We start from the raw sequence: 57,671 nt of genomic DNA on the forward strand, positions 1-57,671 counted from the left end.
TCCTAACCAAACTCCGAATACCTGAGAGTACTAATCGGCAGACACACGGCGGGTGCTAACGTCCGTCGTGAAGAGGGCAACAACCCTGACCTCCAGCTAAGGTCCCCAAGTCATGGCTAAGTGGGAAAGGATGTGAGGATCCCAAAACAACCAGGATGTTGGCTTAGAAGCAGCCATCATTTAAAGAAAGCGTAACAGCTCACTGGTCTAAATAAGGGTCTTTGCGCCGAAAATGTAACGGGGCTAAAGCCATGCACCGAAGCTGAGGATGTGCAGTAATGCACGTGGTAGCGGAGCGTTCCGTAAGCCTGTGAAGGGACAGTCGTGAGACATCCTGGAGGTATCGGAAGTGCGAATGTTGACATGAGTAACGATAAAGGGGGTGAGAGACCCCCTCGCCGAAAGACCAAGGGTTCCTGCTTAAAGTTAATCTGAGCAGGGTTAGCCGGCCCCTAAGGCGAGGCAGAAATGCGTAGTCGATGGGAACCACGTTAATATTCGTGGGCCTGGTGGTAGTGACGGATCACACAAATTGTACAGTCTTACTGGATTGATTGTGCAGTGGAGTGGTTCCAGGAAATAGCTCCACCGTATAGACCGTACCCGAAACCGACACAGGTGGTCAGGTAGAGTATACCAAGGCGCTTGAGAGAACTATGTTGAAGGAACTCGGCAAATTGCACGCGTAACTTCGGAAGAAGCGTGACCCCTTTTTACGCAAGTGGAGAGGGGTGGCACAGACCAGGGGGTAGCGACTGTTTATCAAAAACACAGGGCTCTGCGAAGTCGCAAGACGACGTATAGGGTCTGACGCCTGCCCGGTGCTGGAAGGTTAAAAGGAGAGGTGCAAGCTTTGAATTGAAGCCCCAGTAAACGGCGGCCGTAACTATAACGGTCCTAAGGTAGCGAAATTCCTTGTCGGGTAAGTTCCGACCTGCACGAATGGCGTAACGACTTCCCCGCTGTCTCCAACATAGACTCAGTGAAATTGAATTCCCCGTGAAGATGCGGGGTTCCTGCGGTCAGACGGAAAGACCCCGTGCACCTTTACTATAGCTTTACACTGGCATTCGTGTCGGCATGTGTAGGATAGGTGGTAGGCTTTGAAGCTTGGACGCCAGTTCGAGTGGAGCCATCCTTGAAATACCACCCTTATCGTCATGGATGTCTAACCGCGGTCCGTTATCCGGATCCGGGACAGTGTATGGTGGGTAGTTTGACTGGGGCGGTCGCCTCCGAAAGAGTAACGGAGGCGCGCGATGGTGGGCTCAGACCGGTCGGAAATCGGTCGTCGAGTGCAATGGCATAAGCCCGCCTGACTGCGAGACTGACAAGTCGAGCAGAGACGAAAGTCGGTCATAGTGATCCGGTGGTCCCGCGTGGAAGGGCCATCGCTCAACGGATAAAAGGTACGCCGGGGATAACAGGCTGATGACCCCCAAGAGTCCATATCGACGGGGTTGTTTGGCACCTCGATGTCGGCTCATCGCATCCTGGGGCTGGAGCAGGTCCCAAGGGTTTGGCTGTTCGCCAATTAAAGCGGTACGTGAGCTGGGTTCAGAACGTCGTGAGACAGTTCGGTCCCTATCTGCCGTGGGTGTAGGAATATTGACAGGATCTGTCCCTAGTACGAGAGGACCGGGATGGACATATCTCTGGTGGACCTGTTGTCGTGCCAACGGCATAGCAGGGTAGCTATATATGGAATGGATAACCGCTGAAGGCATCTAAGCGGGAAACCAACCTGAAAACGAGTATTCCCTATCAGAGCCGTGGAAGACGACCACGTTGATAGGACGGGTGTGGAAGCAGGGTAACCTGCGAAGCTTACCGTTACTAATAGCTCGATTGGCTTAATCGTTCTCATTGACCATGCTCATCAAAGCCTTCGGCTTTGATGATGCCATCTGTTTTGTCCTGACGCTGTCGGCTCTTTGAGCCTTCGCTGCGGACGGCCAGCACCATCAGGTGCGACGGCCCTTGGCCTTGCGGACTTTGTCCGATGAGTGCCACGAAAACGAAAAAAGACGTGTTCATAAAAAATCCAGCTTCTCAAATATGCAAAGCATCAATACGGTTCCGTATGGTCCTTTGGCACCCTTCAACACGTCAGTGTTGAAGAAAGGTTTGCCAAAGAAAAGGGAACAATGTTGATGCGAAGCATCAACATTGCCCTTAGCTGACCTGGTGGTCATGGCGGGGCGGCCGCACCCGTTCCCATTCCGAACACGGCCGTGAAACGCCCCTGCGCCAATGGTACTTCGTCTTAAGACGCGGGAGAGTAGGTCGCTGCCAGGTCTGCTAAGCGCAATGTTCATACTCAAATCAATCATCTTCTCTCAAAAACATCGGCCCAGCCGAAAACATAAAGGGTCGCTCAAGCGACCCTTATTCCGTTAACGAATAACAATATATAACGCGGGGTGGAGCAGCCCGGTAGCTCGTCAGGCTCATAACCTGAAGGCCGCAGGTTCAAATCCTGCCCCCGCAACCAATAGTTACACAAAATCCCGTAGCCTTAAATGCTGCGGGATTTTTGCGTTTGGGGAATGAGATCCCCGGGCTTTCAGCTCTGTTTGGACTTGCCCGGAAGAAGTGGAGAGCGAATCCCTAACCTTTGATAGGATTTCGCCCTATGACGAACACGAAGAAGAATTCACCCGGCCGCCACGCCAAGTTCACAGATGCTTTCAAAGCTGAGGCTGTCCGACTTGCGCGCACCAGCGGCAGGCCGTTGCGTGCAATATCCGATGATCTTGGCGTTGGGCTCTCGACGCTTGGGAAATGGGTGAGCGCCCACAAGGAAGCCGACCTGCTTTCTGGACCACACGAAGATACTGCCAAGGAACTGGCGCGTCTTCGCAAGGAAAATGAAATTCTGCGTCAGGAGCGCGATTTATTAAAAAAAGCAGCCGCCTTCTTTGCAAAGGAAACCATGAAATGAAATTCAAGGTCATTGCGGCAGAGAAGGCCAATGTTCCTGTTCAGCGTGCCTGCACGCTTCTGGGTGTCAGTGAAAGCGGATATTACGCTTGGGACATACGCAAACCAAGCCTGCGGCAAAGGACGGACATGGTTCTTTTGGCTCATATCCGGGCTCAGTTCACCACCTCACATGAAACCTATGGAAGCCCACGCATGACGGTGGAACTGAAGGAAGACGGGGTTTGCGTCGGTCGCCACAGGGTTGCTCGCATCATGCATGACAATGGTTTGAAGGCATTGCAGAAACGCCGATTCAAGAGAACAACTGACAGCGATCACAAAGGGCCTGTTGCCCCCAATATTCTGGATCAGGACTTTGCCGCCACAGGTCCAAATCAGAAGTGGGGTGTTGACATCACCTACGTTTGGACGACGCAAGGCTGGCTCTATCTGGCCATTGTTGTCGATCTCTATTCTCGACGTATTATCGGCTGGGCCACCAGTGATCGAATGAAGCAGGACCTGGCATTGACGGCATTACGACGGGCCATAGCCATCCGCAGACCGCCGAAGGATGTCATTCACCACTCCGACCGTGGTAGTCAATATTGCGCGACCGACTACCAAAAGCTTCTGAAAGCTCACGGGTTCATCCTGTCGATGAGCGGCAAGGGCAATTGCTATGACAATTCCATGGTGGAAACCGTGTTCAAGACAATCAAGTCAGAACTGGTTTGGCGAACTGTATTCAAAACAAGGACCCAAGCTGAAATCGCCATTGGACAATACATCGACGCCTTCTATAATCCAAAAAGAAGACATTCCTCCTTGGGCTACAAATGCCCAATTCAGTTCGAGAGCATCCCTCTCAAGCTGACACCCTGAAGAAGCCTTCGCTCTCCACTTTTTTCGGGCAAGTCCAGAGGAGGTCTCAGCAATAGTAGGCGCACCCGACCGATCGAGTCGAGGCCTAATACGTCGCCTTGCTGATGTTGACTCTTTGGGCTTCCCAAATCGCGGTGAATCTGAATCTCTGGGGCAAACCGGAGGTTTACGATGCGATCAGGGATTTCGTTGCGTGAAGATTTTGATGGAGACCATCTCCGGCGGCTGGCGCGGCAGACGAAGGACGCGGCCCAGGTAAGACGCTTGTTGGCGCTCGCGTCGATCTATGACGGCGGCACGCGGTCAGATGCCGCCCGCCTCGGCAATGTCACGCTCCAGATTATCCGGGACTGGGTCCTGCGCTTTAACGAACGCGGCCCCCAGGGCCTGATCAATGGCAAGGCTCCCGGTCAGCAGTCGCGGATGAACGATCAGCAGCGTGCGGCGCTGGCGCAGGCCATCGAGCGTGGTCCGACGCCCTATCTCGACGGCGTCGTTCGCTGGCGTCTGTGCGATTTGGCGCAATGGCTCTGGGAAGAGTTTCGCGTTTCTGTGAGCGAGCAAACGCTGAGCCGTGAAGTACGAGCCATGGGCTATCGCAAGCTGGCTGCCCGGCCCAAACATCACGCGCAGGACCCTCAGGCCATTGACGATTTTAAAAAAGTTTCCCAGCCGCAGTGGCAGAAATTGTTGCCGGAGCAGCCCAAGGAAAACGAATAGAGATTTGGTTCCAGGACGAGGCCCGGATCGGGCAGAGTGAGGCGGAAAAGCAAATGATCCAGTGAATCATTTGCCCGACGAACGAAGATCACGCGCCGTTGGGCCAAGCGCGGAACGCGACCGTCCGCGCCGCATGATCAACGCACGAGATCGGCCTATATCTTCGGTGCCATCTGCCCGAAGCTCGGCAAGGCCTCCGCGCTGGTCATGCCATGGTGTGACACCTACGCAATGACCCAGCATCTGGCTGAAATCGCCCGTCATGTCGATGACGGCGCGCACGCCATCCAGATCATGGATCAGGCTGGCTGGCACATGTCCAACACGCTCGTCGTGCCCGACAACATCACCATCCTGCCGTTGCCGCCGAAGTCGCCGGAGCTCAATCCCGTCGAAAACCTTTGGCATTTCATGCGCGAAAACTGGCTCTCAAACAGGATCTTCAAATCTTACGACGACATCGTCGCTCACTGCTGCGATGCCTGGCGAAAGCTCGAAAGCCAGCCGTGCCGCATCATGTCCATCGGACGCAGAGAGTGGGCAAATGGGTTTTGATCAATGAGACGGCGTATTACCTGGGCCGCGTCCTTCGTCTGCCGCGCCAGCCGCCGGAGATGGTCTCCATCAAAATCTTCACGCAACGAAATCCCTGATCGCATCGTAAACCTCCGGTTTGCCCCAGAGATTCAGATTCACCGCGATTTGGGAAGCCCAAAGAGTCAACATCAGCAAGGCGACGTATTAGGTGTCATTTCATAAGAGACTTCTTCTATTCACGAATCCTTTATTGTTCTTCACAATAATCGGATTGTTGACTTTTGAGGAGCATGACGAATTCCTCCGGGTCATGCCTAGCGAATGACACTCACCTTCGATCCAGATTGACAGACTTATTGTAACGCGTTGGATGGCTCACGATGTCCTTATACACACAGTTCAAAAAATCTTCCCGGGCACAGCTAGCAATTACCGAGATCGAAAATTTGACTCGCCGTCTAGCCGACGGGGACACAACGCATCGTGCGCAGGCAGACATTGCGACCGGGGAGGCAAGGATGCTGCTGGACGCGGTCAACAGATTGCTCGACGCGGCTATGCGTCCAGTCTCCGACCTCCGCGATGCCACGGCCCGCATGGCAGTGGACCACGACAAGGGCGATATTGATGCGATCCTTCCGGTCGATGCCTTCAAGGGTGATCTTTCCGTCATGGCGAAGGGCATCAACGAAATGGTCGCTGGCCATATATCGGTAAAAAAGAAGGCGATGGCCTGCGTTCAGGAGTTCAGCGAAGGAAATTTTGAGGCTGCGCTTGAGCGGTTCCCGGGCAAGAAGGCATTCATCAATGACACGGTGGAAACTTTGCGTGGCAATCTCAAGGGCTTTATCGCCGAGATGAACCGGATGTCCGCCGAGCACGATAAGGGTGATATCGACGTCTTCGTGCCTGTCGAGCGGTTTAAAGGCGACTTTGCGGTGATGGCAAAGGGCGTCAACGACATGGTCAATGGCCATATCATTGTGAAGAAAAAGGCAATGGCTTGCATCAAAGAATTCGGCGAAGGGAATTTTAACGCGGCGCTTGAGCAATTTCCAGGAAAGAAGGCGTTCATCAACGAAACGGTTGAAACGCTGAGGAGCAATTTCCGAGACATCGTCACCGAAATACAGCGTTTAACCGTTGCGTCGACGGAAGGCAATTTGAGCGAGCGAGGTGTCGCCACTCGGTTTGTCGGAGATTTTTCCAAGATGGTTTCAGGGATAAACGGCATGTTGGATGCCATCTTGTTGCCGATTGGTGAGGGCAATCGAGTACTTAATCTCGTCAGCATCGGCGATTTGACGGAGCATGTGGAGATTGCCTGTGAAGGCGACCATCAGAAAATGAAGGATGCAATCAATTCATTGGTCGATAATCTGACGGCCTTTGCAACGGGTGTTGCCAGTGCGGCCGATCAGGTGACGAGCGGCAGCCAGGCGCTCTCCTCCACCTCCGAGCAGCTCTCGCAGGGCGCGACAGAGCAAGCCTCTGCTGCTGAAGAGGCGTCGGCGTCCATGGAGCAGATGGCCGCTAATATCAAGCAAACCGCCGATAATGCATCACAGACAGAGAAGATTGCCCGCCAGTCTGCAAAAGATGCCGAGTTATCCGGCGAGGCGGTTGATAAAGCCGTCAATGCGATGCGAACGATCGCAGAAAAAATTTCCATCGTTCAGGAAATCGCTCGTCAGACAGATCTCCTGGCACTGAACGCCGCGGTTGAAGCCGCCCGGGCAGGTGAGCATGGCAAAGGCTTTGCTGTTGTTGCGTCCGAAGTCCGCAAGCTTGCTGAACGTTCACAGGCCGCAGCAGGAGAGATCAGCGGTCTGTCTAGCGAAACCGTCAAGGCAGCGACGTCTGCTGGTGAAATGCTGCACCGGCTCGTTCCTGATATTCGCAAGACCGCCGAACTCGTCACGGAAATTTCGGCCTCCTGCCGTGAACAGGATTTGGGAGCCTCCCAGATAAACGAGGCCATTCAGCAATTGGACAAGGTCACGCAGCACAATGCCAGTGCTTCGGAGGAAATGTCGGCCACCTCTGAAGAGCTTGCGTCTCAGGCGGAAGAATTGCAGTCTTCGCTGACTTTCTTCCAGACCAGTGACAATGGCGATTCCCAGGCACGCAAATCGCGGGTGTCAATTGCACCAGTTCGAAAGGCAGCGCCATCGGCCCAGCCGGTCCGCAAGCCAATGGCAAACCGATCCGTTGCGGCGCAGCAAGCCCGCGCGAAGGGCTTTGCTCTCGACCTTTCCATGGGTGGCCCTGACGCAGAAGATGATCGCTTTCATCAACTCACTTAATACCAAGATCGCAGATGCTCCCTCATCGTCGCCTTGAGCAGCTTATCAATGTCTCAAATACATCAAATGTTTGAGACATTTGCAAAAAGAATACGATGAGTCATTTTCAATGACTCATCGTATAAAGCGGATGAGACGTGATCAGCTGTTACATCATTCCTCGAGCTTCCACATGGCTGCCATCGCTATCCTTCCTGACGTAAAAACCATTCGGGATTGCTTCCTGAACAAGCGGAACATGAGATATCAGCCCAACAGTGCGGTTCTGGCTGGCCAGGCTATTTAAAGCCTGCAAGACCAGATCAAGTGTGCCTGAGCCGTTTTCTGTATCAAGGCTGCCAAAGCCTTCATCGAGGAAAATGGTATCGAGGCGCACCTTGCCGCTGGCGCTTTCGACCACGTCGGCCAGACCCAGGGCAAGTGCCAGGGCAGCGATGAAGGTTTCGCCACCGGAAAGCGTTGCTGTAGGTCTCGCCTTGCCGGTATGGATATCGAAGGCAAGAATGCCCAGCCCGCGCTTACCCCGTCCGCCGGATTCGATATCGCGTTCCAGCCTGTAGCGACCATTGGTCATCGGCCCCAGCCGTAGGTTGGCGGCCTGCAAGACCTGTTCGAACATCGCGCCGATGGCGAAGGTTTCCAGTTTCAGTTTCTGCCGGTTCTGGGCATCGAACAGACTAGCCAACTCCCGCAGGGGACCGGACGTTGCCTCGGCTTCGTCAAGACGTTTGGCAATACCAGCAAGCTCCTGCTGCAAGTTTTGCAGGTGATCGAGCCGCGCTGCCGTTGCTGCACGCTTTGTAACAGCTGTATCGAAAGCGGCTTCAGCCAACGAAAGCGCCTCTTGATGGGCGAGAAGGTCCGGCGGGTGTTTCCCCGCGAGCGCGGTCTCCAATTCCATGAGCTTTTCATTGTCGCGCCGCAATTGGCGTTGGTGATCCTCTATCGTCGCTTTGTCACGCTCAAGTGTCGTGATGGCAGGTTTCAGTCGGTTCAGATCGTCGCGCGTCAGGCCAGCGTCGCGCAGGCGATCCTCGAAACCCTGATTTTCCTTTTCGAAGCGGGCTTGTCGTTCGGTCAGGATGTTTTCGGCGGCTTCGCTGTCTTTTTGGGCGCTTAAAGCCGCTTCACGGGTTGCGGTGGCGTCCTCTTCGCTGCGCTTCAGCGCCGTTTCCCGGCTTGTCATCAAGGCCTTTGACTGTTGAAGATTGCGCTCTAGCGTTGCTCTATCGCGCAGATGCATCGCGATGCCGGAGAGCATTTCGGCAAGCCGGGCGTCACCATTGCTGGTCTCTGTCGTCAGCGCGGCCAGCCGGTCCCGGTGCTGGTCCAGGCGGGCTTGCGCATCGGTGATGGCTTTTCCAAGATTTTCGAGCGCGGTTTCGGCAGCGGCGATATCGATGGCCGGTCCAAGCCCGCGAAGGGCATGCTCCATATATTCCATGTCCTGGCGCAGGTCCGGGATCTGGCGCTCCGGGCGCTCCAGATCCGCAAGACGGCCCTGGCGTTCATCAACGGTGGCTTGCGCAGAGGCATGAGCGGTAGCGCTATGCTGCTCTTCCAATCGCGCCTTTTCCAGCGTCTGTTTTGCTTCGCGAAACGCCTTGTCCAATCCGGCCTCGGCACTGTCCCCCATCGCAGGGGCCGGATGGTCGGTTGCGCCACAAACAGGGCAGGGGAGACCAGGCGCCAGCTTTGCTGCAAGATGGAGAGCCTGCGCGGAGGCAAGCTGGCGTTCGGCCTGATCGAACAGTGCTGCGGCGCTGATAGCCTGAGCCTGCCGTTCGGCATGGATGTTTGCGCTATGATTTAACTGTTGGCGGGCCTGTTGCAGATCTTTTTCGGCCCGTTCCACGATCTCGGCTTGCTTCACCTGGGCCTGCAAGGCCGTAAGGTTTACGGTCAGTGATTGCCTGCGCTCATGGGCAAGGCGGGCCTGTTTCAAGGTCTGTTCCCGGACGTGCCGCTTGCCAGTCAGCTCGGCAAGACCGGCCTCTGCGGTTCGGAATGCGGCCTGTTCCTCCTGCACGCGTCGTTTGGCCGCCTCGACCGATGCGGTGAGGCCGGTGGCTTTTTCAAGCACATCCCGATCGCGTTCCAGCTGATCGATTGTCCGGCGCAGCGCCTCGATTTCGCTTTTGCTTTGTAATTGCTGCTGGTAGGCCGCTTGCGCCTGTTGCGCGGTTGCCTGCGTCGATGTCTGGATCTGCATTGCCAGAGACAGCGCGGCCTCAGCATCCTTGCAATCGCGCTGTGCCTCGATCACCCTGTCCTCAGTATCGGTCAGCGTCCGGGCGCGTTCGGCGGCTGTAATTTGCATTTGCAGTGCGGCCATGTCTGTGGCGCGGTCGAGGTTTTTTTGCCGTGCCTGGCGAGCGGTGTCCATGGCCTTGAACAGGCTATCGGCGGCTCTCGCTGCTTGCAACGCGGCGCGGGCGGCATCTGCCTCAGCCCGGAAATGCACCTCCGCTTGCTGCCGCTCGGTGAGCGAGGATGCCGCCTCGGCAATCCCGTCTACCAGTGCCTGCATGCTGTCAAACCCGTCAGCACCGAGGCGGCGAAGCCAGACGGCGCGCTCCTCGCGCACCAGCCGTTCGGCGCTTTCGGCATCGTTCTTCAGTTTTGCCGCCAGCCGGCGATAGAGAGAGACATCGAAGAGGGCGCTCAGAATATCCTGTCGTTCCTGGGTTTTGGCGGAAAGAAAGGCCTCGAACCGGCCCTGCGGCAGAAGCACGATCTGCTTGAACTGTTCAGGACCGTAACCGAGCAGATCGGTGATTTTTTCGCGTACCAGGCCGATCTTTTTTTCAGCCAGCACCTTGCCCGGCTGGGTGGCGGTAATTTCACTTTCGCCAAGCCCGGTGGCGTCGAACAGCCAGGCCTCATGGGCGTCCCGGGTTTCGCCACCGCCGCGTTGTTTTGGCCGCATCTGTTCGGGGCGACGGCGGATCACGTAGCGGCGGGCGCCGAGATCGAACACGAACTCTACCTCGGTTGCCATTTCGGACGAAGCATGGTCGGAGCGCAGCGAGATGGTGTCCTGCTCGGCTCTGGCTGCTTCGCCAAACAGGGCAAAAGTCATGGCGCTGAAAATCGTAGATTTTCCTGATCCCGTCTGGCCGTAAATGCCGAACAGGCCAGCGGCGACCGCTTCGCGAAAATCAATGGATTGGCGTCCGGCATAGGGGCCGAAGGCCTGTATCACCAAGCGAACAGGTCTCATGCGGCAGTCTCCTCGGCGTCCAGTTCGTCCAGCATGGCCGTTACCAGCGCGCGTTCTGGCTCGGAGATCGGTTCATCACGAACCTGGGCGATGAAATCGGCGATCACCTCCAGCGGATCGGCCGGGGCAGCCGTGCTGATGGCAAATTTAAGCTCCGGCGCACGCTCGTCACGGGCATAGGTCAACTGGCAGGCATTGGGAAACACCGCCCGCAGCCGCTTCATCGGATCGATCAGCGGGGTGGGATCGGTCAGCACCGCCTTGATAAAGTCCTGCGACGGCTGGGCCAGGAGCAGATCGGCCAATAGCCCGCGCAACAGGCGTACGGCCCGCGGCGGGTTGAAATCGATGGTTTCGATCCGTGCCTGACCATCGGCGTCGAGATCGATCAGGGTCATGGATTTCTGTTCGCTGGCCTCGCCGAAGCTGAACGCCAGTGGCGAACCGGAATAGCGGATGTGAGGGGCGGAAACATGTTGTGGCCGGTGCAGATGACCGAGTGCCACATAATGAGCGCCTTCGAAAATTTCTGGTGACACGGTCTCAATACCGCCGACGCGGGCCAGCGGACGTTCTGTGTCGCCGCTTGTTCCTCCGGCGACAAAGGCGTGGGCGATCACCACCCAACGCGCACCCTCCGGCAGGCTGCGGCGCGCGTCTGCCATCTGGGCGGCCAACACGTCTTGCGGTGTGGCTATGGCCGGGTCGGCAAAACACTCACGGGCCGCAAATTCATAAGCGAAGGGCAGGGCGGAAAAGGCTACCGGTCCATGCGCGTCATGCAGGACAAGGGGTGTCATATCTCTTGCTACTGGACCCTGAATAAGCGCTCGCCGCCTGTCGGTCATGATTGCCATGGCGCCGATCCGGTCGCCGGAATCGTGATTGCCGGCAATGATCGCCACGGCGGCGGTGGTTTCTGCCGCCACCCGTGACAGGAAGGCGTTGAACTGGCGTACCGCCGTTGCCGGAGGGGCTGCCCGGTCGAAAATATCGCCGGCAATGATCAGGATATCGGCACGGGTGGTGCGGAGCGCATCAACGATCTGGTCGAGAATGGCGTCTTGATCCTCGTCCAGCGATAATCCGTTCAGTTGGCGGCCCAGATGCAGGTCGGCGGTGTGCAGGATTTTCATGGTGTCCGATCCGGTGAGCGATGTCCGTTGGGATTCTCTACCGGCATAACGTAGCAGGCTCCAGATGAAACACTGGCCAGGTCGGCTTTTCCCGGGCTCTTTGCGTGCAAGGCGAGGATGTGTTCACGTCTTTGGGTCTTGCCATGGTGGTAAGCCGGATAAGGATTGCCTTTTTGCTACTCACCTGCGATCACTTTGGTGCCGCGGTTTGGTTTTTTTGCTATCCTGCTGGGCAGGATGGCTTTCCGGCAGCCTGGCTTGTCCTTATAAACAATCTACTTGAATGGACGACGCAAGGGCGTTGTTCGGCACGAACAGTGGTCCGCGTGATAACCAGCTGATGGAAAAAAGCCTACTCCTTTATATATGGCGGCATACGCGCAAGCAGCAGATCTGGGTTCTGACGATTGTTATCCTGTCGATGGTGCCGTATTTTCTGGCCTTCGACCTGCCCAAGCGCATCATCAATGGGCCGATCCAGGGAAGCGGGTTCGAAGCGCCGGATTCCCGCCAGCCGCTGTTTGCCTTCGACTGGACCGTGCCTCTGACCGATTGGTCATTGCATTCGGGCGGGATACCGCTTGACCGCATGTCGAGCCTGATGGCGCTGAGCGGGGTCTTCCTGCTGCTGGTGATCGTCAACGGGTTGTTTAAATTCTATATCAATACCTATAAGGGCAGGCTTGGAGAACGCCTTTTGCGGCGGATCCGCTATGAGCTTGTGGACCGGGTACTGCGGTTCCCGCCAAGCTATGTCAAGCAGATCCATTCCTCCGAAGTCTCGACCATGGTCCGGGATGAAGTGGAGCCGTTTGGCGGCTTTACGGGGGATGCCTTTGTGCAGCCGACCATGCTGGGTGGTCAGGCCTTGGCTGCGCTGTTCTTCATTTTCCTGCAAAGTTTCTGGCTTGGCACGATTGCAGGTGCAATGGTCGGTCTTCAGGTCGGCATCATTCCCAAAATGCGCCGCCGCTTGCTCATTCTTGGCCGTCAGCGGCAGCTTCAGGCCCGGCAATTGGCCGGAAAGGTCGGAGAAATCGTCGATGGTGTCGGCACGATCCATGCCTATGATACGTCGAATTATGAACGCGCCGATATTTCGAAGCGGCTCGGCGATATCTTCAAGATTCGCTACGATCTCTATCGTTGGAAATTTTTCGTCAAATTTTTCAACAACTTCCTGTCGCAGTTGACGCCCTTTCTATTCTATTCCATCGGCGGCTATTTCGCACTGAAAGGCAGTCTGGATGTCGGCCAGCTGGTGGCTGTCATCAATGCCTACAAGGATCTTCCCGGTCCGTTGAAAGAGCTGATCGACTGGGACCAGTCGCGCCAGGACGTGCAGGTGAAATATGAACAGGTGCTGGAACAATTCGAACCGCCACAGATGATTGATCCAGCGCTACAGGCGTTGGCGCCTGTGGGAATGGCTGGCCGTGCTGGCCTGCTCGCTTTGCAGAATGTGACCTTGCAAGATAGCGGCGGCGCCAAAGTGGTGGAAAATCTCAGTCTAAAAATTGGACAGGGAGAGACGATTGCCGCCATCGACAATCGCGGTGTCGGGGCGGAAGTGATGGCTGAGGCCATTGGCCGGTTGAACTGGCCGGTGGCGGGAAAGATCGTGCTTGGTGATGCCGACCTGCTGGAATTGCCGGAATCGGTGACGGGCCGGGCCATTTCCTATGTGTCTGCCGATGGTTATTTCTTTCATGGCAGCCTCAAGGAAAACCTGATTTACGGACTGAAACATGCGCCGACCAATTCGGTGAACTATACCGGGCGCGAGGCGATGAAACGCCGTTGGGAGATCAAGGAAGCGCAATTATCTGAAAACTCCGATCTCGATCCCAATGCCGACTGGATCGACCGGCGGGCGACGTCTGTGCTGCACGGTGAAGCCAGCGACCTGAAAAAATCGATTTTGACGGCGCTGGATACCGTGCAACTGACCAGCGATGTGATGGAACTTGCGCTGCATTCCATCGTCGATCCGCTTGAATATCCGGATCTGACAGAAAAAGTGGTGGAGTTGCGTCTGGCGCTGCGTGATGAATTGCAGCGCCAGGGTCTTGCCAATCTGGTGGTTCACTTTGACCCCAATGCCTATAATGCCGAGGCGACATTGGGAGAAAACTTGTTGTTCGGGACGCTGCGTCCGATCGTCAATGGACCTGTCTATGCCCATCAAAGTGATTATTTCTATGATGTGCTGGAGCGCGCCGGTCTACTCAGCCTGTTTTACGAGATGGGTTTCCTGATTGCGGAAAACCTGGTTGAAATCTTCGGCGGTCTGCCGGCCGATCACCCGTTCTTCCAGCAGCTCGATGTCCTGACCGCTGAAGACGTGGTGTTTTACCAACAGATCCTGCAACGCCTTCAGGGCCGGACCAAGCCGGTGCCGAACGAGGAAGAGCAACGGGCAATGATCCGGCTCAGCTTCAATTATGTCGAGCCGCGCTATCGTATGGGTGTGCTGACGGCTGAAGTGATGGACAAGATTGTCGGCGCCCGCGACCTGTTTCACGACAACCTGTCACCGGACCTGCGCCACAGTATCGAACGCTACGATCCGCATCGCTACATGGCGGCGGCGACGCTGCGCGAGAATGTGATCTTCGGCAAACTCGTCAATCGCAATCCCGAAGCCCTGCCGAAATTCCGCGAGCTGGCGGCAAAACTGAGCTCGAAGAAGGGCCTGACGGAGCGGTTCCTGGCGCTGGGACTGGAGTTCGACATCGGCAGCGGAGGCCGCAGGCTGACCATCGTTCAGCGCCACAAGCTCAACCTTGCCCGCGCGCTGGTACGGCGGTGCGATTATTACATCTTCAACAAAGCCCTGCCGGGCCTCGACGCGCGTGTTCAGGAGGATATTGTTAAGGATGTGCTTGCATTTCTGCGCGAGCAGGACAATGATCCCTCTATCCTTTGGGTTTTGTCGAACACATCATTGTCAAAAAACTTTGATCGTGTTCTGATACTCGACAGCGGTTCATTGGTCGCGGACGGTACGTTCGAGGCTCTGGGCAATGAAAATGATATTTTCAAGGCATTGGTGGCATGAGGGGTCAGGCCACCGAAAACCCGGAAGTTGGTGGCAAGCATGTTACTGCGAGACGAAGTGCAGCTATTGCGGAATATTCCATACTTCAAGCACGTTGATCCGTGCAAACTGAAGCTCCTGGCCTTCGCCTCACAAAGGGCCACGTATAAGCCCGGAGACATTTTGTTTCGCCAAGGTGATGGCGGAGATTCCGCTTATGTCATCCTGTCGGGAAAGGTTGATTTGCTTTCAGGCCCGCCCACAGGTGAAGTCAGAATAGGCGAGGCTGACAGCAAATCCATCATCGGTGAAATGTCGCTTCTTTGCCATGGTCCGAGACGGATGACCGCCCGCGCCGCAACCGAGGTCGAAACGCTTCGTATCGCCAAGGACTGTCTTGGCAAGGTCATGGCCGATAGCCCGCGTATGAGCATGGAGTTCAGCCGTGCACTTGCAGAGCGACTTCGGGCAATGACAACCGAACTTGACACTGTTCGCCTGGGTCAGCTCTCTCTTGTCGATTAGAGGTCGGCAAAACAAGATCTTATGATCATCAAATCGCCTGTATTTCAGGCGGATTTGAGGCAAATGCCTCGCATTGCCGACTTCGATGCAAAAAATCAGGGCAGGCGGCGATAGAAGAAATAGCGATCTTTCTCGATATGATCGAGGACTGGTAGCGGCTCGAGTGCTTTGTGGTTGAGCGGCAGGCCACTGAGCGCATAGCCGCCGGGCCGCAGCATCCCCGCCACCATATCCGGCAGCCAGGTGAGTGTGACTGCGTCACGTTCAGGATAGCCGGTGCCGATATCGGCATGGACGAAAGCCGCACCGCAGCCGATGAAGTCTTGGCCGGTCTGGTCGATTTCCCCCAGAATCAGGTCGCCGTCCTGCGGAATGGAGCTTTTATGTGCGCCCAATTGCCGGTCGAAGGCGATGATGCGGCGACCGGTGAAATTCTCCCGCAAATGACTGAAGGTCCGGCCATTGCCAAGGCCGATTTCCAGCACCGGCCCTTCGGGCAGGGGATAGGCGTCGCGGATATGGTTCAAGAGATCGCGCTGGGCGCTCATGCGGTTGATGAAACTGTCGAGACGGCTCATGGGATCAGGCTTTCACAATCGTGTGGCCCGCTGCCTGATCGGCAATGTTGCGGCGGGCAAGGGCGTTGCGGGTATCGACGATCAGCGGACACCAATCGGCCAGTTGCTGGTAATCGACCGTGTCATGATCCGTGGCGATCAGCACGGCATCGAAGGCGGCGAGGTTTTCCTGGTTCCAGGCGATGCTGCGGCGGCCTTTCAGATGGCTATATTCGCGGGTTTTCGGAATTTCGGGCAGGAAGGGGTCGAAGTAAGCGACTTCGGCGCCGCGTTCCAGAATAAGCTCCATCAGCCGCAGCGACGGGCTTTCCCTGATGTCAGGAACGTTTTTCTTGTAGGCCAGACCCAGGATCAGCACGCGTGAACGGCTCAGCGCCATGCCCGCCTTACGGTCCAGCGCTTCGGCCAGCTTGGAGACGACGTGATGCGGCATGGATGTGTTGATTTCACCCGCCAGCTCGATGAACCGGGTCGGCTGGTCATATTGGCGCGATTTCCAGGTCAGGTAAAACGGATCGATGGGAATGCAATGGCCGCCGAGGCCGGGGCCGGGGCCGGGGTAAAACGGCATATAGCCGAACGGCTTGGTCTTGGCGGCGTCGATCACTTCCCAGACATCGATGCCCATGGCGTCATAGACCAGCTTCAGCTCATTGACCAAGGCGATATTGACGGCGCGGAAGATGTTTTCGGTCAGCTTGACGGCTTCTGCTGTCGCCGTGGAAGAGACAGGCACCACGGTTTTGACCACGGCACCATAAAACGCTGCCATCAAGGCCGAAGCATCGGGGCCGTCACCGGCGATGATCTTCGGAATGGTCGAGGTTTCAAATTCCCGATTGCCGGGATCTTCGCGTTCTGGGGAAAAACCGAGGAAGAAATGCTCTCCGGCCTGCAGTTCCGAATGTTCAAGGATTGGCTTCACCACTTCCTGCGTGGTGCCGGGATAGGTGGTGGATTCCAACACGATCAGTTGGCCGGGCCTGAGCGACTTGGCAATCTGGCGGCAGGTGTTTTCCACATAGGACAGGTCGGGATCGCGGTTTTTGGTCAGCGGTGTCGGCACGCAGATGGCGATCACGTCATAATCGGCCAGCGCCAGGAAATCCGAGGTGGCGGAAAAGCGGCCCGCCGCGCATTCTTCGCGCAGAATATGTTCTGGCACGGCCTCAATATAGCTTGTCCCGGCCTCGATCGCATCGATCTTGGCGGCATCGATATCAAAGCCCATCACCGTGAAACCGGCCTTGGCAATGCTGATGGCCAGCGGCAGGCCGACATAGCCGAGGCCGATCACCGCTGCCTTGGCATGGCGGGACTGGATGGCGGACAGCAATTCGGCGGCAACAGGATGATGGGACATGGTGGTATAAAGCTCCGCAGGCGATTTCAATACCGGCTTCAGTTGCGGTTCGCATGATGGGATGTCAAGGGTGTGCGATGATCTTGTCGGGCAATGTTGATCGGCTGTGATAGGTGACGAGAAATCTGCATCTGCCTCTTGCAACAGCCTGCGGACTGCGCACATGTCCCTGCATGACGATGAGGCTGCCCATGAAAATCGGCTTTTACGCGCCGCTGAAATCCCCTGACCATCCGGTCCCCTCCGGCGACCGACTGATGGCGCGCCTCCTGCTGCGGGCTTTGCGGCTTGCGGGCCATGATGTCACCGTGGCGTCTGATCTGCGCAGTTTCCACGCGACGCCGGAGACTGTTCTGCCGGATCTGGCCGAGGCGGCGGAGAAGGAGATTGAGCGGCTGGCCGGGCTTTATCAGCAGCATGGCAAACCGGATCTGTGGTTCTGCTATCACCCGTATTACAAGGCACCGGATCTGATCGGGCCGCAGCTCTGCCACCAGTTCGCGATCCCCTATGTCACCGCCGAGGCTTCCTATTCGCAGCGGCGCAATCTGGGCGTCTGGGCTGGTTTTCAGGACAGGTTGCTGGACACGATCAGAACCGCCGCTGTTAATCTCTGCCTGACGGGGCGGGATATGCAGGGTTTGCAGGCCGTCGCTCCGCAAGCCCGGCTGGCTCGGCTAATGCCTTTTATCGATGCGCAGGCCTTTCTTGCCTGCCCACGGCAGCCAGAGCAACATGTGCTGACAACCGTGGCGATGATGCGCCCCGGCGACAAGATGAGCAGCTATGGCGCGCTGGCCAAGGCGCTGGCACTGTTGCCCGATCTAGCCTGGCGGCTGAAGGTGGTGGGGGATGGACCCTGTGGGGCCGAGGTGCGGGCGCTGTTTTCCCGCTTCCCGTCTGACAGGGTCGAATTCCTGGGCGAGCAACCGCCGCAGGTCGTCGCCGAGATCTTATCGACAGCATCGGTCTATGTCTGGCCGGGCCATGGCGAAGCCTATGGTCTTGCCTATTTGGAAGCCCAGGCGGCAGGCCTGCCGGTCGTGGCCGAGGCCGTGGCGGGCGTGCCGGAAGTGGTTGCGCCTGGTATAACGGGATTTTTAACGCCGCCCGGCGACGCGCCTGCCTATGCCAAAGCCATCGAAACCCTGCTGACCGATGCGTCCCAACGCCAGACAATGGCGCTAGCGGCGCGCCAGATGGTCGAGCATGATCGCTCGATTGAGGCGGCCAGCGCCCGGCTTTCCACTGTTCTGGAACAGTGTCTGGGCGATAGTGCTAAATTTGAATTGGAAGGCGGGAGTTATAATGTCTGAAATTCTCTTGAGACAACGCCTCGATGATCTTGCCGCCCAGGGAAAGACGATCAAATTCTGGCTGCGCGATGACGATGCAGTTGAGCCGAGCGATCCCTTGGAGACCCTGCTGGTGCTTGTTCGCCGCTTCCAGATACCGCTAACGCTGGCGGTCATTCCCGAGCCGACGGGTGTGACGCTGGCCGGATTGCTGCGGGCAGAATCCCTGGCCACCATTGCCGTGCATGGTTGGAACCACCAGAGCCATGCTGGTCCGGGTGAAAAGAAGCAGGAACTGGGTGGGCATCGCCCGGCAGCAATCGTCCTGGACGAGCTGCGCCAGGGATTGGCCAAGCTGCGCGGACTTTACGGTGAACAACTGCTGCCGATGCTGGTGCCGCCCTGGAACCGGATTGACAAGGCTTTGCTGCCAGCGCTGCCCGGTCTCGGCTTTACGGCGCTGTCGGTGTTTGGCCGCGAGAAACGCGGAAATGCTCTAGATCTTCTCAACACCCATGTGGATGTGATGGACTGGCGCGGGACACGCGGTGGGCGGGATGCCGATATCCTGTTTGCGGAACTGGCCGCCTATCTCGCCCCGGAATCTGAGCCTTTACAGGCCATCGGCATCCTCACCCATCATCTGGTTCATGACCAAACGGTCTGGGATTTCCTGACGCGGCTGTTCGCCCTGACCGCCACCCATCCGGCTTGCCGCTGGGAAAGTGCGCGGACATTGCTTCAGCGGCAAGCATAAGCACCTACCAGGATTTCCAGCCGATCAGCAGTCCGACATCCGTGGTCAGAGCCGCATCCCGCGCTGCCTCCACGTCGGAGAACGGCGCGCCACGTTCCAGATTGGCAGCAATGAGGCTGGCATCAGGAACGGTAAAGCTGGTGCCTCGAAACACCACGGTCATCAGCAGCGGCCCGGTGGACCACCAGGCGGGGGCATCCGGCAGCAGCGCCATGGCCTGCGGCATGGCCTCGATAATTCGCGCAAAGACCAGATGGCCGGGCGGGCTGGCGATCAAGGAATTGGTTAGCAGCAGGCTACCAAGGCCGGTCTGGCGTGGCGTGTCCTCGGCAAGGGCAGCAAGCCCGACCAGAGACAGGCAATCGGCAAAGCCGATATCGTCACGTGCCGGATACCAGTCGCAATCAAGGTAGATCCCGCCGAACTTCTGAAGGATCAGATAGCGCGCCACATCGACAGCACCGGGATAATCACCACGCGCCAGCATGGCGTTAAAGCTCGGATGCTGGTCAAATCCCTGTGCTTCAAGGTCGGCCTCGCGCCACAGCCGATAGGCAAAGCCATGGCGCGCGCAGTGGTCGGCCCAGGCCTGGCAGGCGGGTGGTAGGGCTAGTGTTCCGAGCCAGATCTGGTGCAGCACTCTTGGCACTGCTACGCGGTTCAGCGCCGCCATATCTCGCCGCTCATCGCTGCTGAAGCGCGAAAACGGCAAAAGCAGGTCCGGCGGTGGCGCGAGTGTATATTGCAGCCCGGTGACCCGCAGCCTGTCGCCAGCGATCTTGACCAGCTTTAGATAGGCTGAATGCAGTTTGCGCGGCATACCAAGCGCGGTGTCAGGCCCAAGCCCTGCCTGCGCCAGCAAATCATGGTCGCCGGCCAGGGTATCCAGCATAGCTTTTGCCGCCTCTAGCTCGCGCTTTTTGGCAAGCTCCAGGCTTTGGGCAATTATGGCGCGACTTTTCAGTCTCGGGGGTAAGTCTTGGCTCACGATGACCGGTCCATTTTATCAGTCTTCTGACCTACCGATAAAAAACTGACATGTGCAAGCCGTAAAGCCATGTCCGAGTCGCGATTAAAGCATGTGTGTCAGCGATAGACATCAATGATTTGCTAAGATACGGTACCTACAAAGTCATAGGATGGGTTGGGAAAAGTGACGCATGGCAGAATGCGCAGATCTGCTTTATGTGGATAATATCAGTGTGTCTTTTCCCCTGTTGGGCGCAAGCATCCAGGCGGTCAAGTCTTTCAGCATGGTGCTGCGACCCGGCAAGGTCACGGCGCTGGTCGGTGAATCCGGGTCGGGGAAATCCGTGCTTGGACGCTCGATCATGGGGATCGAATCCAACTTGGCACAGATCAATGGCCGGGTTGTTTTTAATGATCCGCAAAAGGCAGCCCAGGTCGATCTGCTGTCTCTGCCCTATGACGGGCGCCAGATCCGCCAGATTCGCGGCAACCGGATCGGCATGATCTTCCAGGAGCCGATGACCTCGTTTTCGCCGGTCCATACCGTCGGCAATCAGATCGAGGAAGTGCTGCGGGTCCACACCACGCTTTCGCCGCGCGAACGCCAGGAACGGCTGGAAGAAATGCTGGGTCTGGTCGGGTTCAACGACCCGGCTCGTGTCGCAACCATGTATCCGTTCGAGCTGTCCGGCGGCATGCGTCAGCGGGCGATGATCGCCATGGCGTTGATTTGCAATCCGGCGCTGCTGATTGCCGATGAACCGACCACGGCGCTTGATGTCACCATTCAGGCGCAGATCCTCAAACTCCTGAAGGAGTTGCAGGAAAAGCTTGGCATGGCGATCCTGTTGATCACCCATGATCTGGGTGTTGTCGCCAGTCTCGCCGATGAAGTCGTGGTGATCTATCGCGGCGAGGTGATGGAATCCGGCCCGGTCGAGGCCATCTTCAGCGCGCCGCAACATGCCTATACTAAGGGCCTCATGCAGGCGGTGCCGCATTTCGACATGGACCGCAACGAGCGCCTGAAGCCGCTTCGGGAAATCCGCGTCGATACCGGGCGGTTGATGGACAGGTGTCGCGTGCCGTCTGGCGGCGATGGCGTGTTGCTTTCGGTGCGCAATATTTCCAAATCCTTCCAGTCCAAGGGCTCGAACGGGTTTTTCTCGCGCCCGACTGCGCCGACTTTGGCCGTCAACGACGTCTCCTTCGATATCTTTCGCGGTGAAACTCTGGGGTTGGTGGGCGAAAGCGGGTGCGGCAAGACCACGCTCAGCAAGATTTTGATGCGCGGCGTTACCGCCGATCACGGCACGGCTGTCTATCATGGTGCCGATGGCCCGCTGGATATGCTGAAGGCTGAAGGATCAAAGCTGCGAGACCTGCGCACCCGCATTCAGATGGTGTTCCAGGACCCGGTCTCTTCGCTGTCACCGCGCATGACGGTGCGCGGCATTATCAGTGAACCCCTGGAAATTCATGATCGCGGCAATCGGGCTGCACGGCTGGATCTGGTCAATCGGTTGATCCATGCGATTGGCCTGCCGGAAACCGCGCTGGGGCGCTATCCGCACAGCTTTTCCGGCGGTCAGCGGCAGCGGATCGGCATTGCCCGGTCGCTGGCGCTGGGGCCGGATCTGGTGATCTGCGATGAGCCGGTTTCGGCGCTGGATGTGTCGGTGCAGGCGCAGATCCTCAACCTGATGAAGGATTTGAAGAGTGAGCTTGGCCTGACCTATCTGTTCATTTCCCACAATCTGGCCGTGGTGAATTACATGGCCGACCGGGTGGCGGTGATGTATGCGGGCCGTATTGTCGAGATTGCCCCTTGCGAGGTGATCATGCGCGATCCGGTCCATCCCTATACCAAGAAATTGCTGGCAGCGGTGCCGCTGCCCAATCTGGATCATCCGATGGATTTCAACCTGATCGGAGAACCGTCGCTGGCTGCCAAAAAGCGCTGGGCCAGGCATTTTCACGATGAAGGCGATCCGGCAACGCTTGCCCATGCCGATCTGGGTGGTGGCCATCTGGTTTTGGCCCGCCGTGAGGTGGATGCAAGGGAGTTGCGCTCGTGATCCGCCACCGCCTTACCCGTCGTCGAGCGCTTGCGCTGATGTCCGCTGCCTTTCTGCCGCGTTCACTTCTGGCGGCGTCGCATCCAAGTGAACCGGAACTGCTGAAAGCCAAGGTCGAGGCTGGTCAACTGCCACCAATGGCTGAGCGCCTGCCGAAAGTGCCGCGCGTGGTGTCCCTTGAAGGGCCTGAGCGAGCGCCGGGGCGCTATGGCGGGACGATCCGCATGTTGATCGGCGGCCAGCGCGATATCAGATATATGCCGATCAATTGTTACTGCCGGCTGATCGGCTATGATCTCGCCTTCAATTTCCAGCCGGATCTGCTGGAACGGTTCGAGGTGGTCGAGGAGCGGATCTTTACCTTCCACCTGCGCGACGGCCATCGCTGGTCGGATGGTTCACCGTTTACGGCAGAGGATTTCCGCTATGTCTGGGAAGACATGTTCCATGACAAGAAACTTCACAAGGGCGGAATTCCCACGGTCTTCCGGGTCAACGACAAGGAACCGGTCTTCGAGGTGCTGGACGCGCTGACCGTTCGTTATACCTGGGAGGACCCTAATCCGGACTTTCTGGCCGAGCTTGCCGCCCCGACCGCAACGCGTCTGATGATGCCCGGTGCCTATCTCAAGCAGTTCCACCACAAATACCAGGCCAAGGAAAAGCTGGAGGAACTGGCCAAACGAAACGGCGTGCAGGATTGGGTGGCGCTGCATCAGAAAATGTCGCGCATCGTGCGCCCGGAAAATCCCGATCTGCCGACGCTGGATGCCTGGATCCCCCGGACTGCGCCGCCATCGGGCCAGTTCATCTTCGAGCGCAATCCCTTCTACCACCGGGTGGACGAGAACGGGGTCCAATTGCCCTATATCGACAAGGTGGTGATGGGCGTTGGTTCCGGCGACCTGATTTCAGCCAAGACCGGCACGGGTGAAAGCGATCTGCAATTCACCAATCTGGATTTTGCCGATTATACCTTCCTGAAAAACGCCGAGAAACGCTATCCGATCAAGGTCGATCTGTGGAAGCGCACCCAAGGGGCGCGCATCGCGCTGATGCCGAACCTGAATTGCAAGGATCTGGTCTGGCGTCAGGTGCTGCTTGATGTCCGGGTGCGCCGGGCGCTGTCCTTGGCAATCAACCGCGAAGAGATCAATAAGGCAGTGTTTTTCGGCCTGGCTCAGGCTTCCGCCAATGCCATCCTGCCCGAAAGTCCGCTGTTCAAGCCGGAATATCGCGATGCCTGGGCCGGGTTCGACCCCGATCAGGCCAATGCGCTGTTAGACGAGGCAGGCTTGGTCCGCCCTGACCGGCATGGCCTTCGCCTGTTGCCGGACGGGCGTGAGGCGGTGCTGATTGTCGAGAGCACCGGGGAAAGCTCCTTCGATTCCGACGTGCTGGAGCTGATTACCGATCACTTCCGCAAGATCGGCTTCCGGCTTTTTGTGCATATTTCGCATCGCGAGCTGTTTCGCCGTCGCATCACCAATGGCGAAACGGTGATGGCTGTTTGGCAGGGATTGGACAATGGCGTGCCAACCGCCGACATGTCGCCACGTGAATTGGCGCCGACCAGTGACGATCAGTTGCAATGGCCGCTTTGGGGCCTGCACACTCTGTCGGGCGGTGGCGACGGCCGAGCACCGGAAATTCCCGAGGCGCGGGCGTTGCTCGACCTGTTTCGGGCTTGGCGGCAGTCCGATTTGCTGGAGGAGCGCACGGCGATCTGGCATGACATGCTGCGGCTCTATACCGATCAGGTCTTTACCATTGGCATCGTCAATTCCGCCTTGCAGCCGGTGGTGAAATCGCGAAAGCTCAGGAACCTGCCGGAAAAAGGCCTGTTCGGCTTCGTCCCGACCTCCCAACTCGGCGTCTATATGCCGGATACATTCTGGTATGATGAGGATGCGACATGATCCGCTATATTCTCTGGCGCATTGCCGTGATGATCCCGACGCTGATCATGATTTCCATGCTGGTCTTCACCATTATCGAGCTGCCGCCCGGTGATTACTTCGAAAGCTATGTCGAGGAAATGCGGGCCATCGGCGAAAAGGCCGATTTGCAGGAAATCGAGGAGCTGAAGGCGCGCTACGGTTTCGACAAGCCCGCGCCGATCCGCTATTTCAACTGGGTGACTGGCTTCGTGCAGGGCGATTTCGGCTATTCCTTCGAATATCGTATGCCGGTGGCCGATGTGGTCGGCGACCGGGTCTTGCTGACCATCCTGGTTTCCACCGTCACCATTGCGGTCACCTGGCTGCTGGCCTTTCCAATCGGCATCTATTCAGCCACCCATCAATATAGCTGGGGCGATTACGGGCTGACCCTGCTGGGCCTGATCGGCATCGCTGTGCCAAACTTCATCCTGGCGCTTGTCATGATGTATTTCGCCAATATCTGGTTTGGCATTTCCATCGGTCACCTCATGGACCAGCGCTTTCTCGGTCAGGCGATGAGCTGGGACAAGTTCAAGTCTATCCTCGAACATCTCTGGATTCCTGTCATCATCATCGGCACGGCTGGCACCGCTGGCATGGTGCGTCGTGTCAGGGCCAATCTGCTGGACGAGCTGCACAAGCAATATGTGATGACGGCGCGGGCCAAGGGGTTGCACCCGTTTCGAGTGTTGATCAAATATCCGCTGCGCATGTCGTTGAATTTCTTCATTTCCGATATCGGCTCCATCCTGCCGACGATTATTTCCGGGGCGGAAATTACCGCCGTCGTGCTGTCTCTGGAAACCACCGGCCCGATGCTGATCCGGGCGCTTCAGGACCAGGACATGTATCTGGCCGGGTCGTTTCTGATGTTCCTGGCGGTGCTGACGGTCATCGGCGTGCTGATTTCGGATATCGCGCTGGCGCTGCTTGATCCACGCATCCGCTTGCAGGGAGGGCGCAGCAAATGAGCGACACACACGCTGGCCCCTCCACCGGTGGCGCGATACCGCATTACGTCTCGCCTTTGCCGTTCGATCCCTATGCGGCGGAGGACGAGGTCACATCCCGACGCTCACCGATCGATCAGGCCTCGCAATTTCGCCTGACCTGGTGGCGATTCAAGCGGCACAAGCTGGCCTATTATTCCGGCATGCTGCTGCTGGCCGCCTATCTGATGATTGTCGTCATCGAATTTCTTGCGCCTTATAATGTCCATACCCGCAATGTGGACCGGATCTACGCGCCGCCGCAAGCTGTGCATCTGTTTGATGATGGGCAATTCATCGGCCCCTTCGTCTATGGTCGGACGATGACGCTGGATATGGATACGCTGAAACGGGTCTATACCGAAGATCCGCAACAGGTGCAGAAGCTGCGGTTTTTCTGCCGTGGTGACGGCTATCGTTTCTGGGGTCTGGTGGAAAGCAATCTGCACCTCGTCTGTCCGGCGGAAGGTGGCAATTTCTTCCTGCTCGGCACCGACCGGCTGGGCCGGGACGTGCTGTCGCGTATTCTCTACGGCGCCCGGATTTCGCTGACCATCGGCCTTCTGGGCGTGATGACCAGTTTCGTGCTCGGCATCGTCATCGGTGGGCTGGCTGGCTATTGGGGCGGCTGGTTCGACATGGTCGTGCAGCGCGTTACCGAAGTGCTGCATTCCATTCCCAGCATTCCGCTGTGGCTGGCGCTGGCGGCGATCATGCCGCCGGACTGGAGCCCGCTGCTGGTTTATCTTGGTATCACCTTCATTCTCGGCCTGTTGGATTGGACAGGGCTGGCGCGGGCGGTGCGCTCCAAGCTGCTGGCGCTGCGCGAAGAAGATTACGTGCTGGCCGCCCAGATGATGGGATCGGGCAGCGCCCGTATCATCGGTCGTCATCTCATTCCCGGCTTCATGTCACATCTGATTGCCAGCGCGACGCTGACCATTCCCGGCATGATCCTCGGTGAAACAACCCTGAGTTTTCTGGGGCTTGGCCTTCGTCCACCAATTACCAGCTGGGGTGTGTTGCTGACAGAGGCGCGCTCGGTCAATGTGATCGCACTTTATCCTTGGCTGCTGTTCCCGGTTGTTCCCGTCATCGTGATCATTCTTGCCTTCAATTTTCTAGGGGATGGTCTTAGGGATGCCGCAGATCCATATAAGTGATCGCTGTATACGGGAACGGCGACCTTTACCCATGCCCATGGCTGTTGCTCAGTCCGTCCGGATTGATTGATCCATGCAGTGACATTTCTTGGAGAGACTGACCACATGTCGAGACGTCTGGGGCAAGCCCGCATCCTCATGTACAGCCATGACACGTTCGGTCTTGGCCATTTGCGCCGCTGCCGCACCATTGCCCATTCGCTGGTGGAGGATTATCGCGGCCTGCAAGTGCTGATCATTTCAGGCGCGACGATTGCCGGTGCCTTCGATTATCGCGCCCGGGTCGATTTCGTCAAAATTCCCAGCGTCATCAAGCTGCGCAATGGCGAATATACCTCGATGGACCGTCATATCGATCTGCATGAAACGCTGAAAATGCGCCAGTCGATCATCCGCCATACGGCGGAAAGTTTCGAGCCTGATATGTTCATCATCGACAAGGAACCGCTTGGCCTGCGCGGCGAAGTGGAGGACACGCTGACCTATCTGAAGACCCGCGGCACCAAACTGGTGCTCGGTCTGCGCGATGTGATGGATGCGCCGCATCTTCTGGAAGCGGAATGGAAGCGCAATGATGTCCTGGCCAAGATTGCCCGGCTCTATGATGACGTCTGGGTCTATGGGCCGCCGGATTTCTATGATCCGCTGACCGGTATAGATGCGCCGCCAGCCCTGCGTTCGAAAATGCGTTTCGTCGGCTTTCTGCAACGCAATGCCTTGACGGGAACGAGGTCGGATCATTCGCCCCAGGGCGATTATCTGCTGGTGACCACCGGTGGCGGTGGCGATGGTGGCGATCTGGTGCGTGATGTGATTGCGGCCTATCAGGCCGATCCGACGTTGGATCAGCCGGCGCTGGTGGTGCTGGGGCCTTATATGCCCGCCGATTTGCGGCAGAAATTCATGGAGGCGGGATCGCGCCATCCGAAACTGACGATGATCGAATTCGACAACCGCATGGAGGATCTGATCGCCGGAGCCAAGGCGGTGGTGGCGATGGGCGGCTATAATACCTATTGTGAAATTCTGTCCTTCGATAAACCGGCCTTGATCGTGCCGCGCACCGAACCGCGCGAGGAACAGCTGATCCGCGCCACCCGCGCTTGCGAACTGGGTCTGGTCAGCATGGTCCTGCCTGACCAATCCAGCGATAGCATGGCGTTTGCGCAGGCCATCAAGGCTGTGTTGAAACGCGATCCGCCCTCGGTCAGTGCGCCCGGCATGCATCTGGAAGGCTTGCCGACCATTTCCCGCATCGTTGCCGATTGTCTCGAAGAGCGCGGTGCCGGACGGTTCTCGGTGGTGCAAGGGTAAGATCGTGCCGCAGCCAACAAAGATTGTCGTTTTACTGAAAGGCTATCCGCGCCTGTCGGAAACCTTTATCGCCCAGGAATTGCTAGGCCTGGAGCAGGCCGGATTTGCACTGGAGCTGGTGGCCATGCGCCGCCCAACCGATAAGAAGCGTCATCCCGTCCATGATGAAATCCAGGCACCGGTGCATTACCTGCCGGAATATCTGCATGAAGAACCGGGGCGCGTGCTGAAAGCCCTGTGGGCCGTGCGGCGTCTGCCCGGTTTTCGCCCGGTTCTCACGCAGTTTTTCAAGGATCTGCGGCGCGATTTCTCTCGCAACAGGTTTCGCCGTCTGGGTCAGGCCATGGTGCTGGTGGCCGAATGGCCTGGCAAGGCGGATTGGCTACATGCGCATTTCATCCACACGCCCGCCTCGGTCGCCTTTTATGCCAGCCTGCTTGGCAGTAGAGGCTTCAGCGTTTCGGCCCATGCCAAGGATATCTGGACATCGGAAAGCTGGGATCTGGCCGACAAGCTGGCCCATGCGGCCTGGGTGGTGACTTGCACAAAAGTCGGCTTCGACCGGTTGAGCGCTCTGGCCGATGGGCGTGACAGCGTCCACCTGAGCTATCACGGGCTCGATCTTGATCGGTTTCCGCATTTCGAGGGCGTGCGTCCGGCTCGTGACGGTTCCGACTCCGCCGATCCGCTGCGGTTGCTATCGGTTGGCCGTGCGGTGAAAAAGAAGGGCTATGATGTGCTGCTGCGGGCGCTTTCAGCGCTTCCCGCCGATCTCAACTGGCATTTTACCCATATCGGTGGCGGTGACGAACTGGTTCGGTTGCAGGCCTTGGCGGATCAGCTTGGCATTGCCAGTCGCATCACCTGGAAAGGCGCGATGGACCAGCGCGATGTGCTGACCCATTACCGCGAAAGCGATCTTTTCGCACTTGCCTGCCGGATCACCGCCGATGGCGACCGCGATGGCCTGCCGAATGTGCTGGTGGAGGCTGCAAGCCAAGGGCTGATGCCGGTCAGCACCACGGTCTCGGGGATATCCGAACTGTTTGTCGATGGCGAAAATGGACTGCTGGTGGAGCCTGATGATGCGCAGGCGCTGGCTTTGGCGCTGGAAAAAGCCATGCGTGATCCGGCCTTGCGCGCCCGGCTCGGGTCCGCCGCCGAGGGCAAGGTGCGGCGTGATTTCGATTATCGCAACAGTATCCGTGACCTGACGGACTTGTTTTCTGGCCGTCAATAAGCGCTTGCATAGGGGCTGATTTCAGGAAATATGCCTTTGACAGCGCGTGATATGGCATTCTTGCGTCTCGCCATTCTGTGAAAAGCGGAAACTCCCCAGGAGCATACGTACATGACTCTTCGCCCGAAACGGGTTTTCTTTTATGTGCAGCATTTGCTGGGTATCGGTCATCTGGCCCGGGCCAGCCGATTGGCCGGGGCCATGGCAAAATCTGGCATGTCCGTGACGTTGGTGACAGGCGGAACGGCGGTCAAGGGATTTCCGGGACCGGGTATCGAGCATGTGCAATTGCCCGCCGTTGTCTCCGCCACGGGCTTTTCCGGTCTGGTCGATAGCGAAGGCAAGCCGGTTGATGCGAGTTTCGAGACAAGCCGGTCGGCCCTGCTGTTGGCGGCCTTCGAGGCGGTGCGGCCTGATGTGGTCATCATCGAGGCTTTTCCGTTTGGTCGCAGGCAGGTGCGCTTCGAGCTTTTGCCGCTGCTGGACGCGATCAAGGCCACGCATCCCAAGCCGTTGCTGCTGAGTTCGGTGCGCGACATCTTGCAGGAAAACCGCAAGCCCGGTCGCGACAAGGAAACCGTGAAATTGGTGCAGGACCATTTCGACGGCGTTCTGGTGCATGGCGATCCGCAATTCGTCGAGCTGGAAGAGACGTTTCCGCTGGCAAAGACCATTCATGACAAGCTGCATTATACCGGCCTGGTTGCCGCGCCCGAGCCGGAACCGGCAGAAGAGGTCTTCGACATCGTCATCTCGGCGGGGGGAGGGGCGGTTGGTGCCGCCTTGATCGAAGCGGCGCTGGATGCCCGCGATAGTCTCGGCGGTGATCTCGGTGAACAGCTGCGCTGGTGCCTGATTACCGGACCCAATCTGCCTGAGTCCGACTATGAGCGCTTCACCCAGCGCGCACCCGGCACCGTTGCGCTCTATCGCTTTCGCCCGGATTTCCCGGCCTTGTTGCCCAAGGCGAAACTGTCGATTTCACAGGCGGGATATAACACCGTCTGCGATCTGTTACGGGCCAGATGCCCGGCGCTGCTGGTGCCGTTTGCGGCAGGCGGCGAAACCGAGCAGACGGTGCGGGCGGAAAAACTGGAGGCGCTGGGCCTGGCCGTTGTCATCGGCGAGGACGGATTGAATGGCGAGGCCATGGCGAAGGCGATCACCAAGGCGCTGAAATTGAAGTTTCCTAAAAAACTGTCTGTTTCGCTGAACGGTGCCGCGGAAACGGCGCGGCTGGTCAAGGAGTTGGTGGAGCAACGGCAGGCGGGGTGAGGGGCTTTATGCCTCACATCTCTGATGGATGTGAGGTATTTGCACGCTCTTTAAGCTCAGCATGATTGCCACGCTCATCACAGCCCAAGCTGGCGATAATGCTCCAGATACCAGTCCATGGTGGCCTTGACGCCAACATCCAGTGTTGTCGTCGGTTTCTGGCCGGTGAGCGCCACCAGCAGGTCAGGGCTGGCGAAGGTGCGTGGCACGTCACCCTGCTGCATCGACAGCATTTTGCGTTTCGTCGGGCGGCCCATGATGGTCTCGATGGTCTCGATGAAATCCATCAGCGCGATCGGCTGGCCACCGCCGATATTGATGACGCGGAATGGCGCGTTATGGGAGAGCGTATCCAGGTTTTCCGGGATGCGGACCCGGTTTTCCTCGCTGGGAGCAATGGCAGAGAGGGCGATCACACTGTCGATCAGGTCGTCGATATAGGTGAAATCGCGGCTCATCTTGCCTTCGCCATAGATCTCGATGGCTTCATCGGCCAGCATCGCCTTCATAAACTTGAACAGTGCCATATCCGGGCGACCCCATGGGCCATAGACGGTGAAGAACCGGAAGGCTGTGGTCGGCACTTTGTAGAGATGGGCATAGCTGTGCGCCATCAGCTCCATGCCTTTTTTGCTGGCGGCATAGAAGGTCATAGGCTCGTCGGCCCGGTCGGTTTCGCGGAAGGGTACTTGCGGATTGGCGCCATAAATCGATGAGGTCGAGGCCAGCATCAAATGGCCGATCTGCAATTGCCTGGCGATTTCGACAATGTTCCAGGAGCCGATCAGGTTGGAATCCAGATAGGCTTTCGGGTTTTCGAGACTGTAGCGCACCCCTGCCTGGGCGGCGAGGTGGATGATGACGTCGGGCTTGGCCTGATCCACGGCCCGCTCAAGCGCGTCGCGGTCCTCCAGCATGCCAATGACGCTGGTAAAATTTGGAAACTGAGCAAGAGCAGCGTTGCGGGCTTCTTTCAGTTTCAGATTGTAATAGGCGGTCATGCCGTCATAGCCGGTGACGGTATGGCCATCCTGAAGCAAACGACGGGCCAGATGAAAGCCAATAAAGCCAGCGGTGCCGGTGATGAAATAGCGCACGAGAGAACTCACTTTCCAGATGGACGAAGCCGTTGTGTTTAAGGAACGACTGTCCCGGCAAGTCAAGCGGGTTCTGGTAAAAGCCTTGATTTGATTTTGCTTAGGCGGCTCTGGTCTGCGTGCGGTCTCTTGGATCGGCACCAAGCTTGAACTGATCGACCAGACCCATCAGCGTATCGGCTTCGTCGGCCAATTGGCGGGTGGCGGCATTGGTTTCCTCGACCATGGCGGCATTGCGCTGGGTCATCTGGTCCATGCCGTTGACGGCGGAATTGACCTCGCCCAAGGCCGTGGACTGGTCGCGGCTGGCCAGCGCAATCGCTTCGACGCGCTGTGAAACGCTGACGATTTTCGTTGAGATTTCCGAAAGAACTTCGCCCGTGCGCTGTACCAGCTTTGCACCGGCGGCGACTTCCGTGCTCGACGTGTTGATCAGCCCCTTGATATCTTTGGCGGCATTGGCCGAGCGTTGCGCCAATTCGCGCACTTCCTGGGCAACCACCGCAAAGCCCTTGCCCGCTTCGCCAGCACGGGCGGCTTCGACGCCGGCGTTCAGGGCAAGCAGGTTGGTCTGGAAGGCGATCTCGTCGATGACGTCAATGATCTGGACAATCTGGCCGGAGGCATTTTCGATCCGGCCCATGGCTTCAATGGCGCTTGCGACAACCTTGGAGGAGGTATCGGCAGCGGTTTTTGTCTCGGCAACGATGGTGTTAGCGGCCTGGGCCTGTTCGGTCGAAGATTTCACCGTGACGGTGATTTCATCGACGGCGGCGGCGGTCTGTTCCAACGATGCGGCCTGCTGTTCGGTGCGTTTGGCCAAGTCATCAGCGGCAGCGGTCATTTCGCCCGCATTGCGCTGGATCATATAGGTATTGGCGCGGATCTGGCGCATTGTGTCCTGAAGGTTTTGCAGCGACGTGTTGAAATCGACGCGCAATTGTTCGAGACGGCCGGTGAAAGGCGTATCGATGGTGACGGAGATATCGCCGCTGGCCAGCCGCCCCAATCCCCCCGCAAGGGCATTGACGGCAAATTCGATCTGCCGGTCAACGGCCTGTTTTTCAGCATCGTTACGGCGTCGTTCTTCCTCGGCCTCATTGCGCTCAGCCTCGCTACGCTGCTCGATATCGATCTTCGACAGCGCATTCTGTTTGAACACGCCGAGCGCGCGGGCCATTTCGCCGATTTCATCGACGCGGGCTTCCCCGCTGATGCCAGTGTCCAGCTTGCCATCGGCCAGACGGCGCATGGCCGCGGTGATCTGACCGATCGGCCCCTTGAAGGTAAGAACAAGGCCGATACCGGCAAACAGTGAAATCAGCAGGCCGAGGGTCATGGCGCCGATGGAAATCGAATTGGCGTCACGGCGTTCTTCCCCAGCGCTGACTTTTTGCATTTCAGCAAAAGACGTCAGCTGCTGCCAGATTCGGTCGAGATCGGTGCTGGCGGTCTGGAAATTGGTCTGACGATCCTGGCTGATCTTGACCAATTCGGTGCTGGCCTTTTCCATCAGGGCGATGGCGGGTGACAGCTTGGCTTCAAGCGGCGCATAGAGACCAAAGGAGCCGGATGTGCCTTTGAGTGCCGCGAGCGCTGTTTTTAACCCGGCGAATTCCCTGCGCAGGCTTGTGAGATTCTGCTCGGTCGGTGCCAGCATGAAGCTGGCGGTGGTGATCTGGAACCTGTAGGCGGCATCGATCAGGCCGCGCCCATCGGTCAAAAGCAGCTGCGCCTTTTCCAGCGGCACGTCCATTTCGCCGAAGCGGGCTGTGGCATCCTTCATTTTCTGTTGTGCGGCAAGGCCGAGATAGGCGGAAAGCTGGGTAAAATTCCGCAGCTTGGTCGCCATGGCCTCGGCCACTTCAGGAGATTTGTCGCCTGCTGTGACCATGTCGCCGAGATCCTTGATGATGGTCTCGATGGTACGGGCGGCGGATTTGTTCTTTTCCGGCAGGGCAGCGGCCAGAGGTGGCTGGCGGGTCTTCATCTCAGTGAGATTGGCAGCGACGTAATCGAATTTCTCTTCCGGGGTCGTCAGGCTGCCGAATTTGCGATTGATATCCGTCAGAAAGCCGCTGGTCAGTGCAATCTTGTCGGCGTCGCGCAACATCTGCTTGGCGGCGGTCTCGTCGGCCTGGATCGACAGGGTGACTTTCTTCAGGGCCTCGGTGAGATCATTCTGGGCAGCGACAATATCGGCTGTTCCCTGGTTCATGTCCTTGATCAGGCTGGATTCCGTTTCATGCAGCGACCAGAGCGTCCCCATGTGGTTGACGACGCCATCGACGGCGGTCGAAGCCTTTTCCAACTCGCTTCGGCCATCGGCATTGGAATCGAGTTGATCCAGCGTGCGCTTGAGCACCCGCTGCTGTTCCTTCAGTTTTTCGGTGACCGCATTGCGGCTTTGTTCCGTGGTCTTGTCGAGAAAGTCTGTCATCGCGATAGAGACATCTCGAAATCCGCTCAAGGATTGCAATACGCTGTTGGAAATCTCCATCCGGCCCTGAAGCAGGCCGGAGGCGTAGAGACCGGTGAAGCCGACCGCGCCGATGGTGACGACGAAGGGCAGGATGAAAATCAACACCTTGGTCTGAATGCGGAAACGCGACAGCAAGCGATCTATGAACATGGGGTCCAGCTTCTCCAAAGCCATGTCACCTGGCCGGATACGCCTATCTGGCGCAGACGGCTGAGCGATTGAGGCAGCAAATGCAAAGCGATTTCCGGATAAGGACGGCATGTCTTGAGCGGCAAGTCTCTGCCATCGCTGTCCAGAAGCGTGTCAGACCTCTCACAGTCATTGTGCAGGCGCTGGCGGTCAACCGACATCATCGTCAATCAACGACATTAGGAGGTGTTTGTTAAGATCGACTTAAATTTGCCATTTCCCCCTTTTTATCAAGGGTATATTATGATCTTCTATATAAGGTATATCAATGTTATTGAAGGAAAATACCGACGCTGGCACTCCGTCCGCTCGCATCGATCACCGTGAGTGTTGAGTAACCATTGCCATCGGGTGTCCAGCGAGTGGTGCGAGTACGAGCGAGATCCGGCAAGGCCTGTCCATTGGCCAGCCAGCGGAAGGGTGCACGGCCCGCCTGAAGTTTCAGCACCAGTGGAAGTTGCGCGCCATCGGCGGTCCGGCCAAGTTCCACATGGGCGCCTTCCGGCGGATAGACGATCATCGGCGGTTTTTCGCGGGCATTGAGGGCAATCAAGCCGCTGGCGTCGCGTGAAAAGCGCCTGAGGCCGGGTGTCAGATCGCTCTTGGCGATCCGCAAGGCGCCCTCTGGCGGCGGGGGCAGGGGGGCTTGCGGCAGTTTGGACCGGGCAAAAGCCTCAAACAACACAGTTGCTGCGGTGCCGTAGCCGGTCAGGCCAGGAATGGCACTGTTATCCGCCCTGCCGATCCAAACCCCAATCACCGTGCGGCCATCATAACCGATCGACCAGCCATCGCGGTAGCCATAGCTGGTGCCGGTCTTATAGGCGATCCGACCGGTCAGCGCGCCAAGCGGCGGGGCGACACCAGACAGGATATCGGTGATGTTCCAGGCCGCTGCCGGTTCCAGCAGGCGTCCGGGCTGAACATGAGCGCCACCGGGGATAGCGCAGTCGCGCAGCCGGATGGCGCTGCCTTGCCGGGCAAGGGCGGCATAAAGCCCGACGAGATCCTTCAGCGTTGTACCGGCACCGCCCAGCGCGATGGCCAGCCCAGGGGTTTCCGCCTTGGGAAGATCGATCCTGATATCGGCTCGTTTCAGCCGGGCGAGCAATTGCGAGGGGCCGACCGCTTCCAGCAAGCGGACCGCAGGCACGTTCAGCGACAGTTGAAGAGCATCGCGGATGGTGACGTCGCCCTGATAATGCATGTCGAAATTTTTCGGCCGATAGCCGGCGAAATCGGCGGGACGATCCTCGATCACCGTATCCTGGGCAATCAAGCCCTGTTCGAAAGCCAGGCCGTAGATCAACGGTTTCAGCGTCGAGCCTGGTGACCGCTTGATGCGCGTCATGTCGATCCAGCCGGAGCGGCTGGCATCGAGATAGGACGCGGAACCGACCCGGGCGAGGATTTCGCCGGTGCGGATGTCGGCGGCGAGAATTGCCACTGAGACCTTTGGAGGCAGTCTTTGGGCGGCTTGTCTCGCCACGGTTTCCAGGGCGGCCTGCACATCTTTTTTGAGTGTGGTCGGATAGATCAGGCTTTCTGGCCGCTTGCGCCGCTCGGCATCGCCGACATGGGCGGCGAGCATCGGCAATTCCAGCCTTGTCTTCGGGATCGGCACGGCGCTCGCCAATTGCCGGTCCTGCGCAGACACAATGCCGGCTTTTTCCATGCGGGCCAGCACCCGGTCGCGGGCGGCAAGGGCATTCTCGGCAAAGCGGTCGGGCCGTCGCCGTTCCGGCAATTGCGGCAGGGCGACAAGCAGGGCTGCTTGCGCAGGCGTCAGATGTTTCGGCTCCTTGCCGAAATAGGCAAGCGAGGCGGCCCGCACCCCTTCGAGATTGCCGCCATAGGGGGCATGGGTCAGGTAGAGATCGAGAATGGTGGCCTTGTCCAACCGGTGCTCGATCTGGATGGCCCGCAGCGCTTGCTGGGTTTTGGCCAGAAAGGAACGTGATTTTCGAGGTTCGATCAGCCTTGCCACCTGCATGGACAGCGTTGAGGCACCTGACACGATTCGGCCATGGCGGATGAGCTGAAGGGCCGCCCGGCCAAGCGCCAGCCCATCGACGCCGGAATGCTGATAGAAACGCCGGTCCTCATAGGCGACCAACATGCGCACAAGCAGCGGATCGACATCGGCGGCCACGGTTTTTAGCCGCCAGCGTCCCTCCTGCGTGGTGAAGGCCCGCAGCAATTGCCCATCGGCATCCAGAAGTTCTGCCGAATTTGGGCTGATCGCATCAAGTGGCGGAGGAAAGGCCGCATCCAGCCGGTTCAGCCCATGCCAAACCGCCCCGCCGACAAGCAGGCAGGCAAGTAGCACCAAACCGAATGTCGCGCCGCGCCGCATCACTGTTCTGCCTTGACCTCCATGCGTCCCATCGCGGTGCGGGCGTAGCGCTGTGGGCGATACATGTCCTCGACGCTGGCGGCGGGAAGGTCGAATACGCCCGGTGTCACGGCACGCACCACATAGGCCAGAACCATGTCACCACTGTCCTGGCTGGCACTGTCGAGGGCAGCGACAAACCGGTCGTCGCGGAATTCCAGATGGGCGGCTTTGGTCTCGCCCAGCCAGTCGAAATTGGCGAGATCAGCACTGCCGACCAGGGCCGGATTGTCGATTTCCAGGCCAGCGGGAAGGAGGTCCGTCACCAGCAATTGGCTTGGCAGGCTCTGTGCTCCGGCGCCGTTTGCAGCTTGGGCAACTTTCAACACCACGACATAGCGCTGATTCTGCACGGCCTCACTGATGTTCACCGGCTCGCCGGAAAGCGTGTAATAGCTTCGTTCAATGGTGAAGCCTTCGCTGGCCGCAGGCAGCGGGTATTTCGGCACGGCCACGGTGGTAACTGTTGCCGTCAGCGGATCGGCCCCGGTATTGTCCAGCGTCACTGGCTGATGCATCAGGTCCTCGCCCTCGATTCTCGCCCTATAGCCGCCGGTTTTCAGGCTTCCATTGACGGTGACGGAAAGGCCATCGTCGCTTTTGTCCAGCGCCCGGGCGGCCAGCAGCATCCAGCTTTCCTCCTGAGTGCTTGTATAGGACTTGCGCTTCCAGTCTTCGATCACCGACCTGCTCAGCGCCGGGATGATCGGTGGCACGGGCCGGGCCTCGGCGGCCAGCGCCAGAATGGCCGCGCCGTCGCGCAATTGCGAGCCGTAGTCCGAACGGGCCAGACTGACTGGCGTGATCGAGCCTTGCTGCGATTGAGCGCTTGCGGTGCGGAAGATCGCCTCAGCCTTGACCGGGTCGCCATAGAGCGACAGGGCGGCAGCCAGATGCGCCTTGGACAGCGGCGTCGGGAACCGGTCCAGCATCGTATCGGCATAATAGCGCAGGTCGCTGATCGCGGCGCGGCGATTGCGGGCCAGCACATAGAGCGCATAGGCAATTTCATTGCCCTGCGCTTCGACATCGGTGTCATAGGACAGCTTGTTGGCCAGATTATCGAGCGCTTGCACCAGGGCAGCATCGGGGACATCGAAGCCCTTTTCACGGGCGCGGGTCAGGAAATCACTGACATAGGCGTCCAGCCACAGGTCTTCCGAACCGGGTGCCCAAAGGCCGAAACTGCCTTGCGCCGCCTGATAGGACAGCACCCGGTAGATGGCGTCCTGAATGCGCCGGTTGATATCGGCATCAGCGGGCAGACCGGCGACATTGGCGAGATCGTTGAGGTAGAGCAGCGGCAGCGCCCGGCTGGTGGTCTGCTCGGCGCAGCCATAGGGGTAGCGGTCAAGGCTTGTCAGCAGGGCGGCAATGTCGAAATTAGCACTGCGCGACACCGAGATGCTCAGCGACGCGCCTTGCAGCACGCTATCGGCCAGAAGATCGCTGTCCACGCTCAGGCTTTTGCCAGCCGCCAGCGGCAATTCGCGCCGCGTCGTCACCGGCAACGCGGCTGGGCGCACCGGTAGATCCAGCGAGCGGGTGAGCGACAGCCCAGTGTTCTTTGTCTCCCCGGTATTTGCGCCTGTGGCAGGGGTTCCTGCACCATTATTCTCACCAGTAAAAGTCGTTCCGACAGAGGTAAGCGCCACGGAAATCGTGCCATCGCCGGGGGCAAGCCCCTTCAACCCGATCGATAGGCTGGTCCGCGCACCGGCCTTCAGCGTCACTGGGATCTGCGCTTTGGCAGGGTCGATTTCCACCGACGGATTGCCCTTCAGCGATAGCAGATAATCTCCATCCGGCGCATCGGTGGCGGCCAGATCGAGCTGGAGCCGGGCCTGGTCGCCGGGGGCGAGGAAGCGGGGCAGGGAAGCGGTGATGACCACGGGGTCGCGGACAATCACATCGGTTTGCGCATGGCCGATACCGGTGCGGTTCCAGGCGACGGCCATCAGGCGCACGGTGCCGTTGAATTGCGGAATGTCAAACTCCACCTGCGCCTTGCCGGTATGGTCGAGATGAACAGGGCCGGAAAACAGCGCCACCAGTTTTTCCTTGGGCGGGCTGGCCTGCAAGGCCATCATGCCGCCATCGCCGCCGGTGCGCAGCTTGCCCATGGCGCCGAGCGATCCGTCGATCAACTGACCGTAGAGATCGCGCATTTCGATGCCCAAACGCCGCTGGCCAAAATACCAGCCATCCGGGTCCGGCGCCTCATAGCGGGTGAGGTTGAGAATGCCGACATCCACCGCCGCCGCCGTCACATAGGCATCATTGCCGCCACCAGTGACGCTGATTGGTACGGTCAGCTTGCGGCGCGGCTCGATCTGCTGCGGCGGCGTCAGCTTGATGGCCAGCTTGCGGTTGGCCGGATCGACACTGAGCCAGGTGACGCCGATGGCGCGCATCGGCATACGGGTCTCCTGGCTTTCGCCCGGACGATAAAGGGTTGCGGTGATATAGGTGCCGGCACCCAAATTGTCGGTGACGGGAATATCGATCTCACCACCGGTGGCGGCAAGGCTGGCGGTCTGCGTCGCGATCAGGGTCTCGGAGCCGATGGTCACCAGAACCTCACCAGCATAGCGCGACGATACTTTCAGCTTGGCGGTTTCACCGATCTTGTAGACTGGTTTGTCGAGGCCGATTTCCAATGCGTCCGGGGTTTCGGTCGAGCCCGCTTCAACAAACCAGCCCGCATTGAATTCGATGCTGGAGGCAGCGCCATTCGGTGTTGGCGCATCGACTTCCAACCGGTAACGGCCCCAGCCGACCGGCATCGGCAGATCGGTTTTCCCCGCGCCGATATCGATGGTGCCGCTGGCGGCAAGCTTGGTGGTGGTGATCGGCTCGAAGCGCCAGGCGCTGCCATCGCGATACCATTGATAGTTACGCTCCAATTGCAGCAGCTTCCACTTTGTGCCTGGAAGCGCTTGCGGCTTGCCATCGGCATCAAGCGATAGGAGCTGGAAATGTCCTGTGCTGTTTTCGGAAAGCTCGCCGGAAAACTCCGGCTTGATGCCGATGGCGGGCTGGCCGGTCTCAACCGGCAGGGTCAATTGCCGCTCCACTGCCCGGCCGCCGCCTTCCTTCAGGCGCACGGACAATTGCGCTTGCAACAGCTGCGTGGTGGCGGGCAGATCATCAACCTGAAGATCGACGCTGCCATGGCCCTTGTCATCCAGCGGTTCGAGAGCGTCCAGTGTCAGGCTGCTATTGTCTCCGGCCTCTTCATCGGCAAGGCCGAAGACGAAACCGGGCAGATCGTCGCGGGTGCGGGTCGGCTTGATAACCATGTCGCCTTCCAGCGCAAGCCCAGCAGCCGGTGCGCCGTAGAGATAGCGTCCATCGACACCAACCGACAGCGGCATGCCGGGTTTCAGCACGTCCGCTGCCGGTTTCAGATCGAATTCGATCCGGTCGGGCAGGAAATCATCGACGAGAAAGGTCTTTTCGGCAATGGCCGGTTTTTTCGGATCGACATGAATGCCCAGCGTCCAGGTGCCGCGCATCACCGAGGTATCGAGAGCCAGATCCACAACATGGCCGCCAAGACCGGCACCGGTACTGACCATGCGGCGATATTCCACGCCGTCTGGCCGTGTGAAAATAAAGGTCAGCGGCAGGCCGTCAATGGCTTCCGCGCCGATGTCGCGGGCCAGGGCTGCAACATGCACCGTATCGCCGGGGCGGTAGATGCCACGTTCCGTCCAGGCGAAAATATCGATGGCGCCCGGCGCGGTGCGCCCGGTGACGCCCCGGTCCGACAGGTCGAAACCGGCCTTGGTCATGTCGAGGAACACGAAATCCTTGCCTGGCTGCTCGCCGGTCAGAACGGCAGGCGCTAGCGCAGCCCCGGAGCGCATCAGGCCAGCCGAAAAGGTGGCCCGGCCCTGTTCATCGGTGGTGGCAGTGCCGAGGATTTCGTTGTTGCGGGCCAGCAGCTTCAGCTCGACACCGGCGATTGGCTTGGCGGAGTTCAGCGAGCGGGCAAACACGTTCAACCCGTCAGTACCGGCAAAGGTGGAAAGGCCGATATCGGACACCAGGAACCATTGGGTGGCGCGGTCTTCCCATTCATCACTTTTCCCGGCAGCGGCGGCGGCTGTCAGCACATAGATGCCGGGCTTGCGCTCCGGTAAAGCCTCGTCCACCGGAAAACTGGTGGTGACTTCACGGTTCAGGCTGCTTTCAATGTCGATGGCGCCTTGCCAGACCAGTTCGCCATTGTCCTTTTCAATCCGGTCGGCGCCATAGCCGCTAAGCTGGGAGAGAAATTGCGAATTGCTCATCAGCGGCGCAATCGCCCGCTCGCCGATCCGGTAAAGTTTCAGATTGGCCCGCTCGGTATTAACAGAGACCAGCGGAATGCCGCGCCGCGCTGCGGATGGCAGTACGAAATGGTCGCCGGTAAAGCGCACGGTCGGGCTGCGGTCGCGGATATAGACGTCGATATCGGTCTTTGCCGCCAGCGGTTCATCGACGGAGGAGGGCAGGCCTTCCCGCAGCCCAATCGTATAGCGCTGGCCATAATCCAGCCCCTCGACGCAAAGCTGGCTGTCCTTGGCTTCCAGCACCTTTGGCGGCTTGCCATTGACGGTGACGAAGGCGGTATAATCCGTGCCGCGATTGATCAACGGATCAGAAAATTGCACGCAGGCGCGGGGGCTGGCGGCATCGGCATCGACGCTATTGCCGGTGATGCGAAAACCCTTGGTGGCTTTCAGCGCCAGATAGGCGGCGCGAACAGTCTTATCGGCGGCAAGCTCAAGGCTCGCCTTATAGGCGTTCAGCGCAGCGCGGAAATTCTCGTTTTTCTCCAGCGCTTTGGCCAGCACAGCCAGCGCATCGGCTCGCTCCTTGGCGCTGCGGGTCAGGTCATAGCCGAGAAGGGCAGCGTAAAGCCCCTGATTGGCATTTGCGCGATCATCCTTGATGGTGTTGGCGGCACGAGCGGCGCTGATCCACAGGCTGGCATCCTCAGGGGAAAGCTGGGCGGCGGCCAGAAACCCGGCCAGGGCGTCCGCTCCTTTGCCCGCCGACAGGCTGGCATGGGCGCGTCCGATCAATCCGTTCAGGCCCAGGTCGGGCTGTTCAGCTGTTTGGGCCAGGCGCGCCTTGAAGGCGCTCGCCTGGGTACGCAGACCATCGGAGATGAAGCCGAGCTTTGCGGGCGCGCCGATATCCGGCTCGGTAGCACTGGTGACGATCTTACCGGCAACGGCGCCCGCGAAAGGGCTGATCTGGTTGAAATCCGATTTCAGGAAGCACCAGCGGGCCTTGATATTATAGGTGAAGGCGCGGCAGGATTTGTCATCGATACAGCTTGCCTGGCATTGGTCCAGCGTGACGTTTTGCGCGGTGCGCAGGTCAAAGCCGCTGTAATCGCCATCCTGGGTCAGGGCGATGCTGCGGTTGGTTTCGGCAGCCATCGCCGGTTGTACGGGAGCAGGCAATAGGGTGGCTGGCAGCATAAAGCTCAGGAGGGCAAGCACCGTCCCGGCGAATATCCGTTGCAGACCCATGACAATTGCCCCTCTTTCCGTCAATCAACCGGCGCGTCGCGACGAGCCGCCCATGTCTCGTGCAGTCTCTTATCCAAAGGCTCGACAACGCTCACGCATTCCCGCCCTGAAAACCGTTGCGACGGCCCTTAGTCCATCCTGGACTTGAAGGTGTCGCGCATGGAATGCGGCCTGCCATCTTTCATCGCAGGCCCTTTTACTCTTCCGATTTAACCATTTGGTGTCAATGAGGTTTTTCGTCGATCACCACATCGACCCGCAGATCGCGGCCTGCCTGCCAGCCATTCCAGGCCGCGCCAAGGCCGAGGGCGACAAACAGCAGGGCGGCCCAGGCGAAACTGCCTGTGAAGCCACGGATCAGCCCGACGAGCAGCGGGCCAATGGCCGCCAGACAATAGCCGACGCATTGCGCCATGCCCGATAGATGGGCGGCAATTTGCGGGCTGCCGGAGCGCAGCACGATGGCCGTCATGGCCAGTGCAATCAGGCCGCCCTGACCGATGCCTTGCAGAACGGCCCAGATCCACAGGGTGGAAAGCGGTGCAAACAACAGGCCGATCAGCGCGATGACAGCGAGAAGGGCAACGGCGGCGTTGACAAGGCTTTGGTTCCTGCCCCGAACAGCAAGCTGCGGCGCGACAATACAGGCCGCCGCCTGCACCATGACCGAGACCGAAACGACCGCGCCTGCCGTTACCCCATCCAGCCCGCGTTCCCGCAGGATCGGCACCAGCCAGCCGAACACACAATAGGCCAGCGCCGATTGTAATCCGGTGTAAAGCGTCACGTTCCAGGCCAGCCGGTCGCGCCACAGGCCCTTCACCTCGGCCTTGAACCCTGGCCTTGCAGCATGGGCGGAAAAGGCCTGCGGCAGAAACAGCAGGAACACCACGGCAGCCGGAAGCGCCCAGGCGGCAAGGCCGATAGCCAGCGAACCGCCGCTGGCCGCCTCGATTGGTAAGGTCATCCCGGCAGCGGCCGCCGCGCCACCACAGAGCGCCATGGTGTAAAAGCCGGTCATCAACGCGGCCCGGTCGGGAAAATCACGTTTCACCAATCCCGGCAGCAGCACATTTCCGATTGCAATGCAGGCACCCGCCAGAGCCGTGCCGAAAAACAGGGTGGGAAGGCTGGAAAAGCCGCGCAGGGCGGTGCCGATGGCAAGAAACGCCATGACGGCCAACAGGGTCTTTTCCGCGCCGTAGCGGTCGCCAAGTCTTGGCGCCAGGGGTGAGAAGACCCCAAGGCAAACCACCGGCAGGGTGGTGAGCAGGCTGGCACCCAGCACGGAGAGACCCAATTGATCGCGTATTTCCGGCAGCAGCGTCGAGGCGCTGGAAAACAACGGGCGCAGGTTGAAGGCAATCAACACGAGGCTGATGCCCAAAACGATGCGCGACAGAGGCGACCGGCCTGATGCCTGCGGCGGGAGACGGGCGTCTTCGGCCTGCGCATCGATTAGCAATTCGTCGCCAAGATCAAGCTTGGGATGGGCATTCGTCATCGGTTAAGGCTTTCAGAGGAGGCAATGTCATCAAGAAAGATAAGCACCGGCTGCATGAAGGCGCGCACAGCATTGTCTGCTTGGCCGGGATCGCCGCTGGCGATGGCATCGACAATAGCGCGGTGGGCGTCAAGGTCCGGTTCCGGCAGCAGGCCGCCGGTGGTCGCCTCGATGGTCTGGGTAATCGAGCGGGTGAAAAACTCGTAAAGCTCCAGCATGGCGGCGTTTTCCGATGCGGCGATCACCGCCCGGTGAAAGGCCAGATCGCGAGCGATAAAAGCGTTACGGTCAGGATCGGCACCGGAATGGCCGCGCTGGTCCAGCAGCGCATGCAATTGCCTGACGGTGGCGGGTCTTGCCCTGACGGCTGCCAGCCGAGCCCCTTCCACATCCAGCGCCAGCCGAGCTTCCAGCCGGTCGCGCAGGCTGGTGCGGCGGGCAAGATCCAGCGGTTCGGGGGTGATCCGATCTTTTATCACATAGGTGCCGGAGCCTTGGCGGGTTTCCAGCAGGCCCTGCGCCACCAGCACCCGCACGGCTTCGCGGATCGTGCCGCGGCTGACATGCAGCGCTTCAGATAGGCTTTGCTCATTCGGCAATTTTTCGCCGATCCGCCACGCGCCACGTCCAAGCGCGGTTCGAATGCGTTCGGCGGCCCCATCGGCCAGATTGGTTTTTTGCACGGGTCTCATTTGACAATTGATAAAGTCATCCGATGACTTTATCAATTGTTGTCGCGCATTTATTTCAGTGGATCTGTATGGGCGGTTCGCTTCGCGCATGATAGGGACCGTTAATTCGCTCCTTCTTTATCAAGGCCTACAGTCGTGATCCGTTCGCTCCTTGCCAATTTTCAGACATCTCGTGCCACCGGTCCGGCCATCATGCTGGCGGGGATGCTGATGTTTGCGCTGAACGATGCCATGGCCAAGGCGCTGGTGGCCCATTACGGTCTGGGGCAGGTCGTGGTGCTGCGCAGTGTCGCGGCGCTGCTGATCCTGCTGCCGTTTATCGTTCGCGGCGGGCTTTCTCCTATCCTCAGCGTTGAACGGCCTTGGATGCAGCTTGCCCGAGTGACGTGCTCGACGGTTGAAATCATCGGCTTCTACTATGCCGTCAGCTATTTGCCGCTCGCCGATGTGATGACCTATTGGCTGGCCGCGCCGATCTATGTTGCGGCCTGCGCGCCGTTTCTGCTGGGGGAAAAGCTTGGCTGGCGGCGTATCACCGCCATCGTGGTCGGCTTTATCGGTGTGATCATCACGCTGGAACCGTCGCGGGCGATGTTTTCGGCACCGGCGCTGATTTCCATTATTGGCAGCGCTGCCTTTGCTTTCATGATGCTGTCCGGTCGTTCGCTGCGGGCTACGCCGGATAAGTTGCTGGTGCTGTTCCAGGTGACGGCGGCGCTGGTTGGCGGACTGTTTTTCGCGCCCTTCGATTGGGTCGAGATCGGTTCCGTCACCGATATCGTCATGCTCGGCCTGCTTGGCATTGTTGCCATGGCGGCGCATATGCTGGTCAATCGGGCACTGAAAATATCCGATGCCGCAGCGGTGGCACCCTTGCAATATACGCTGCTGCTATGGGCCGTGCTGTTCGGCTGGCTGTTTTTTGGCGACGTGCCACGCACCGGCATGGTGATCGGCGCAGCCCTGATTATCGGCTCCGGCCTGTTCATCTTCTTCCGCGAGCGGCATTTGAACAAGACCGACTGCGTGCTGCCGGCGGTGCCTGAATAGAGGTTATTGTTTCGGCTCTGGCCGGCTGACGACGAAAGCTGCTGAGCAGAGAAGGATGATCCCGGTACCAACCCGCACGAAAAGCGGTGCCGACGAGAAGAACCACATCACGACAAAACTCAGGCCCATCGCCAGAACGGCGGCAATCTTGGCGCGTCGTGAGATTGCGCCTTGGCGGCGCCAGTCCAGCAGCGGTTGGCCGAAACGGGGATGGTCGAGCAACCATTGCTCAAAGCGCGGCGAGGAGCGGGCAAACAGGGCGGCGGCGAGGATGATGAATGGTGTGGTCGGTAGCACTGGCAGGAAAATGCCGACAATGCCCAGCCCGACGAAAAACCAGCCCAAGCCCAGCAATATCAGCCGCATGTGTATTCCCTCAAACCAGATCCTATCCATGATACAGGATTTTTTGGGTATGTACTCCGGGGGCGGATAGATCAATCTCTCTGTCTGCCAGCGCATGGTGACGTCAACGCTGGCAGACAGGCGATGAAACTCTATGCCTTATGGGCAGCAACGGCGGCATCATAGGCAGCAACCAGTGTTGCGGCGCGTTCTTTGACCACATCGGCCTTGTCGCCGGGCTTGTAGAGGCTGGTGCCGATGCCGAAGGCGCGGACGCCCGCCTTCAGATAGTCGCCGAAATTGTTTTCGCCAACGCCACCCACGGCGCCGATTGGGAAATTGGCGGGCAAAATGGCCTTGATGGCATTGATGCCGCTTGGTCCCAGCACGCTGGCGGGGAAGAATTTGATCGCCGAGGCACCGGCCTTGATGGCGGCCAGCGCTTCCGTCGGGGTAAAGGCACCGGGCATGGAGACCATGCCCAGCCGGGCGGCCTGGCCAATGACTGCCGGGTCGGTGTTCGGTGTCACCAGAAGGTTGCCACCAACACTGTGCAATTGCTCGACCGAACCGGCATCCAGCACGGTTCCCGCGCCGATCAGCACACCATCAGGCGCACGTTTGCGGGCCTTTTCAATAGAAATGAACGGATCGGGCGAATTCAGCGGCACTTCGATGGCCTCGAAGCCCTGTTCGAGAAGCACATCGACAACGCTTTCGATGTCCTCAGGACCGATGCCGCGCAGGATGGCGACCAGTTCGCGCTTCAACTGCGGCCATGGGGTATGGGTGGTGGTCATGATCTGTCCTAACGTCAGTTTTCAAGAATGGCCTTGGCGGCGGCAAACAGACCGTCGCGCACCAGAGCGCTGCCGTCAAGAATGCTGGCCTTGCCGTCCGCCAGGGTGATCGCCTTGGCATAAAGCGCCGAGAGCGCTTTCGAGCCGACGATATGCACGGTCTTGCCGGAACCGATCCACTCACGCATGCCCGCGATTTCCGCGCCGATCAGCAGGCCGGAGAGCCGGCTGGCCGCCTCATTGGCTCCAGGCGATGAAAGCAGACCGGCGGCACGGATCGAAAACAGGCTGGTGGTCAGGGTGAAATTTTCGCCCAGCGCTTCGCTGACCGCATCGGCAAATACGGTCTGGTCGGTTTCTGCCGGGGCTTGCTGGATCGACAGGCGCAGGATCGATTGTTTGGCAATCAGGTCAAACAATTCGCCGGTCATGACGGTGCGGAATCTCTGCACCACGCCGTTTTCCAGATCCACCCATTTGCAATGGGTGCCGGGCATGCAGATCACGCCCGAAGCCATGCCGCCCGCCACAACGCCAGCCAGCTGGGTTTCTTCGCCACGCATTACATCGAAAGGTCCGGTCTTGATCTGGCAAAGGCCGGGCAGAATATAAACCGGGCGCGATGCTTTCGGGCTGACGCTATGGTGATGGAGACCGGACAGCGAGGCTGGCGTTTCGACATAGGGCGCTTCCAGCCAACCGGCGCGAGCGCCCGCCATGCCAGCGATCACCACCGGCATGTCCAGAGGCGCTGACAGCGCCTCCAGATGTTCTTCCAACACGGCGGCAAACCGGTTGTCTGCCGCGCATGCCGACATGCCGTCGGCAGACTGGCGCTCACCGAGCACATTGCCCGCGCCATCCACCAGCCAGAGGCGGAAATTGCTGGTGCCCCAATCGGCAAGCCCAACGAAGGGCTGGCCTGGTTCTGCCAGTGTTTCGGTTTTGTCAGCCATGCTGGTCAACCGCGCTTATTGCAGGTCTTCCGGCAGCAGGGCGACCGGAATGTTCTGATAGCTGACCGGACGCAGGAAGCGGCGGATCGCCATCGTGCCAACAGAGGTTGCGCCGAAATTGGTGGTGGCCGGATAAGGCCCGCCATGCACCATGGCATCGCAAACCTCGACACCGGTCGGGAACCCGTTGGCCAGCACGCGACCGGACTTGCGCTCCAGGATCGGCAGCAACGTCCGGGCGATCGGCGCATCAGCGTCATCCATCTGTAGCGTCGTGGTCAGCTGGCCAACCAGACTTTCGGCAATGCCGACCATTTCATCTTCGTCCTTGACGGTGACGAACACACCTAGCGGACCGAAGACTTCCTCGCTCAACACATGGTTTGCCAGCCAGTTTTCACCTGTCGTGGCAAACAGATAGGGCTTGGCATTGCGCAGGTCGCAGGTGGATGTCAGCACGGACTGGACGCCCGAGGTTTCCTCGATGCGCTTGGCACCTTCGCGGTAGGCATTGGCAATGCCATCGGTCAGCATGGTCTGGGCATTGGCGGCGGCGAGCGCGATCTTGGCGGTTTCCAGGAAAGCGTCGGCCTCAGGGCCTGCCTTGATGATGGCGATGCCGGGATTGGTGCAGAACTGGCCAGCCCCCATGGTGAGCGAACCGGCCCAACCCTTGGCAATCGCTTCGCCACGGGCCGAGACGGCGGCAGGCAGCAGGAACATCGGATTGACCGATCCCAGTTCACCGAAGAATGGAATGGGCTCATCACGGCGCACGCAGAGATCAAACAGCGCACGGCCACCGCGCAGCGAGCCGGTAAAGCCGACGGCGCGGGTCAACGGATGCAGGCAGATGGCTTCGCCGGTTTCGCGGTTGCCGCCCTGGACCAGCGAGAAGGTGCCGGGATGAACACCGGTGCTCTTGATGGCGGCGTGGATCGCCTGGGCGACGATTTCCGCCGTGCCGGGATGGGCTTCATGACCCTTGACGACAACAGGGCAACCGGCGGCCAGCGCCGAGGCGGTATCGCCGCCAGCGGTGGAGAAGGCCAGCGGGAAATTCGACGCGCCGAACACGCCGACCGGGCCGATGGGCCGCTGCATCAGGCGAATGTCGGGGCGGGGCAGGGGCTGGCGTTCTGGAAGGGCCGCATCGTAGCGTCGGTCGAGATAATCGCCCTTGCGGATATGCTCGGCAAACAACCGCAGCTGGCCGGTGGTGCGGCCACGCTCGCCGACGAGGCGGGCTTCCGGCAGGCCGGTTTCCTGGGTGCCGATCTTGGTGATTTCATCGCCGCGTGCATCGATTTCCTCGGCGATGGATTCCAGAAACTTGGCGCGCTCTTCGCGGGAGGAGTAGCCGTAGCTGGCAAAGGCCTGTTCGGCGGCTTTCATGGCGCGGTCCACCAGAGCGGCAGAGCCCAGGAAGAATGTATGGCTCTCGCCCGAAGCGGGGCTGGAGGTGAAGGTTCCCGTACCTTCGACCCATTCGCCGGCAATCAGGTGTTTTCCGGTGAGGTTCAGCGTCATGGAGCAGTCCTTTCAAAAGTGTCGTTCGGCAGGCGGGACGGCAATTAACCGGTCGCGCTGCTATTTGCCCTGGATGCGCCGACGTCGGAACTTTGTCGCATCGTTTGCTTGGGCATTCGGCTTGGAGGGCGGAATCGGCTGACGTCGATCCCGTCCGATAAAACTGGTCTTACTCGATGAAGGCTTCCACTTCATGACGCTCCGCCGTCAGAAAGGCGTCGGCAACCAGCCGCAGCGGCTGGAAATCGACGTCGCTTTCGCGGCTGCGCACCAGTTCGGCAAAGCGCGTGTAGATGCGGGCATATTCCCGGTCGGGGCCTTCCACGGTCAATGTCTTATTTATATAGAGTTCCGCGCCGCCTTTTGCGAGCCTCAGCGTGCCCTGATCCGTCTCGACGACGATATCCCAAGTCTGCGGACCTTCCTGGCGCCAGTCGAATTCCGCCTTGATCGGCGCACCGGCGGCACTGCGCATCGTCAGGCTGGCGGCAATCGGCTGCTGGCGATTGGCGGGGAAGGACAAGGCGGATTTTTCAACGATGGTTTGGCCGGGAATGATCGCGGTCAGGATAGACAGCGCGTTGATGCCCGGATCGAACACGCCGAAGCCGCCAGCCTCCCAGATCCAGGCCTGTCCGGGATGCCAGCGGCGGACATCTTCCTTCCAGGTGATCTCAATGCGGGTGATGGTCTTGTTCAAAAGCCATTGGCGGGCCGGTTCGACGCCATTGGCAAAACGGGAATGCCAGGTGGCAAACAGGGTGACGCCTGCGTCGCGCGCCAATTCGGCCAGCGCCTGGGCTTCGCCGATGGTTGCCGCAGGCGGCTTTTCCATCAGCACGTCGAGGCCGCTGGCAATCGCCTTTTTGGCCATGGCGAAGCGGACATCGGGCGGGGTGCAGAGCGCGATGGCGCGGATATCCTGACGGGTCTCCAGAAACACGTCGAAATTCTCGAAATTCTCGGCGCTGTCGATCTTGCCATTCCGGCTGATGGCGGCGGCGATCACGAAGTCACTGCCGTTTTCGCAAGACGGAATATGCTGGTCGCGGGCAATCTTGCCGACGCCGGCCAGCGCCAGGGCAATCCTGGTTCCGGTGTTTTCAGAAGAGGTCATGACCTGTTCCCTGTCTCGTCATTGAATGGTGTCAAGCGCGCCTTTGGGGCGCGCTTGACGGGAGAGAGATGGATCAATGCGCATCCTTGCCAACGGCGGCACCACGGCAACCCTTGAGGAAGTCGAAGTCGGCGCCGGTATCGGCACCCTCCACGTGATCGTGGAACAGACGCGCATAGCCGCTGGCTGGCGGCTCAACATTCGGGCGCCAATCGGCCAGGCGACGCTGCATTTCCTCGTCGGAAATATCCAGATGCACCCGGCGCGCCTCGACATCGATCTCGATGAAGTCGCCATTCTTGACGATGGCGAGCGGGCCGCCACGGGCGGCTTCCGGTGATGTGTGCAGCAGCACGGTACCGTATGCGGTGCCGGACATGCGGGCATCGGAAATGCGCACCATGTCGGTAATGCCCTTGCGCAGCACCTTGGGCGGAAGGCCCATATTGCCGACTTCGGCCATGCCTGGGTAGCCGCGCGGGCCACAGTTCTTCATCACCATCACGCAGGTTTCGTCAATGTCGAGGTTCTCGTCATTGATCTTGGCCTTGTAATCGTCAATGTCTTCGAACACCACGGCGCGGCCGCGATGCTTCATCAGATGCGCGGAAGCAGCCGATGGCTTCAGCACGCAGCCCTTCGGGGCCAGATTGCCACGCAGCACGGCGATGCCGCCCTGCTGAGTCAGGGCCTTGTCGAACGGACGGATGACGTCTTCGTTCCAGTTACGGACATCCTTGACTTCGTCCCACAGGGTCTCACCGGAAACGGTCAGCACGTCCTTATGCAGCTTACCTGCTTCGGCCAGCATCTTGATGACCACGGGCAGGCCACCGGCGTAGAAGAATTCTTCCATCAGATACTCGCCTGACGGCATCAGGTTGACGATGGTGGGGATATCGCGGCCACAGCGGTCCCAGTCATCCAGCGTCAGATCGATCCCACAGCGACCGGCCATGGCCAGAAGATGCACGACTGCATTGGTGGAGCCGCCGATGGCGCCATTGATGCGGATGGCGTTTTCAAAGGCTTCCTTGGTCATGATGTCGGATGGTTTCAGGTCGTCCTTGACCATTTGCACGATCCGGCGGCCCGAAAGCTGCGCCATCACCCGGCGGCGGCTATCGACGGCGGGAATGGCGGCATTGCCCGACAAGGCCATGCCGAGCGATTCCACCATAGACGCCATGGTCGAGGCTGTGCCCATGGTGTTGCAGGTGCCGCTGGAGCGTGACATCGAGGCTTCGGCCTCCATGAATTCTTCCTGGGTCATCTCGCCTGCCTTGACGGCTTCCGAGAATTTCCACAGATGCGTGCCGGAGCCGACGCGCTCACCCCGGAAATAACCGTTCAGCATCGGCCCGCCGGTAACGACGATGGAGGGAATGTCGGTGGAGGCGGCGGCCATCACCAGCGACGGCGTGGTCTTGTCGCAGCCGACCAGCAGCACGGCGCCATCAATCGGCTGGCCACGCATGGCTTCCTCGACGGCCAGTGCCGCCAAGTTGCGATACATCATCGCGGTCGGGCGGAAGGTGTTTTCAGACGCCGAGAACACCGGAACCTCGACCGGAAAGCCACCGGCTTCCCAGATGCCGGCCTTCACCTTTTCGGCTAGCTCGCGCAGATGGCCGTTGCAGGGGGTGAGGTCCGACCAGGTGTTGAGAACGCCGATGACCGGACGGCCATCGAACAGGTCATGCGGATACCCCTGGTTCTTCATCCAGCCGCGATGGTAAATCGTATCGCGTGAGTTGCCGCCGTACCATTCCTGCGACCTCAGTTTGCGAGGCCAAGCTTTTGGTGTAAAACCACTCATGGCGTTTCTATCCCGTGTTTCGTTCAGTTTTCGCGGCTAGAGTCTGTCAGGTTCAGATTGAACCAGACAGATTCTAGCTTCTCTTGTTTTCGTTTGTCTTTTCGGGAAAACCGGTTTCCACTTTTCCCTGGCAAACTTTAGAGCACCGCTGTTTGATTCATTCAGGCAATGCCGATGCCGGATAGACCGGAATCAAAGCGTCTTGACGGCAAAGGGCGTTTCCGCCGCCACCACCAGCGGGTTTTGCAGCGGCAGGCCGAACTGGCTGGCGCTGACCTCGAACACGTCGCCAGGAACAGTCTTGAAGCCATCGGCAAAGGACAGCGTCGCTGTGCCGAACATATGCACATGCAGGTCGCCCGGCTGGCAGAACAACCCGTATTTAAAATGGTGATATTCCAGATTGGCGATAGTGTGGGACATGTTGTCCTCACCCGACAGGAACGGCTTTTCCCAGACCGTCTTGCCATCCCGCAGGATCTTCGACGTACCGGTAACACTGGCCGGAAGATCACCGACTAGCAGTTCCGGGCCAAAGGAGGCCGGGCGCAGCTTGGAATGGGCAAGATAGAGATAGTTGATCTTCTCGGTCACATGGTCGGAAAATTCGTTGGCGAGCGAAAAGCCGAGACGAACCGGTGTGCCGTCGTTATCGATAACATAAAAGCCCGCAATTTCCGGTTCTTCGCCGCCATCAAGCGCAAAGGAGGGCGATTCCAACCCGTCGCCGGGAGCGATGGCATTGACGCCGGTGCCTTTGTAGAACCATTCGGGCTGAACGCCCCATTCACCAGCCTTTGGCTTGCCGCCTTCAAGGCCCATGCGGAACATTTTCATCGAATCGCTCATGCCTGCGGTGTCGGCATGCATGCTGTCACGGGCCGATGCCGAGCCGGTATGGGTAAGGCCGGTGCCGGTCAGGAACATATGGGCGGCATCGGGATGACGCACCGGGCAATCCAGCTTGCCACTGGCAGCAAGGGCTGCGAGATCGACGGTATCGCCTGCGCCTTGTTTGGCGATGAGGTCGGCAATGGACACCTTGGCCGCAATTGCTGCCTTGGCGAGATCGTAGGTGGAGGAAAATCCTGGCACGAGGCGCGCGGTTTCACCCTGCCGGCAGATCACTCCGCCAGCCTTCAACTGTGAAAGATACATTGTTCAGTGTCCTTGGAACATTTCATGGAGCGTTTCATATGGCAACGGAGGCGTTGAAACGGTCTCTGGTTTTACTCTCATGCAATCGGCAGGAACGCCGCTTCACATTATTCCCGGGATTGCTGCACGTCGTGGGGTTCGGGCCGGAAGCAGGTGAGTGCTTCCGGCCCAAAAGTGTCAGGCTGCTTTATTCTTATTATAGACGTCGAAGAACACGGCGGCGAGCAGCACCAGGCCCTTGACCATCTGCTGGAAGTCGATGCCGAGACCGATGATCGACATGCCGTTGTTCATCACGCCCATGATGAAGGCACCGATGACAGCACCGGTAATCTTGCCGACGCCGCCGGAGGCCGATGCGCCACCGATAAAGCAGGCCGCAATGACGTCAAGCTCGAAGCCGCTGCCAGCCTTCGGCGTTGCGGAGTTAAGGCGCGCCGCAACGATCATGCCGGCGAGGCCCGCCAGAACGCCCATGTTGACGAAGGTCAGGAAGCTCAGCCGCTCGGTATTGATGCCCGACAGCTTGGTGGCCTTTTCATTGCCGCCCATGGCGTAGATCCGGCGACCAATGGTGGTGCGGCGGGTGACGAAGGAATAGAGCATGATCAGCACGAGCATGACGACCAGAACGTTCGGCATGCCGCGATAGGTTGACAGCAGATAGCCGAGCAGCAAGACAGCGCCTGAGACGATCAGGTTCTGTGCTACGAAGAAGCCGAACGGCTCGACATCGATGCCGTGGGCGACATTGACCTGCCGACGACGCCAGGCGAGTACGAACAGAGCGACGGCACCGATCACGGTCAGGATAATCGATGTCGAATGGATGTCACCCATGTCGAACAGATCCGGCAGGAAGCCGGTGCTGATCAGCTGGAATTCCTTGGGGAAAGGACCGATGTTACGGCCACCGAGCACGAACAGGGTCAGGCCACGAAACACCAGCATCCCAGCCAGCGTGACAATGAAGGACGGAATGCGGTGATAGGCGACCCAATAGCCTTGCGCCGCACCGATCACACCGCCAATCACCAAACAGATCAAAACCGTTGGCAGGAAGCCAAGGCCCCATTGCACGGTCAGGATGGCGGCGATGGCGCCGATGAAGCCGACGATGGAGCCGACCGACAGATCGATATGTCCGGCAACGATCACCAGCAGCATGCCAAGCGCCATGATGATGATGAAGGAATTCTGCAAAACCAGATTGGTCAGGTTGACCGGCTTGAAGAGAATGCCGCCCGTGTAGAACTGGAAAAACACCATGATGGCGACGAGCGCGATCAACATGCCGTATTCGCGGATATTGGCGCGAATATAGGAGGCGACCGACACCACGTTCTGTTCTTCCGTGGAAGGGTTGACGGAACTCATTATTTCTTCTCCCCTGAGCGCATGATAGCGCGCATGATGCTTTCCTGGCTTGCCTCTTCTTTCGAGAGCTCGGCCACCATGCGTCCTTCATTCATGACGTAGATGCGATCGCAGGTGCCAAGCAGTTCGGGCATTTCCGATGAAATCATCAGAACGCCTTTTCCGTCGGCTGCAAGCTGGTTGATGATGCTGTAGATTTCGTATTTCGCGCCAACGTCGATACCACGGGTCGGCTCATCGAGAATGAGCACTTCCGGGTTGGAAAACAGCCATTTCGACAAAACCACCTTCTGCTGGTTGCCGCCGGACAGATTAACAGTTTCCTGGTAGATGCCGTGCGAACGGATGCGCAGCTTCGAGCGATAATCGGTGGCGACCTTGATTTCCCTGATGTCGTTGATGACGGTGGCCTTGGACACGCCGGGCAGATTGGCAAGCGTGGTATTGTGCAGGATGGTTTCAGCCAGCACCAGGCCGAGATGCTTGCGGTCCTCGGTGACATAGGCGAGGCCAGCGTCGATGGCCTTGCGCACGGTCGAGACATCGACCGGCTTGCCGTCGATCAGAACATCGCCGCTGATCTTGTGGCCATAGGCTTTGCCAAACACGCTCATGGCGAATTCTGTGCGACCGGCGCCCATCAGCCCGGCAATGCCGACGACTTCGCCGCGTTTCACTGACACGTTGATGTTATGCAGAACCTGGCGGTCACGGTGCTGATGGTGGAAGGCGTTCCAGTTCTTAACCTCAAGAACGGTTTCGCCAATCGGCACGTCGCGTGGCGGGTAGCGGTCTTCGAGATCGCGGCCGACCATGTTGCGGATGATAACGTCTTCGCTGACCTCTTCCTCATGACAGTTCAAAGTCTTGACCGTCATGCCGTCGCGCAACACGGTGATCTGGTCGGCCACCTTGCGCACTTCGTTCAGCTTATGGGTGATGATGATCGAGGTGATGCCCTGTTCGCGGAACTCGATCAGCAGATTGAGAAGCGCATCGCTGTCGGTTTCGTTGAGCGACGCGGTCGGCTCATCGAGGATCAAAAGCTTGACGCTTTTTGACAGCGCCTTGGCAATTTCCGCTAGCTGCTGCTTGCCGACGCCGATATCCGTCACCAGCGTTGATGGCTGCTCCTTCAAGCCAACCTTGGCGAGGAGCTTCTTGGTGCGGCTGAAGGTTTCTTCCCAGCTGATGACGCCGTTGCTGGCAATTTCATTGCCAAGGAAGATGTTTTCGGCAATCGACAACTGCGGAACCAAAGCCAGTTCCTGGTGAATGATGATGATGCCGATTTCTTCGCTATTCTTGATCACCTTGAAATTGCGCACTTCGCCATCATAGACGATGTCGCCATCATAGGTTCCTGCGGGGTAAACGCCGGAGAGAACTTTCATCAGGGTGGATTTTCCGGCCCCGTTCTCTCCCACCAATGCATGGATTTCACCACGGCGAACCTTGAGGTTCACATTCTCAAGCGCTTTCACGCCCGGGAACGTCTTGGTGATGTTCCGCATTTCGAGGATGGTATTTTCCATAATATCGTTCCAGAGCCACGGCCGCCCAAATCCACAATAGGTCAAATCCACAGTAGAAATGCGCAGGCAGGCGACAATAAAAAGGAAGCCGGAACTTTTGCTTGAAAAGTTCCGGCCGCTTTTTGTTACTTCAGCTGGTCGGCCTTGTAGTAGCCGCCTTCAACCAGGACCTTTTCGTAGTTGGTCTTGGTCACAGCAACGGGCTTCAGCAGGTAGGCCGGAACCACCTTGACGCCGTTGTCGTAGGTCTTGGTGTCGTTGACTTCAGGCGTCTTGCCTTCCATCAGCGCGTTGACCATGGAAACGGTCACCTTGGCGAGATCGCGGGTGTCCTTGAAGATCGTCGAATACTGCTCACCGGCAATGATCGACTTGACCGAAGGCACTTCAGCATCCTGACCGGAGATGAACGGCAGCGGCTGGTCCTTGGAACCATAGCCAACGCCCTTCAGCGAAGAAATGATGCCGATGGAGATGCCGTCATAAGGAGACAGAACGGCATTGACCTTGGCGTCGGTGTAATAGGCCGACAGCAGGTTATCCATACGGGCCTGGGCAACAGCACCATCCCAACGCAGCGTACCGACCTTGTCCATGCCGGTCTGGCCGGACTTCACGACGAGCTTGCCGCTGTCGATGTAAGGCTGGAGAACCGACATTGCGCCATTGTAGAAGAAGAAGGCGTTGTTGTCGTCAGGCGAACCGCCGAACAGCTCGATGTTGAACGGACCTTTGCCGTCCTTGAGGCCGAGGCCGTCAACCAGCGTACCAGCCTGCAAGACGCCGACCTGGAAGTTGTCGAAGGTTGCGTAGTAATCGACATTGGCGCTGTCGCGGATCAAGCGGTCATAGGCAATGACCTTGATGCCCGCGTCATGGGCCTGCTTCAGCACGTCGGACAGTGTCGTGCCGTCGATGGCGGCGACGACCAGAACCTTGGCGCCCTTGGTGACCATGTTCTCGATCTGGGAGAGCTGGTTCGGGATGTCGTCGTCAGCATACTGAAGGTCGGTAGTGTAGCCGGCTTCCTTGAGCTGCTTGACGATGTTGTTGCCGTCATCGATCCAGCGGGCCGAAGACTTTGTTGGCATGGCAATGCCAACCGTGCCCTTGTCGGCTGCAAATACAGACGACGACATGACGGCTGCGCCCAAAGCGATGGACGCAAAAAGTTTTACGAGTGTCTTCACGAGGAACCTCCCTTGGTTTCCATATCTATCCGCTACATGATCTGGCGCGTAATCCGTTTCCGGTCTGGCACGTCATGCAGAAGCGGCCCCAGCTCCTTCTGTTCGCCGCAAAGAATCTGGCAGGCTTTATAAGCACTACACGATCCATGGCGAACTCTTATCCGTCCCGATATGTCATTCAAATGATTTATTTGACATTCCCCATATCAATCCTGATATACGCTGTATGAATAATACACCGGCAAACCGGCTCCAGCCGAAGCATTTTACGCTTATTAAAGCGATTGGCGAGCTTGGACAATTGAGCCTTGCCGCAGGCCAGGTCTCGATGACCCAGCCTGCGGCTTCGCGTATGCTGGCCGAAATTGAGCGGATCGTCGGCGCGGCGGTGTTTCTGCGCACGCCCAAGGGCATGGAGGCGACGGAAGTGGGGGCGGCGCTGGTGCGCCGCTCGGAAATCCTGCTTCAGGAAATGCGCGAGGCGATGCGCGAGGTGGATGCGATCAAGCGCGGCGCATCCGGCACCGTCAGTGTCGGGGCGGTGACGGGCGGGGCGCTCGGCTATATCGTTCCAGCCATCAGCACCCTGAAGACAGAGGCCCGCACCGCCGATATTTACGTCGATGTGGCGCCGAGCGGTACG

Annotated in this window: 36 protein-coding genes, 1 tRNA gene, 2 rRNA genes and 3 pseudogenes (2 of these 42 cut by a window edge); 20 read left to right on the forward strand and 22 right to left on the reverse strand. The window is 58.9% G+C overall.

What is annotated here, in order from left to right; all coding sequences use genetic code 11:
* Positions 1-1,861: ribosomal RNA gene (locus H1Y61_RS04140) — 23S ribosomal RNA — on the forward strand (it extends 1,094 nt beyond the left edge of the window).
* Positions 1,862-1,863: 2 nt separating this feature from the next.
* Here the strand turns inward: H1Y61_RS04140 and H1Y61_RS04145 are convergent.
* A complete protein-coding gene (locus tag H1Y61_RS04145) occupies positions 1,864-2,037 on the reverse strand; it encodes a hypothetical protein (protein ID WP_174113773.1) in 174 nt (57 codons plus the stop codon).
* A 146-nt stretch (positions 2,038-2,183) separates the two neighbouring features.
* Here H1Y61_RS04145 and rrf point away from each other — a divergent pair.
* The 6 genes and pseudogenes from rrf to H1Y61_RS27065 all read left to right on the forward strand — a co-directional run.
* A 5S ribosomal RNA gene (gene rrf, locus H1Y61_RS04150) occupies positions 2,184-2,298 on the forward strand.
* A 119-nt stretch (positions 2,299-2,417) separates the two neighbouring features.
* Positions 2,418-2,494, forward strand: a tRNA-Met gene (locus H1Y61_RS04155).
* 141 nt (positions 2,495-2,635) lie between these two features.
* Positions 2,636-3,810 (forward strand): IS3 family transposase gene (locus H1Y61_RS04160; RefSeq protein ID WP_235680773.1). Its coding sequence is split into 2 segments (ribosomal slippage): positions 2,636-2,912 and positions 2,912-3,810, totalling 1,176 coding nucleotides; the frame shifts between segments, so codons are not numbered across the junction.
* A 171-nt stretch (positions 3,811-3,981) separates the two neighbouring features.
* Positions 3,982-5,085: pseudogene (locus tag H1Y61_RS04165) on the forward strand (IS630 family transposase).
* Positions 5,086-5,663: 578 nt separating this feature from the next.
* Positions 5,664-6,119 (forward strand): annotated as a pseudogene (locus tag H1Y61_RS27150) (methyl-accepting chemotaxis protein); the annotation flags it as partial.
* Between the two features lie 105 nt (positions 6,120-6,224).
* A pseudogene (locus H1Y61_RS27065) lies at positions 6,225-7,164 on the forward strand (methyl-accepting chemotaxis protein); the annotation flags it as partial.
* Between the two features lie 357 nt (positions 7,165-7,521).
* Here the strand turns inward: H1Y61_RS27065 and H1Y61_RS04175 are convergent.
* Together H1Y61_RS04175 and H1Y61_RS04180 are read right to left on the reverse strand one after the other, a co-directional pair.
* Complete coding sequence (locus tag H1Y61_RS04175) at positions 7,522-10,596, reverse strand: AAA family ATPase (RefSeq protein ID WP_180573785.1); 3,075 nt, start codon at positions 10,594-10,596, stop codon at positions 7,522-7,524.
* Positions 10,593-11,732, reverse strand: coding sequence for an exonuclease SbcCD subunit D (locus H1Y61_RS04180; protein ID WP_180573786.1), 1,140 nt, complete (start codon positions 11,730-11,732; stop codon positions 10,593-10,595). Before H1Y61_RS04180 ends, H1Y61_RS04175 begins: the two co-directional genes overlap by 4 nt.
* Before the next feature lie 340 nt (positions 11,733-12,072).
* Between H1Y61_RS04180 and H1Y61_RS04185 the strand changes: the two genes are divergently transcribed.
* On the forward strand, positions 12,073-14,793 hold the full coding sequence (locus H1Y61_RS04185; protein WP_180573787.1) for an ABC transporter ATP-binding protein: 2,721 nt from the start codon (positions 12,073-12,075) through the stop codon (positions 14,791-14,793).
* A gap of 162 nt (positions 14,794-14,955) precedes the next feature.
* Complete coding sequence (locus H1Y61_RS04190; RefSeq protein WP_234617785.1) at positions 14,956-15,297, forward strand: cyclic nucleotide-binding domain-containing protein; 342 nt, start codon at positions 14,956-14,958, stop codon at positions 15,295-15,297.
* Positions 15,298-15,392: 95 nt separating this feature from the next.
* Here H1Y61_RS04190 and H1Y61_RS04195 read toward each other — a convergent pair whose 3' ends face one another.
* A complete protein-coding gene (locus H1Y61_RS04195) occupies positions 15,393-15,875 on the reverse strand; it encodes a class I SAM-dependent methyltransferase (protein WP_180573788.1) in 483 nt (160 codons plus the stop codon).
* Positions 15,876-15,879: 4 nt separating this feature from the next.
* Positions 15,880-17,238, reverse strand: a complete 1,359-nt coding sequence (locus H1Y61_RS04200) for a nucleotide sugar dehydrogenase (RefSeq protein WP_180573789.1) — start codon at positions 17,236-17,238, stop codon at positions 15,880-15,882.
* A 191-nt stretch (positions 17,239-17,429) separates the two neighbouring features.
* Here H1Y61_RS04200 and H1Y61_RS04205 point away from each other — a divergent pair, with 191 nt between their 5' ends.
* Together H1Y61_RS04205 and H1Y61_RS04210 are read left to right on the forward strand one after the other, a co-directional pair.
* Positions 17,430-18,554, forward strand: a complete 1,125-nt coding sequence (locus H1Y61_RS04205) for a glycosyltransferase family 4 protein (RefSeq protein ID WP_180573790.1) — start codon at positions 17,430-17,432, stop codon at positions 18,552-18,554.
* The gene (locus H1Y61_RS04210; RefSeq protein ID WP_180573791.1) at positions 18,547-19,290 is read left to right on the forward strand and encodes a polysaccharide deacetylase family protein; all 744 of its coding nucleotides are present in this window, start codon (positions 18,547-18,549) and stop codon (positions 19,288-19,290) included. The genes H1Y61_RS04205 and H1Y61_RS04210 overlap by 8 nt, the downstream gene beginning before the upstream one ends.
* A 4-nt stretch (positions 19,291-19,294) precedes the next feature.
* Here the strand turns inward: H1Y61_RS04210 and H1Y61_RS04215 are convergent, their stop codons facing one another.
* A complete protein-coding gene (locus tag H1Y61_RS04215) occupies positions 19,295-20,182 on the reverse strand; it encodes a glycosyltransferase family 32 protein (RefSeq protein ID WP_180573792.1) in 888 nt (295 codons plus the stop codon).
* A 268-nt stretch (positions 20,183-20,450) separates the two neighbouring features.
* On the opposite strand from H1Y61_RS04215, the gene H1Y61_RS04220 reads away from it, so the two are divergent.
* From H1Y61_RS04220 to H1Y61_RS04250, 7 genes are all read left to right on the forward strand, one after another.
* Positions 20,451-22,337 (forward strand): ABC transporter ATP-binding protein, encoded by a 1,887-nt coding sequence (locus H1Y61_RS04220; protein WP_180573793.1) that lies wholly within the window; start codon positions 20,451-20,453, stop codon positions 22,335-22,337.
* Between the two features lie 38 nt (positions 22,338-22,375).
* Positions 22,376-24,256, forward strand: a complete 1,881-nt coding sequence (locus H1Y61_RS04225; protein WP_180574404.1) for an ABC transporter substrate-binding protein — start codon at positions 22,376-22,378, stop codon at positions 24,254-24,256.
* A complete protein-coding gene (locus tag H1Y61_RS04230) occupies positions 24,253-25,251 on the forward strand; it encodes an ABC transporter permease (RefSeq protein ID WP_180573794.1) in 999 nt (332 codons plus the stop codon). Before H1Y61_RS04225 ends, H1Y61_RS04230 begins: the two co-directional genes overlap by 4 nt.
* Entirely contained in the window at positions 25,248-26,432 is a 1,185-nt protein-coding gene (locus H1Y61_RS04235) for an ABC transporter permease (RefSeq protein ID WP_174111834.1), read from the forward strand. The genes H1Y61_RS04230 and H1Y61_RS04235 overlap by 4 nt, the downstream gene beginning before the upstream one ends.
* A gap of 105 nt (positions 26,433-26,537) precedes the next feature.
* The gene (locus tag H1Y61_RS04240; RefSeq protein ID WP_180573795.1) at positions 26,538-27,746 is read left to right on the forward strand and encodes a glycosyltransferase family protein; all 1,209 of its coding nucleotides are present in this window, start codon (positions 26,538-26,540) and stop codon (positions 27,744-27,746) included.
* 4 nt (positions 27,747-27,750) lie between these two features.
* Entirely contained in the window at positions 27,751-28,986 is a 1,236-nt protein-coding gene (locus tag H1Y61_RS04245; RefSeq protein ID WP_180573796.1) for a glycosyltransferase family 4 protein, read from the forward strand.
* A gap of 111 nt (positions 28,987-29,097) precedes the next feature.
* On the forward strand, positions 29,098-30,261 hold the full coding sequence (locus H1Y61_RS04250) for a glycosyltransferase family protein (RefSeq protein WP_180573797.1): 1,164 nt from the start codon (positions 29,098-29,100) through the stop codon (positions 30,259-30,261).
* A 77-nt stretch (positions 30,262-30,338) separates the two neighbouring features.
* Here H1Y61_RS04250 and H1Y61_RS04255 read toward each other — a convergent pair whose 3' ends face one another.
* From H1Y61_RS04255 to H1Y61_RS04280, 6 genes are all read right to left on the reverse strand, one after another.
* Entirely contained in the window at positions 30,339-31,358 is a 1,020-nt protein-coding gene (locus H1Y61_RS04255) for an NAD-dependent epimerase/dehydratase family protein (protein WP_180574405.1), read from the reverse strand.
* A 100-nt stretch (positions 31,359-31,458) separates the two neighbouring features.
* A complete protein-coding gene (locus H1Y61_RS04260) occupies positions 31,459-33,990 on the reverse strand; it encodes a methyl-accepting chemotaxis protein (protein WP_180573798.1) in 2,532 nt (843 codons plus the stop codon).
* Positions 33,991-34,300: 310 nt separating this feature from the next.
* Positions 34,301-36,385, reverse strand: a complete 2,085-nt coding sequence (pbpC, locus tag H1Y61_RS04265; RefSeq protein WP_180573799.1) for a penicillin-binding protein 1C — start codon at positions 36,383-36,385, stop codon at positions 34,301-34,303.
* Positions 36,385-41,904 (reverse strand): alpha-2-macroglobulin family protein, encoded by a 5,520-nt coding sequence (locus H1Y61_RS04270; RefSeq protein ID WP_235680874.1) that lies wholly within the window; start codon positions 41,902-41,904, stop codon positions 36,385-36,387. The genes pbpC and H1Y61_RS04270 overlap by 1 nt, the downstream gene beginning before the upstream one ends.
* A 274-nt stretch (positions 41,905-42,178) precedes the next feature.
* The gene (locus H1Y61_RS04275) at positions 42,179-43,459 is read right to left on the reverse strand and encodes a CynX/NimT family MFS transporter (RefSeq protein ID WP_180573801.1); all 1,281 of its coding nucleotides are present in this window, start codon (positions 43,457-43,459) and stop codon (positions 42,179-42,181) included.
* Complete coding sequence (locus H1Y61_RS04280) at positions 43,456-44,151, reverse strand: FadR/GntR family transcriptional regulator (RefSeq protein ID WP_180573802.1); 696 nt, start codon at positions 44,149-44,151, stop codon at positions 43,456-43,458. The genes H1Y61_RS04275 and H1Y61_RS04280 overlap by 4 nt, the downstream gene beginning before the upstream one ends.
* 192 nt (positions 44,152-44,343) lie before the next feature.
* Here H1Y61_RS04280 and H1Y61_RS04285 point away from each other — a divergent pair, with 192 nt between their 5' ends.
* Positions 44,344-45,201 carry a DMT family transporter gene (locus tag H1Y61_RS04285; RefSeq protein WP_180574406.1) on the forward strand — a complete coding sequence of 286 codons (858 nt, stop codon included), beginning with the start codon at positions 44,344-44,346 and terminating at the stop codon, positions 45,199-45,201.
* 3 nt (positions 45,202-45,204) lie between these two features.
* Here the strand turns inward: H1Y61_RS04285 and H1Y61_RS04290 are convergent, their stop codons facing one another.
* The 10 genes from H1Y61_RS04290 to chvE form a co-directional block, all read right to left on the reverse strand.
* Positions 45,205-45,567: a YbaN family protein gene (locus H1Y61_RS04290; protein ID WP_180573803.1), complete on the reverse strand. Its 363-nt coding sequence runs from the start codon at positions 45,565-45,567 to the stop codon at positions 45,205-45,207.
* 131 nt (positions 45,568-45,698) lie between these two features.
* Positions 45,699-46,346, reverse strand: coding sequence for a 2-dehydro-3-deoxy-6-phosphogalactonate aldolase (locus tag H1Y61_RS04295; protein ID WP_015917238.1), 648 nt, complete (start codon positions 46,344-46,346; stop codon positions 45,699-45,701).
* A gap of 14 nt (positions 46,347-46,360) precedes the next feature.
* The gene (locus tag H1Y61_RS04300) at positions 46,361-47,302 is read right to left on the reverse strand and encodes a 2-dehydro-3-deoxygalactonokinase (protein ID WP_180573804.1); all 942 of its coding nucleotides are present in this window, start codon (positions 47,300-47,302) and stop codon (positions 46,361-46,363) included.
* A 15-nt stretch (positions 47,303-47,317) separates the two neighbouring features.
* Positions 47,318-48,832: an aldehyde dehydrogenase (NADP(+)) gene (locus H1Y61_RS04305; protein ID WP_180573805.1), complete on the reverse strand. Its 1,515-nt coding sequence runs from the start codon at positions 48,830-48,832 to the stop codon at positions 47,318-47,320.
* Between the two features lie 169 nt (positions 48,833-49,001).
* A complete protein-coding gene (locus tag H1Y61_RS04310) occupies positions 49,002-49,949 on the reverse strand; it encodes a Gfo/Idh/MocA family protein (RefSeq protein WP_180573806.1) in 948 nt (315 codons plus the stop codon).
* A 73-nt stretch (positions 49,950-50,022) separates the two neighbouring features.
* A complete protein-coding gene (araD, locus tag H1Y61_RS04315; protein ID WP_180573807.1) occupies positions 50,023-51,768 on the reverse strand; it encodes an L-arabinonate dehydratase in 1,746 nt (581 codons plus the stop codon).
* 192 nt (positions 51,769-51,960) lie between these two features.
* Positions 51,961-52,926 (reverse strand): AraD1 family protein, encoded by a 966-nt coding sequence (gene araD1, locus H1Y61_RS04320; RefSeq protein ID WP_180573808.1) that lies wholly within the window; start codon positions 52,924-52,926, stop codon positions 51,961-51,963.
* 177 nt (positions 52,927-53,103) lie between these two features.
* The gene (gene mmsB / locus H1Y61_RS04325) at positions 53,104-54,303 is read right to left on the reverse strand and encodes a multiple monosaccharide ABC transporter permease (RefSeq protein WP_015917232.1); all 1,200 of its coding nucleotides are present in this window, start codon (positions 54,301-54,303) and stop codon (positions 53,104-53,106) included.
* Positions 54,303-55,838: a multiple monosaccharide ABC transporter ATP-binding protein gene (gene mmsA, locus H1Y61_RS04330; RefSeq protein ID WP_180573809.1), complete on the reverse strand. Its 1,536-nt coding sequence runs from the start codon at positions 55,836-55,838 to the stop codon at positions 54,303-54,305. The genes mmsB and mmsA overlap by 1 nt, the downstream gene beginning before the upstream one ends.
* Positions 55,839-55,963: 125 nt before the next feature.
* The gene (gene chvE, locus H1Y61_RS04335; RefSeq protein WP_156536035.1) at positions 55,964-56,977 is read right to left on the reverse strand and encodes a multiple monosaccharide ABC transporter substrate-binding protein; all 1,014 of its coding nucleotides are present in this window, start codon (positions 56,975-56,977) and stop codon (positions 55,964-55,966) included.
* Between the two features lie 277 nt (positions 56,978-57,254).
* Between chvE and H1Y61_RS04340 the strand changes: the two genes are divergently transcribed.
* Positions 57,255-57,671 carry the 5' portion of a LysR family transcriptional regulator gene (locus tag H1Y61_RS04340; RefSeq protein WP_180573810.1) on the forward strand. It continues 516 nt past the right edge of the window, so 417 of the gene's 933 nt are visible here — the first part of the coding sequence; it begins with the start codon at positions 57,255-57,257; its stop codon lies off the right edge, out of view.

Source organism: Agrobacterium vitis, assembly GCF_013426735.1.
GTDB classification, from domain to species: Bacteria; Pseudomonadota; Alphaproteobacteria; order Rhizobiales; family Rhizobiaceae; genus Allorhizobium; species Allorhizobium vitis_D.

Coding starts and splice junctions, on each gene's coding strand:
- pbpC (WP_180573799.1), bottom strand. CDS start 36,385: ATGCGGCGCGGCGCGACATTCGGTTTGGTGCTACTTGCCTGCCTGCTT.
- H1Y61_RS04280 (WP_180573802.1), bottom strand. CDS start 44,151: ATGAGACCCGTGCAAAAAACCAATCTGGCCGATGGGGCCGCCGAACGC.
- H1Y61_RS04230 (WP_180573794.1), top strand. CDS start 24,253: ATGATCCGCTATATTCTCTGGCGCATTGCCGTGATGATCCCGACGCTG.
- H1Y61_RS04260 (WP_180573798.1), bottom strand. CDS start 33,990: ATGTTCATAGATCGCTTGCTGTCGCGTTTCCGCATTCAGACCAAGGTG.
- H1Y61_RS04200 (WP_180573789.1), bottom strand. CDS start 17,238: ATGTCCCATCATCCTGTTGCCGCCGAATTGCTGTCCGCCATCCAGTCC.
- H1Y61_RS04180 (WP_180573786.1), bottom strand. CDS start 11,732: ATGAAAATCCTGCACACCGCCGACCTGCATCTGGGCCGCCAACTGAAC.
- H1Y61_RS04290 (WP_180573803.1), bottom strand. CDS start 45,567: ATGCGGCTGATATTGCTGGGCTTGGGCTGGTTTTTCGTCGGGCTGGGC.
- H1Y61_RS04185 (WP_180573787.1), top strand. CDS start 12,073: ATGGAAAAAAGCCTACTCCTTTATATATGGCGGCATACGCGCAAGCAG.
- araD (WP_180573807.1), bottom strand. CDS start 51,768: ATGAGTGGTTTTACACCAAAAGCTTGGCCTCGCAAACTGAGGTCGCAG.
- chvE (WP_156536035.1), bottom strand. CDS start 56,977: ATGTCGTCGTCTGTATTTGCAGCCGACAAGGGCACGGTTGGCATTGCC.
- H1Y61_RS04175 (WP_180573785.1), bottom strand. CDS start 10,596: ATGAGACCTGTTCGCTTGGTGATACAGGCCTTCGGCCCCTATGCCGGA.
- H1Y61_RS04225 (WP_180574404.1), top strand. CDS start 22,376: ATGTCCGCTGCCTTTCTGCCGCGTTCACTTCTGGCGGCGTCGCATCCA.
- H1Y61_RS04295 (WP_015917238.1), bottom strand. CDS start 46,346: ATGACCACCACCCATACCCCATGGCCGCAGTTGAAGCGCGAACTGGTC.
- araD1 (WP_180573808.1), bottom strand. CDS start 52,926: ATGTATCTTTCACAGTTGAAGGCTGGCGGAGTGATCTGCCGGCAGGGT.
- H1Y61_RS04145 (WP_174113773.1), bottom strand. CDS start 2,037: ATGAACACGTCTTTTTTCGTTTTCGTGGCACTCATCGGACAAAGTCCG.
- H1Y61_RS04215 (WP_180573792.1), bottom strand. CDS start 20,182: ATGCTGGATACCCTGGCCGGCGACCATGATTTGCTGGCGCAGGCAGGG.
- H1Y61_RS04240 (WP_180573795.1), top strand. CDS start 26,538: ATGTCGAGACGTCTGGGGCAAGCCCGCATCCTCATGTACAGCCATGAC.
- mmsB (WP_015917232.1), bottom strand. CDS start 54,303: ATGAGTTCCGTCAACCCTTCCACGGAAGAACAGAACGTGGTGTCGGTC.
- mmsA (WP_180573809.1), bottom strand. CDS start 55,838: ATGGAAAATACCATCCTCGAAATGCGGAACATCACCAAGACGTTCCCG.
- H1Y61_RS04210 (WP_180573791.1), top strand. CDS start 18,547: ATGTCTGAAATTCTCTTGAGACAACGCCTCGATGATCTTGCCGCCCAG.
- H1Y61_RS04305 (WP_180573805.1), bottom strand. CDS start 48,832: ATGACGCTGAACCTCACCGGAAAACACCTGATTGCCGGCGAATGGGTC.
- H1Y61_RS04285 (WP_180574406.1), top strand. CDS start 44,344: ATGCTGGCGGGGATGCTGATGTTTGCGCTGAACGATGCCATGGCCAAG.
- H1Y61_RS04275 (WP_180573801.1), bottom strand. CDS start 43,459: ATGACGAATGCCCATCCCAAGCTTGATCTTGGCGACGAATTGCTAATC.
- H1Y61_RS04205 (WP_180573790.1), top strand. CDS start 17,430: ATGAAAATCGGCTTTTACGCGCCGCTGAAATCCCCTGACCATCCGGTC.
- H1Y61_RS04195 (WP_180573788.1), bottom strand. CDS start 15,875: ATGAGCCGTCTCGACAGTTTCATCAACCGCATGAGCGCCCAGCGCGAT.
- H1Y61_RS04220 (WP_180573793.1), top strand. CDS start 20,451: ATGGCAGAATGCGCAGATCTGCTTTATGTGGATAATATCAGTGTGTCT.
- H1Y61_RS04310 (WP_180573806.1), bottom strand. CDS start 49,949: ATGACCTCTTCTGAAAACACCGGAACCAGGATTGCCCTGGCGCTGGCC.
- H1Y61_RS04235 (WP_174111834.1), top strand. CDS start 25,248: ATGAGCGACACACACGCTGGCCCCTCCACCGGTGGCGCGATACCGCAT.
- H1Y61_RS04300 (WP_180573804.1), bottom strand. CDS start 47,302: ATGGCTGACAAAACCGAAACACTGGCAGAACCAGGCCAGCCCTTCGTT.
- H1Y61_RS04270 (WP_235680874.1), bottom strand. CDS start 41,904: ATGCTGCCAGCCACCCTATTGCCTGCTCCCGTACAACCGGCGATGGCT.
- H1Y61_RS04250 (WP_180573797.1), top strand. CDS start 29,098: ATGACTCTTCGCCCGAAACGGGTTTTCTTTTATGTGCAGCATTTGCTG.